Origin of the sequence: Nocardia aobensis NBRC 100429 (assembly GCF_000308375.1) — a bacterium.
GTDB classification, from domain to species: Bacteria; Actinomycetota; Actinomycetes; order Mycobacteriales; family Mycobacteriaceae; genus Nocardia; species Nocardia aobensis.
In genome coordinates this window covers 1-44,504 of record NZ_BAFQ01000198.1, presented here as the reverse complement: position 1 = coordinate 44,504, position 44,504 = coordinate 1, and the positions used below count along the sequence as shown (strand labels likewise).

Genomic DNA, 44,504 nt, shown 5'->3' with positions numbered 1-44,504 from the left:
GGGTGGTGCGGCGAATGCCGGTGCAGGTCTCGGTGGTGCCCTGAACGGTGCCGCGAACGCTGGTGCAGGTCTCGGCGGTGCCTTGAACGGTGCGGCGAATGCCGGTGCCGGCCTCGGCGGTGCCGTCAACGGTGCCGCGAACGCCGGTGCCGGACTGGGCGGTGCCGTCAACGGTGCGGCGAATGCCGGTGCCGGACTGGGCGGTGCCGTCAACGGTGCGGCGAATGCCGGTGCCGGGCTCGGAGGTGCCTTGGGTGGTGCTGCGAACGCTGGTGCCGGGCTGGGCGGTGCCTTGAACGGTGCGGCGAACGCCGGTGCCGGGCTCGGCGGTGCGCTGGGGGGCGCGGCGAACGCTGCCGCGGGGCTCGGGGGTGCTACCAGCATCGGAGCCGGGCTCGGTGGGGCGGTGGCCTCGGGGGCGCAGGGCGCTACCGGGCTGGAGACCGGGTTGTCGGGTGGTCTCGGCGGCGCGGTGCACAGCGGCGCAGATCTGTCCGGGGCCGCGGCTTCGGGTGCTCATGCGGCCGGGGATCTGTCGTCCTCGCTGTCGGGTGCGGCGACGTCCGGTCTGAACGGCGCGACCGGCTTGGGAACCTCGCTGTCCGGATCGGCCGATGCGGGAGCGCACACGGCCGGCGACTTGGCGACCTCGCTCTCCGGAGCCGGCGCATCGGCCGTGCACGGTGCGGGCGACCTGGGGACGTCGTTGTCCGGCGCGGGTGCGGGGGCTGTCCACAGTGCGGGCGATCTCGGCGCGTCTTTGTCCGGTGCCGGCGCCGGAGCCGTCCACAGTGCCGGTGACCTGGGTACGTCGTTGTCCGGGACCGCGGCGTCGGGTGTGCACAGTGCCGGTGATCTGGGCACGTCGTTGTCCGGTACGGCGGAGTCCGGTCTGCACGGTGCGGGCGGTCTGTCGAGCTCGCTGTCGGGCGCGGCGGATTCGGGATTGCACGCGGGTGCCGATGCGAGTTCGGGTCTGGCGGGCTCGGTCGACTCGGGACTGCACGCCGGTACGGATGCTTCGTCGGCGCTCTCGGGTACGGCCGCGGGCACCTGGTCCGGTGTCGATGTGTCGCACGCGTTCGGCAGCGGCGTCGGGACCGATATCTCCGGCGTCGGCGCCTCGGGTATCGGCGGCGGCGTGGACAGCGCCCTCGGCGGAACTGCGCACAGCGGCATCGACAGCACGCTGGCGGCGGGCGGTAACGGCTCGCTGTCCGGCGGGCTCGACACCGGCGGTCACACCGACTCGAGCCTGTTCGGCGACGCGTCCGGCCATGCCTCGACCGTCACCGATACGCACGCCTCCGGTGACATCACCGGCGGACTGCTGCACTGAGGGTAGCGGCGAAGTACTGAATTCGGTAACGAAACAGGTTGGGGTGCAACGAAAATGAGCAGTGTGGTCGCGGCGAACACCGCCCCGGAGGCGCCTGCCTCACCGCTGTCGCGGATTCTCGCCGAAACCATCACCGCCGCGCGCACCGCCGATCGCGACGATCTGGTCGGCCGGCTGGAGGTGCTGGCCGGCCGGATCCGCGACCCCCGCCGCCGCATCGTGGTGGTGGGGCTGGGCAACCAGGGCAAGAGTCAGTTCGTCAACGCGCTGCTGAATCTCGACATCAGCCCGGTCGGTGACGATGCGACCACCGGGGTGCCGATCGTGCTCGCTCACGGCCCGCAGGCCCGGGCCGAGATCGTCATCACCACGCCGTCCGGTGACGAGCGGGACAATCGGCGGATATCGGTGCCGCTCGGCGATATTCACACCGTCACGCCGCGGTCTCCGCACGGCCGGGTGGCGCGGGTGGAGATCGAGCTGCCGAATCCGCTGCTGGCCGACGGGATCGTCGTCATCGACACCCCGCCGGTCGGCGGTCACGCGACAGCCACGGCCGCGGCGGTTCTCGCCCTGGCCCCGGCCGCCGACGCGGTGCTGGTGCTCTCGGACGCCTCCACCGAACTGACCGAACCGGAGGTCGACTTCCTGCGGCAGGTGCGCGAATTGTGCCCGGCCGTTGCCCTGATACTCAGCAAGATCGACCTGTATCCGCATTGGCGCCAGGTCATGCAGGCCGATCAGGCGCATCTGGAACGTAATCGCCTGGCCCTGCCGATCATTCCGGTATCGGCGCTGCTGCGCAGTCACGCCATGCGGCTGCAGGACCAGCAGCTGGGCCGGGAATCCGGTTTCGGTGTGCTGTTCGACTTCCTGCGGGAACAGGTGGTCGCCCGGGATCAGGCGGCCGCGCAGCGCGCGGTGGCGCTCGATATCTCCTCTGCCGCAGAGCATCTCGCGCTGGCCCTGAGCAGCGAGCTGGTCGCTCTGCGCGACCCCGAACGCGGTGCGGCGGCCATCCGCGAACTGCGCACCGCCAAGGCGCAGGCCGAGGAGCTGCATCGCCGGACCGCCGCCTGGCAGCAGACGCTGGGCGACGGCATCACCGATCTGGCCGGCGATATCGATCACGATCTGCGAGATCGGTTGCGCGCCATCGGCAGAACCGCCGAGGAGTGGGTCGACGAGAACGACCCCGGGAGGCTGTGGGATCAACTGGAGCAGTGGCTGATGCAGACGACCGACACCGCCATCGGCGACAATCTGCTGTGGACGCATCATCGCGCCATCCACTTGGCCGAGCGGGTCGCCGAGCACTTCCTGGAGTTCGGCGCGGTGGATCTGCCCGCGGTGCGGTCGGGTTCGGAGCTGGAGGAATCGCGCGTGGCGGGGGTGACGCTGGCCGATCTCGAGCCGGATCTCGGCATCGGCCACAAACTGCTCGTCGGTATGCGTGGTTCCTACGGCGGCATGGTGATGATCGGCCTGGCCAGTACGGTCGCCGGCCTGGCCCTGATCAATCCGGTCTCACTGGGCGCGGGTGTGCTGTTGGGCGGCAAGGCGTTTCGTGACGACAAGCGGGAGCGGCTGGCCCGCAAGCGCAGCGAGGCGAAGATGGCGGTGCGCCGCTACCTCGACGATGTGAGTTTCGAGGCGGGTAAGGAGTCGCGCGACCGGCTGCATCGCATTCATCGCATTCTGCGCGATCATTTCACCGGAATCGCCGACCGGAGCCTGCGCTCGATCAACGATTCGCTGCAGGCCGCGCAGGACGCCGCCGGCGTGGCCAACGCTCAGCGCGCCGAGCGGTGCGCGGAACTCGAGCGGCAATTGCGCGTGGTAGCCGAACTGCGACGTCATGCCGATGTGATGCTGCCGCCTGCGGGTGCGTCCGGACGTCATGCGCGCGGGGCGCAGTCGTAACCCACGGCACCGGGATTCCCAGACTGCTCGGGTACGGTCGACGCGTGAGTTACCAGGTCAGCGACCAGACGCCGGGCATCGTGGGGGAGGCGCGCCGGTTGGTTTCGGCCGCCCGCCAGGCCTACGCGCCGCGTTCGCGCCCCGCCGCGATGCTCGGTGACTGTGCGCGCCGTCTCGACCAACCGCTGCGGGTCGCGCTGGCCGGGCAGCTCAAGGCGGGTAAATCGACATTGCTGAATGCGCTCGTCGGACAGGACATCGCGCCGACCGATGCCACCGAATGCACCCGGATGGTGACCTGGTACCGCCACGGCCCGGCGCCGCGGGTGAGCGCCCTGGCCACCGACGGCGCGAGCGCCGATGTGGTGGTGCGGCGCACCCCCGGCGCCGACGGTCTGCCCGGGGCGCACGGGTTGAGTTTCGATCTGTCGGCGCTGCGCTGGAACGCCGCCGGCGAGCACGAGGTCGACCATCTGGATGTGCAGTGGCCGGCCGCCACCCTGGCCCGCACCACCATCATCGACACCCCGGGGACCTCGTCGTTGTCGCGGGAGGTGTCGCTGCGCACCTCGCGCCTGCTGACGCCCGACGAGGATGCGGCGGTGACCGTGCCCGAGGCCGATGCGGTCGTCTATCTGCTGCGCCGGCTGGACGCCTCCGATATCGGATTCCTGGAGCGCATCGGCTCCGGAGGTGCTGCCCGGCAGGGTGTTTCGGGTCCGCTCGGCGTGATCGGGGTGGTCTCCCGGGCCGACGAGATCGGCGCCGGCCGCATCGATGCCCTGCATTCGGCGCGCGAGGTCTCGGCCAGGTTCGCCACCGAACTGGAGCGAACCGGGTTGTGCCAGGCGGTCATTCCGGTCGCCGGTCTGCTCGCCTTCGCCGGCGCGACGCTGCGGCAGCGCGAATTCGACGCCTTCGAGGCGCTGGCGCGGATCTCGGTGGACGATCTGAGCATCGCGCTGCTGTCCGCGGACCGATTCGCCCATCCGGAGTTGCCGCTGCCCGTGCCGGCGGATCTGCGGGCGCACCTCGCGGCCCGGTTCGGCCTGTTCGGCATCCGCATGGCGGTGACGCTGATCCGCTTGGGTGTGCGCGATTCCGCCACGCTGGCACGGGAACTCGCCGAGCGCAGCGGTGTGGAGGAACTGCGCACGGTGCTGGATGTGCAGTTCGCCCAGCGAGCCGACCAGCTGAAGGCGCATTCGGCGTTGACGGCGGTGGCGCGCATCGTGGCCGCCCATCCGGGCACGCGCGCCGACGACCTGCTGCCGCATATCAACAGCCTGTTGGCGGATGTGCACGGATTCGCCGAGCTGCGTCTGCTCGGGCGGTTGCGCACCGACGAATTGCCGCTGCCCGCGGACGATGTCACCGAGTTGTACCGATTGATCGGCGGATCCGGGGTGGCACCGCACCTGCGCCTGGGGCTGCCGCCGGACGCTCCGGGCGGTGAAGTGCGGGCACACGCTGTGGCGGCGGTGCGGAAGTGGCGTGGCCGGGCGCGCCATCCGCTGGCCGACCGATTCACCACCGAGGCATGTCTGATCGCGGCGCGGAGTGCGGAGGGAATCGTCGACCAGTTGCGGGAACCGGAAACCACGCCGATGAGCCGGGTGCGTCCGCCGCGCGCCCGCTGATCCCTCGGCACTGCGATGTGTCCCGCATCACAGTGGATGTCTGTCACAACCTCGTCCGGCCGGTGTCGAAACCGGATGTAAGGGCCGCATAGCCGGCCGGGCACCGATCCGAGGACACATCATGCCGACCGTCGTGACTCTCGATTCCTTCGTCAACTACCGCGAGAGCGGCACCGGACCGGTTCCGGTGGTCTTCCTGCACGGCAACCCGACCTCGTCCTATCTGTGGCGCAACGTGATTCCGCACGTCGACCCGCTGACCCGGGTGCTGGCGCCGGATCTGATCGGGATGGGTGAGTCGGGCAAGCCCGATATCGCCTACCGGTTCGCCGATCACGCCCGCTACCTCGACGCCTGGTTCGATGCCCTGGAACTGGAGGAGGTCGTGCTGGTGGGGCACGACTGGGGTGGTGCGCTGGGGATGGACTGGGCCGCGCGGCATGCCGACCGGGTGCGCGGCGTCGCGGTGCTCGAGACGTTCCTGCGCCCGCTGCGCTGGTCCGAGATGCCCGAACAGGGCGCGGAGCTGTTCCGGCGGTTCCGCTCACCGGAGGGCGAACAGATGATCCTGCGCGACAACATGTTCATCGAGTTCAATCTCCCGTTCGGCGCCCGCAGCCTGACTCCGGCCGACCTCGACGTGTATCGCGCGCCCTATCCGACGCCGGAGTCGCGGCGGCCGATGTTGGTGTGGCCGAGGGAGATTCCGTTCGACGGGGAGCCCGCCGACGTCGCCGCCGTCGTGGAGAACTACGGCCGCTGGATGGCCTCCACACCGGATATCCCCAAGCTGGTGATGGCTGTGGATGCCGGCGTCGGCCTCGGATCGTCGGACGCGGTGGAATGGGCGCGGCAGACCTTCGCCGCGGTCGAGGTCGTCGGAATCGGTGCGGCCGGACACCACGCACCCGAGGACCGTCCCGACGCGATCGGAGCGGCCGTCGCGACCTGGCTGCGCGGCTCGCGGCTCACGGCACCCCGAACCGAGGTCCGGACAACGCGGCAATGACCTGCGCCGTTGCGGTGCCGTCCGCGGCACCGCACGATAGGTCGATGAGCGTTGACGACGCCGACGAGCGGGTGGCCGAGACCGCCCTGGTCGATCGCGCCGTGGCCGGTGACCGCAGCGCCGTCACCGAGGTGGTGCGACTGCTGCAGGATCCGCTGTACCGCTTGGCATTACGGATGACCGGCAATCCGTCCGACGCCGAGGACGCGGTGCAGGAGATCCTGCTGCGCGCCGTCGGCAATCTCGCGAGCTGGCGCGGCGAGGCGAAGCTGACGACCTGGGCCTATCGCATCGGGGTCAACTATCTGCTGAATCAGCGCCGCCGCAGCCCGCAGGAATCGGCACTTCTGGATCTGGACGGCTTCGGGGCCAATCTGCTGGAGGGACTGGCCGAACAGGAGTACCGGGGCCCCGAGGCGACGGTGCTCACCCGGGAGGTCCGGCTCGTCTGCAGCCAGGCGATGCTGCAATGTCTCGCTCGTGACGAACGGGTCGCGTTCGTCCTCGCCGATGTCTTCGAACTGTCCTCGGCCGAGGCCGCGTGGATTCTCGGCATCGGCGCGGCTGCCTATCGAAAACGATTGGAACGGGCGCGCACTCGGCTCGGCAACTTCCTCGACTCCACCTGCGGAGTGGCGAATCCGGCAGCGCCGTGCCGATGTTCGCGCCGCGTGCGGACCGCCGTCGATCAGGGCCGGGTGCGGCCCGGCAGGCCCGGCCTCGCCGGTCACCCGGTGACGCCCGGTGGTCGCAGCGCTGCCGATGCCGAAGCGCAGATGGCCGGCCTGCACGACGCCGCGTCGATCCTGCGGGCCCATCCGGATTACGCGCTGCCCCCGGCCCGGCTGGATGCGATCGCGACCCTGCTGGACTCCGGACGCTTCCCCTTGCTCGACCGCTGAACGATCACACGTCGATCAGTGAACTCGACGGGTCCACAAGGATTTTCGCGTGCTGTTCGGGGCTGCCCAGAGCGGTGAAGGCATTGTCGACACCCGCCAATCCCACCGTTCCGGTGATCAGCGGGGCCGGGTCGACCTTACCGTCGGCGATCATGTGCAGGGTGTCGCGGAATTCGCCCGGGTCGTAGCCGAAGGCGAAGCGCAGTTCGATCTCCTTGTTGATCGCCATCGCGGGCCGGAACCGGTCGGTCTCCATACAGACCCCGACGACCACGATGCGGGTCAAAGGCGGTGCGTCGGTGAGCAATTGGTCGATGATGCCCGGTACGCCCACACATTCGAACACCACCGGCCCGCCCGGCGCCGCGTCCAGGCTGTGCGCGAGGCGGAACAGGTACCACCAGGGCAGTTTCGGGATGCTGCGCAGTCGCGTCATGGTGTCGAAACCGAGATTGAGGATATCGGTGACACCGGAGATGCGGCCCTTCGCGGGGTTGGCCGTCCACGGCGATTCCAGATTCGGATCCACCACCACATTCGCGCCGCACCGGCGCGCCAGTTCGCGGCGGCGGGGTGAGAAGTCGCTGGCGACAATATTTTTCACGCCGGCGGCGCGCAGCATACTGATGACCGCGAGGCCGATCGGCCCGCAGCCGACCACGAACGCCGGCTGGTTGCGACCGACGCGCCCCTTACGCACCGCATGCCAGGCGACGGCCATCGGCTCGGTCAGTGCCGCATGGTCGGTGGCCAGGCCGTTGGGTACCGGAAACGTCATGGATTCCTGCACCACGACCTGTTCGGCGTAGCCGCCGGGCGCCTGCTCCGACAGCCCGGTCAGTTCGGGGGTGCGCCCGTTGCGCACGATCGGCAATGCCACCACACGGGTGCCCGGCTGCCAGCGTTTGCGGCAGCCGGGGCCGTATTCGACAATCTCCCCGACGAATTCGTGCCCGAGCACCACACGCTGATGGGAGCGCATGAAGTTCGGATAACCGGTGACGGCCGCGAGCTCGGCCAATTCGTCACAGTGCAGGCGGGCGTGCAGATCGGATCCGCAGATCCCGCATCGCGACACCGCGATCACCAGCTGTCCGGGCCCGGGTTTCGGCGCCGGGATTTCCGCGACGTCCAGCTTGCCTTCCGAACACACCACGGCCTTCATATCCGCACGGTACCGCGCGGGATGTGCCGATTCAGCGGGATTGCGGAGGAACGCCCCAGCGACCGGAAAGACCCCGGAGGTCGGGGGTCGCCCCTGTCGCGCTGCGACACGCCGAGCTGCTGATGCCGAGTCGCTACCATCCAGGGGTGAGCTCTTCTGGGTCCGGAATGCCGGGTATGCCCGCACCCGGCAGTATGCGGGCCCGCGATATGGACAGGGTTCAAGCGCGCACCCTGCTCGATGCCGCCTTCGACGAGGGCCAACTGGGCGCCGACGAATATCACGACCGATCCGACCGCGCGGCCACCGCCAAGACCGTCGGCGAACTGCGGAATCTGGTCGACGACCTGCAACCGCCCGCAGGCGGTGCGCAATGGAAGCAGCCGCCGGGTCCGCCCCGGCGGGCAGGCCGCTATCCGGCCCACATCCGTGCCCGCGACGCCGATCGGGCCGAAACCTGCCGCGCCCTCGACACCGCCCTGGCCGACGGCCAGCTCTCGGCGGAAGAACATCAGACCCTCACCGATCTGACCGCGGCCGCCGAAACCCTCGGCGATCTGGCCGAATTGACCGCGGATCTGCAACGCCCCGCCGAGGCGCCGATCGATCCGCGGGCGGGGATGCGGAGCCGGACGGCGTGGTTCGCGGGCGCGGTGGCGGTGGCCGTGACGGCTGCGGCGGTGGGTGGATATCTGCTGACGCATCGGGTCGCCCCCACGCCTGAACCGGTGGTGGCCGCGGCGCCACAGGTGGTGCGGCCCATGGTGATCGAGACGCCCGACCTCACCACGGTGGCCGGCTTCGAGAAGTTCCGCGCCGATTATCGCGCGAAATTCGGCGACAACACCGTCGATGATCTGTCGCTCTTCCCGGATCATGCTTCGGTCGACCGCACGTCGGCGGGCCAGCCGAATCGAGTGGCCGACTACTCCTATCGGGGTGGTTTCATGCAGTCGACCGCCATCACCACCCGTTCGGCCGACAAGCCGATCTTCGACCTCGCCGCGGTGAACACGTCCGCGTTGAGTGACCTGATCGCGCGGGCGGTACCGCTGCTGAAGGTCCCCGGCGGCGCGGTGAGTCATATCGGCATGGGCATCGACACCATCAGCAAGGTGCCGACGATCAGCATCTACGTCGGCAATTCGTTCAACGAGAACGCGTACCTGGAGGCCACGCCCGCGGGCGATCCGATTCGCGTCTATCCATTCCACACATAGGTGCCGCCGATGGGAACTTTCGACACATCCCGCCGTACCGGCGCGTCCTCCGGCGCCGCGAACAGTGCTTTACGCGTGCGTGATTCGGATCGCGTCGACGCCTGCGCACTGCTGGACGCCGCCCGCGACGACGGCCAGCTCTCCGATGGCGATCACCAGCGGCGCACCGCCGCGGCGATGAGCGCCCGCACCTTCGCCGATGTGGAGAAGGTGATCGGCGATCTGCAGATTCCGGCCAATCTGGTCGACGCTCCCGTCGTGCGCCCGGCCCGGCGACGACGGTCCAGGCGTTGGATGGTGGCCGGTGGGGCCGTGGCGGCCGCGGCACTGATCGGAATGTTCTGCGGCTGGGTGAGCAGTGACAACGGTCCGCTCGCCGATCGCACGCCGCCGGATATGACGACCGCCGCCGGCATCGAAGTGTTCCTCTCCGATTACCGTCAGCACTACGGCGATCTGCTTGCCGACGACGTGACGTTGATGCCGGAGCACGCCTCGATCGAGCGGCCCCGCCCGGGGGATCCGTCGACCACCGAAAGAGCCTCCTACAAGGGCGAATTCGACACCTGGACGACCAGCAGCCGCGATCCGAAACTCGCGCCGATCGACCTCGGCACGATCGATGTGCCGAAGTTGGCGGCACTGCTGGCCGGCGCTCCGCGAACCGTCGGGTCTCCGCAGACGAAGGTCAGCCATCTGATCATCGGGCGCGACAGCTCCGCACCCGACCACCCGCCGACGGTCACGATCTTCACCGAAGGCGCTCGCAGCGGCCACCTGGTGGTCGCGCCGTCCGGCGAACCCCTGGTGATCTTCAAGTCCCAGCCGTGAGGCAGTGATGTCTCCAGCTGTGAGGCAGTGAACGCCGGCCCCGTCCTCCCCGGCGGGTTTCACCTGCGCGTCTCGGGTTAGCCGGGAAGTGAATCGCCGGGTCGACGAAAGTGGGGTTCGCAGATGAGCGGGAACGAGGATCGGATCGCCAGGGAACTGCTCGACCGAGCGGGGACCACCTATGCGGCCGAGGCGGGAATCTCCCTCGCCGACAAACCGGCTCCGCTGTTCCAGCTCCTGGTGCTGGCTCAACTGATGAGCGCCCGGATCACCGCCGATATCGCCGTCGCCGCCGCGCGCGAACTGAGATCGAGCGGTTACCGCACCCCGCAGCGCGTCGCCGAGGCCGAGTGGCAGGACCTCGTCGACGCGCTGGGACGCGGCCACTACCGCCGCTACGACGAATCGACCGCCACCCGGCTCGGTGAGAATGCCACGATCCTGCTCGACCGCTATCACGGCGATCTGCGGAAACTGGCCGACGAAGCGGATCGCGACCCGGATCGGCTGGCCGAACTGCTGCAGCAGTTCAAGGGGATCGGGCCGACGGGCGCCGAGATCTTCCTGCGTGAGGTGCAGGACGTGTGGACCTGGGTGCGCCCGCATTTCGACGACCGGGCCCGTAAGGGCGCCGATCTCCTGCATCTGTCGACCGATCCGCAGCGGCTCGATCGCCTGGGCCGTTCCGGCCACGACGCGGAGCTGGCCGCCGCCCTGGTCCGGGTGAGCCTCGACAAGGATCTCGCCGATCAGGTGCTCGCGGCCGCCGGCTGAGCTCGCAAGAGATCGAAACGCCTGGTCATCCGCGTATCGCGGTATCCGGCCGGGTGTTCGCCGCCGGGGCGGGAAAATTTTTCGCCCCCGGCGGGAATGAACCGTCCGCCCCGCTCGTTGAGCTGTTCGACGCAAGGTTGAGTGCAATTGGCTCAAGTTTCTGGTTGACTCCGACGGGATCGGGGGGCAGGATTGAGCCGACCACGCTCAGTGTTGCTGAGGACCGTGCTCCGTGCGGTGTCAGGGGCGAGGTCCGACCGGCACGAACAAGTGCCGCGCGCAGGGTCGCCCCCTGCACCACACACAGTTACATCACCTAGGAGGAACCACTATGGCTCGTGCGGTCGGTATCGACCTCGGGACCACGAACTCGGTCATCGCTGTTCTCGAAGGCGGTGAGCCGGTCGTCGTCGCCAACTCGGAAGGTTCGCGCACCACCCCGTCGGTCGTCGCGTTCGCCAAGAACGGAGAGGTTCTCGTCGGGCAGCCGGCCAAGAACCAGGCGGTGACCAACGTCGATCGCACCATCAAGTCCGTCAAGCGCCACATGGGCGAGGACTGGACGGTGGAGATCGACGACAAGAAGTACACGGCGCAGGAGATCAGCGCCCGTACCCTCATGAAGCTCAAGCGCGACGCCGAGTCCTACCTGGGCGAGGAGATCACCGACGCGGTGATCACCGTGCCCGCCTACTTCGAGGACGCGCAGCGCCAGGCCACCAAGGAGGCCGGCCAGATCGCGGGTCTGAACGTCCTGCGCATCGTCAACGAGCCGACCGCCGCCGCCCTGGCGTACGGCCTGGACAAGGGCGACAAAGAGCAGACCATCCTGGTCTTCGACCTCGGTGGCGGCACCTTCGACGTCTCGCTGCTGGAAATCGGCGAGGGCGTCGTCGAGGTTCGTGCCACCTCCGGTGACAACCACCTCGGTGGCGACGACTGGGACAACCGGATCGTCACCTGGCTGGTCGACAAGTTCAAGGCCAGCTCGGGCATCGACCTGACCAAGGACAAGATGGCCCTGCAGCGTCTGCGTGAGGCCGCCGAGAAGGCGAAGATTGAGCTGAGCTCCTCGCAGAGCACCTCGATCAACCTGCCCTACATCACCGTGGACGCGGAGAAGAACCCGCTGTTCCTCGACGAGCAGCTGACTCGCGCCGAGTTCCAGAAGATCACCTCCGATCTGCTGGATCGCACCCGCGCGCCGTTCCAGTCGGTGATCAAGGACGCCGGTATCTCGGTCAAGGACATCGACCACGTCGTGCTCGTCGGTGGCTCCACCCGTATGCCCGCGGTCTCCGAGCTGGTCAAGGAACTGACCGGCGGCAAGGAGCCCAACAAGGGCGTGAACCCGGACGAGGTCGTCGCCGTCGGCGCCGCCCTGCAGGCCGGTGTGCTCAAGGGGGAGGTCAAGGACGTCCTGCTGCTCGATGTCACCCCGCTGTCGCTGGGTATCGAGACCAAGGGTGGCGTGATGACCAAGCTCATCGAGCGCAACACCACCATCCCGACCAAGCGGTCGGAGACCTTCACCACGGCCGACGACAACCAGCCGTCCGTGCAGATCCAGGTCTTCCAGGGTGAGCGCGAAATCGCCTCGCACAACAAGCTGCTCGGCTCCTTCGAGCTGACCGGCATCCCGCCGGCCCCGCGCGGCGTGCCCCAGATCGAGGTCACCTTCGACATCGACGCCAACGGCATCGTCCACGTCACCGCGAAGGACAAGGGCACCGGTAAGGAGAACACGATCAAGATCCAGGACGGCTCCGGCCTGTCCAAGGAGGAGATCGACCGGATGATCAAGGACGCCGAAGCGCACGCGGCCGAGGACAAGTCGCGTCGCGAGGAGGCGGAGACCCGCAACCAGGCGGAGTCGCTGGTCCACCAGACCGAGAAGTTCATCGCGGACAACTCCGACAAGGTGCCGGCCGAGACCAAGGAGAAGGTCGAAGCGGCCATCGCCGAGGCCAAGCAGGCCCTGCAGGGCAGCGACATCGCCGCGGTGAAGTCCGCGGTGGAGAAGCTGGCCACCGAATCGCAGGCCCTGGGCCAGGCGATCTACGAGGCTTCGGCCGCCGAGGGTGGCGCCGCCGCCGACGGTGCGGGCAACGCGTCCGCCGGTGACGACACCGTGGTCGACGCAGAGGTCGTGGAAGAGCCGGAGAAGAAGTGACGGAACACAGCGGCGGGCCGCTCGATAACCACGGCCCGAAAGAGGAGCCGGTCACCATCGTCGACAACCGGAAGATCGACCAGGACGGGAAACCGTCCGCTCCGCAGGGTGATGTGAGCGAGGCCGCGGCGAATTCCGCCGCGGCCCCCGCCGCCGAGGGTGACGCCCTCGCCGACAGCATCAGCGCCGAATTGTCGGAGCGCACTGCCGATCTGCAGCGGCTGACCGCGGAGTACGCGAACTATCGCCGCCGCGTCGATCGCGACCGCAAGGCCGCCATCGATTCGGCCAAGGCCGCGGTGGTCACCGAATTGCTCGGTGTGCTCGACGATCTGGATCGTGCCCGTGCTCACGGCGATCTCGAGTCCGGACCGCTGAAGTCGGTCGCGGACAAGCTCGCCGACGCGCTGCAGAAGCAGGGCCTCGAGGAGTTCGGTGCCGAGGGTGAACCTTTCGACCCGACCCTGCACGAGGCCGTGCAGCACGAGGGTGAGGGACACAACCCGGTGATCGGGGTGGTCATGCGTAAGGGTTACCGCTTCGGCGACCGCGTCCTGCGCCATGCGCTGGTCGGAGTCACCGATGGGGTAGCGGATCTGTCCGACTCGTCGGACACTGCGAATGCCGGCCGAGATGCCGACGGTGCCGAGTAACACACAGTCGCGCAACGTGACGGAAGGAGGAGATGCCCGGTGAATCGGGAGTGGCTGGAAAAGGACTTCTACAAAGAGCTGGGTATTTCCTCCGGCGCGACCCAGGACGAGATCAAGAAGGCCTACCGGAAACTGGCCCGGGATCTGCATCCGGACAAGAATCCGGGAGATACCAAGGCCGAGGAGCGCTTCAAGGCGGTCAGCGAGGCGCACGCCGTGCTGGCCGATCCGGAGAAGCGCAAGGAGTACGACGAGGCCCGGCGGTTGTTCGCCAGCGGCGGTTTCGGCCGCGGCGGCTACGCACCGGGTGGCGGCTACACCGGCGGTGGTGGCTTCTCCAACGAATTCAACCTGGGTGACATCTTCGGCGGTGCGGCCGCCGGCGCGGGTGACGGCGGTCTGGGGGATATCCTCGGCGGCCTGTTCAACCGCGGTGGCACACGGACCACGTCGCGCCCGCGACGGGGCAGCGATGTGGAGACCGAGACGACTCTCGGGTTCCGTGAAGCGGCCCAGGGCGTGACCGTTCCGCTGCGGATGACCAGTCCGTCGCCGTGTACGACCTGTCACGGCAGCGGCGCCAAGCCGGGCACCAGCCCGCGAGTGTGCCCGCACTGCAACGGAACCGGCGTGATCAGCCGCAACCAGGGCGCGTTCGGGTTCAGCGAACCCTGTGACGACTGCCGTGGAACGGGCTCGATCATCGACGATCCCTGCACCGACTGTCACGGCACCGGTATCCAGAACCGGACCCGCACCATCACGGTGCGCATCCCGCCCGGGGTGCGCGACGGGCAGCGGATCCGGCTGGCCGGTCAGGGCGAGGCGGGTCTGCGCGGCGCGCCGGCGGGTGACCTGTACGTCACCGTGCACGTCAGCCAGGACAAGGTCTTCGGCCGCAACGGCGACGACCTGACCCTGGTGCTGCCGGTCAGCTACAGCGAATTGGTGTTGGGTACAACGGTTTCCGTGCCTACACTGGAAGGCAGAGTCGGAGTGAAGGTGCCACCCGGCACCGCCGACGGCCGGACGCTGCGGGTGCGTGGGCGCGGTGTGCCCAAGCGCGGCGGCGGCGCCGGTGACCTGCTGGTCACGGTGAAGGTCGCGGTACCGCAGAAGCTGGACGACGAAGCCTCCGAGGCGCTACGGCGTTACGCGGAGGCGGAGAAGGCCGGCGGGTTCGACCCGCGCGCAGGTTGGGCAGGTGCGTAATGAACGGTGATCCGAAGAATCGGGCAACCGGCACCGAGTACTTCATGATCTCGGTGGCGGCTCAGCTGGCGGGAATGCACGCACAGACGTTGCGGACCTACGACAGGCTGGGATTGGTTACGCCGCAACGCACTTCCGGCGGCGGCCGGCGTTATTCGTCACGGGATGTGGAACTGCTCCGCGAGGTGCAGCGCCTGTCGCAGGACGAGGGCGTCAACCTGGCCGGGATCAAGCGGATCATCGAACTCACCAATCAGGTCGAGGCGCTGCAGCAGCGGGTGGGTGAATTGACCGCCGAGGTCGACCGCCTGCGCGCCGGGCACCGGCCCGATCTGGCTCCACCGCAACGTAGTACCGCACTGGTGGTGTGGCAGCCGCGCAACAAACGGCGGTAAAGCGGGTTCGGCGCGGCGCAGTTCCGCGACCGAACACACTGTGCGACAGCGCCCCCGATCGGGGGCGCTGTTCGCGTCTGCGGATGCCGGATGGTTGCCCAGCATGCGACCGGCAAATCTGAAAATCGCGTATCGAGCCATGCACGACTACTCCCGAACACGCCGAAATACTTAGCGTGTCACGGTCTTTGGGTCGGTTTCCAGGGGCCTACACACCCGCGGACCTTGGTTCCGCCGAATTACCTCCCTGTTGTTCCATCAGTGCGTCCCGCACCTGGCAAACCTCGCCTACACTCGGTCTCCATCGGCTGCGCCGCGTGTCCGGCGGCACCGCGCTCACCGGACCGGCCCGTGTTCGACGTGCGAAATGGGGTTGTGGACAGATGGATTCGCGGACCGTCGCGTTGATCAGAACGACGTTCAAGGCGGTGGCCGCGGAGGACGGCGGCCCCGAACAACTCGCCCGCTCCTTCTACGCCCTGCTCTTCACCGAATATCCGCAGCTCCGGGACTTCTTCCCCGCGGCCCTGGAGGTGCAGCGCGACCGGCTGGTCAAGGCCATCGGGTATGCCGTGGACCGGCTGGAGGAGCCCGAGCAGCTGCTACCCTTCCTGGCCCAGCTCGGTCGCGACCACCGCAAATACGGCGTCGTAGCCGAACATTATGCCGCCGTGGGCAATTCGCTCAAAAGCGCCTTGCGAGCCCACGCCGGAACCGAATTGTGGACCGACGAGGTGGAGCAGGCCTGGGATGCCGGCCTCGGGCTGATCACGGAGACGATGATCGGCGCCGCCGAACTGGAGACGACACCGCCGGTCTGGACCGGAACCGTCGTCGAACATCGCGAGGTGCTGTGCAATCTGGTCGTCGTCCGGCTGCGGCTCGACCAGCCCATGTCCTATGCGGCCGGACAATATGTGAGCGTGCAGATCCCGGCCCGCCCGCGGATGTGGCGGTACCTGTCCCCGGCGATTCCGGCGAATCCCCAGGGCGAGATCGAATTCCATATTCGCAGCGTCAGCGGCGGATGGGTGAGTCCGGCGATGGTCGGCCACACCACGATCGGTGACCAGTGGCTGCTCGGGGCGCCGCTGGGTGGGCTCGGGGTGCCGCGCAACACGCGCCGGAAGATGCTGATGGTGGGCTGCGGCACCGGAATCGCGCCGCTGCGTGCGCAATTGCTGGCGATGTCCCGACGTAGATCCAATCCGAAGGTCCACCTGTTCGTCGGCGGCCACCATCCGTGCGATCTCTACGATCTGCCGACGCTGAGCGAACTGGCCGTCGCGAACAAGTGGCTCACCGTCGTTCCGGTCACCGAAAGCGACGACAACCCCTGGTGGTACTATCACCCCGAGCGTGTCGAATCCGATCTTCCGGGCATAGCGCCGCGTGAAACGGGCCAGATCGGAGCCGTGGTGGCTCGCGGCGGCGATTGGTCGGACTGCGATGTCCAGATCGTCGGATCACCGAGTACGGTGCAGACCACCAAATTCCGGTTGATGGCGGCGGGCACGCCCACCGAGAACATCCGCCACGATCCGCTGCTCTAGACGCCCGCCGAGCGGGTCCCGGAGCGGATCAGAGCCCGTCGAAGCGAATCGCCTCCGCCGGCGTTCCCGTATTGACCAGCACTTCCAGCGTGGCCTGGGTCATTCCGGGCGAGCCGCACACCAGGACCTGGTGGTGCAGCAGCGGGCCCATATCGCCCACCACATCGGCCAGCGTGCCCTCGAGCATCTCGTCGACATCGAATCCGACATCCACGCGGCAGCTCTCGTACCACTGGTCGACCCAGTTCGGATCCTCGGCCCTCTCGACCACCGGGATCACCGTCAGCCAGGGCATCTCGCCGGCGAGCAGGTAGAGCATGTCGGAGGCGTAGAGGTCGCGCGGGCTACGCCCGCCGATGAACAGATGGGTGCGCGGCGGCTGCGGGCGACGGGACAGATCCAGCAGCAGTGAGCGCATCGGCGCCAAACCCGTTCCGCCGGCGATCATCACGAGGTCGGTGGTGCCGGGGTCGACGCTCAGCCACCCTGCCGGGGCACTGATCCGCCACTCGTCGCCGGGGGCCGTTTCGGTGACGATCGATCCACTGCACCATCCGCCCGGGACGGTGCGGACGTGGAATTCCAGTTTGCCGTCCAGGGAGGGCGGCAGTGCGGGCGACAGCCGGCGTCGCATACCCGGATGCTGCGGAATCTGGACCTCGACCGACTGACCCGGTTCGAACGGGACGAATTCGCCGATCAACCGGACCACCGCGAGATCGTGGCGCAGCCGATGATGTCCGACGACGGTCGACGACCATTCCGTCGGCGCGTCCAGCCGAATCTCCCCGGTCTCATCCGGCCCCAACGTCACCGTTCCTCCTGTGCTCCGCGGGATATCCGCCGCGTCCGAAAAGTCTTGTGCCGGGCCCGGTCCCGTGCGTGCGGGCCCGCCCACCAAGGTACGCCGTGGACGCCCGGTTGCCTACCGATTGCCGCTCACACCGGATCGGCGGCGATGATGTGTTCGGGGGTGCCGACCGCCAGCAGCGCCCGCCTGGTGTCGGCGATCATCCGCGCCGATCCGGCGATCTGGATCTGCCGATCCGACCATGAGCCGAAGCTGGCCACGACCGCGCCCAAATTCCCGATCAGCCGCCGATGCATGCCGTAGGGCGGATCGGCGGGCGGATGCGGATGCCACCACGGATTCGTATCGCTCTCGCAGACCGGCACCACCGTCAGCCACGGATTGCTCAGCGACAGCTGCCACATGTTCTCCACGTCGTAGAGATCGCACGGATAGCGGCCGCCGATGAAGAAGTGCACGCGCGGGTTGACGCCGCGCCGGCCCATCTCGATCAATTGGGCACGCAGCGGCGCGATTCCGGTGCCGGAGCCGATCATCAGCACATCGCGCTGTGAGTCGGTGTCGATGTGCAGACCGCCCAGCGGCCCGGCGATCAACCAGGTGTCGCCGACCTCGGTTTCGCCGACGATCGCGGGACTGACCCACCCGGTGCGGATCTTGCGGACGTGGAATTCGATCTCGCCGTACGGGTTCGTGGGAATGGCCGGGGACAGATACCGCCACATCTTCGGCCGCTGCGGGATCGACACCGGCACGTACTGGCCGGCCTGATAGGGGATCGGCTCGTCGGACTGCAGGCGCACGATCGCCAGGTCGTCGAGTACGCGCCGATGGCCGACCACCGTCGCTTCCCAATACGGTCGCGAGGTGTCGGAATTGGCGCCGATGGCCATCGAGGCCGAGATGAGGATCGCGATATCGCGCCAGCCGTCCTCCAGCTCGTGTGTCCAGAGGGGGCCGTTGTAGGTGACGAAGGCGGCGAGCAACGCGCGTCCGGCGGCATCGTAATGTGCCGCCTCGACACCGTATTTGCGGTGGTCGAGAGCCAACTGTTCCAGGAACCCCTGGGCGCGATCCCAGTTCTCCAGATGATCCAGCACGAACTGGATGGCGGTGCACACCCGCTTGGGCTGCATATCCATCGTGTGCGGGAACAAGTCGCGCAGACCGGGAGCCTCCGCGAACAGATGCCTGTAAAACGCGCCGATCAGTCGTTCGGGCCCTTGCGGCGCCTCGACGATCGATCGGAAGTTGGCGCGGACCAGCGCTGCCGAACGCGCATCCACGACGTCGAGCTTCCTTTCCGTCAATGTGTCCGACCACCGCTGCCGCGTCGTCGGCCTCCGCGGACCAGTATCCCCGAAAAAACCGTGGTCGTACGGTGATGAGCGGATCACTTTACCCAGATCCGCCGAGGGTGAAACGATTGGCCACAGGTTCGGAGAATATGTCAAACTTGAGCGGAACAGACTCAACTCCTACCGCGTTGAACTGTCCAGAAGAGTTCGTGCGGCCCGCGCGGACCTGACCGACAACCACGCGAGACGACCGTAGGAAGGTGATCGTGGACTCGTTCAACCCCACCACCAAGACTCAGGCTGCCCTGACGGCGGCCCTGCAGGCGGCCTCGGCCGCCGGAAATCCGGAGATTCGTCCGGCTCACTTGCTGGTGGCGCTGCTGGATCAAACCGACGGCATCGCCGCCCCCCTGCTGAAGGCTGTCGCCGTCGACCCGGCAGCGGTGCGGCGCGAGGCGCAGGACATCGTCGACCGGCTGCCCCGCGCGACCGGCGCCACCACCCAGCCGCAGCTCGGCCGGGAGGCGCTCGCCGCGCTCACCGCGGGTCAGCGCCTCGCCACCGAACTCGGTGACGAGTACGTCTCCACCGAGCACGTCGTGGTGGGGCTGGCCGAGGGCGATTCCGACGTCGCGCAGCTGCTGCTGAAGTACGGCGCCACCGCCGACGCGCTGCGCGAGGCGTTCACCGCGGTCCGCGGCAACACCCGCGTGACCAGTGCGGACCCCGAGGGCACCTATCAGGCGCTGGAGAAGTACTCCACCGATCTGACCGCCGCCGCCCGCGAAGGCAAACTCGATCCGGTCATCGGCCGCGACACCGAGATCCGGCGCGTGGTGCAGGTGCTGAGCCGGCGCACCAAGAACAACCCGGTGCTCATCGGCGAACCCGGTGTCGGTAAGACCGCCATCGTCGAGGGACTGGCCCAGCGCATCATCGCCGGTGACGTCCCGGAGTCGCTGCGCGGGAAGACACTGGTCTCGCTCGACCTCGGCGCGATGGTGGCCGGCGCGAAGTATCGCGGTGAGTTCGAAGAACGGCTCAAGGCGGTGCTGGAGGAGATCAAATCCAGTGCCGGACAGATCATTACGTTCATCGACGAACTGCACACCATCGTCGGCGCCGGCGCGACCGGCGAATCGGCCATGGACGCCGGCAACATGATCAAGCCCATGCTGGCGCGCGGTGAACTGCGCCTGGTCGGTGCGACCACGCTCGACGAATATCGTCAGCACATCGAGAAGGACGCCGCCCTGGAGCGGCGGTTCCAGCAGGTGCTGGTCGGCGAGCCGTCGGTGGAGGACACCATCGGCATCCTGCGCGGACTCAAGGAACGCTACGAGGTGCACCACGGTGTGCGGATCACCGACTCCGCGCTGGTGGCCGCCGCGACCCTCAGCGATCGCTACATCACCTCGCGCTTCCTGCCCGACAAGGCCATCGACCTGGTCGACGAGTCCGCCTCCCGGCTGCGCATGGAGATCGACTCGCGGCCCGTCGAGATCGACGAGGTCGAACGGGCGGTGCGCCGCCTCGAGATCGAGGAGGTCGCCCTCGCCAAGGAGACCGACGAGGCGTCCAAGCAGCGACTCGACAAGTTGCGCCAGGAGCTGGCCGACGACCGCGAGAAGCTGAACCAGCTGATGGCGCGCTGGCAGAACGAGAAGCAGGCCATCGACTCGGTCCGCACGATCAAGGAGCAGCTGGAGGCGCTGCGCGGTGAATCCGAGCGCGCCGAACGCGACGGCGATCTGGGCAAGGCCGCCGAACTGCGCTACGGCCGCATCCCGCAGCTCGAGAAGCAGCTCGCCGAAGCCGAGAAGAAGGCCGGCACGGCGGGCAGCGGCAGCCTCGAGGACGAGGTGATGCTCAAGGAGGAGGTCGGACCGGACGACATCGCCGAAGTGGTCTCCTCGTGGACCGGCATCCCGGTCGGCCGCATGCTCGAGGGCGAAACCCAGAAGCTGCTGCGGATGGAGGAGGAACTCGGACATCGGGTCGTCGGACAGGCCGAGGCCGTCACCGCCGTCTCCGATGCGGTGCGCCGCGCCCGGGCCGGGGTCGCCGACCCGAACCGGCCGACGGGTTCGTTCATGTTCATCGGACCGACCGGTGTCGGTAAAACCGAGCTGGCCAAGGCGCTGGCCGACTTCCTGTTCGACGACGAACGGGCGATGACCCGCATCGATATGAGCGAATACTCCGAGAAGCACTCGGTGGCTCGCCTCGTCGGCGCCCCGCCCGGATACGTCGGCTACGACCAGGGCGGCCAGCTCACCGAGGCGGTCCGGCGACGGCCGTACACGGTGGTGCTGTTCGACGAGATCGAAAAGGCGCACCCCGACGTCTTCGACATCCTGCTGCAGGTATTGGACGAGGGGCGGCTCACCGACGGTCAGGGCCGCACGGTGGACTTCCGCAACACCATCCTCATCCTCACCTCCAACCTGGGCGCCGGTGGCGAGAAGGAGTTCGTCATGAACGCCGTGCGCTCGGCGTTCAAGCCGGAATTCCTCAACCGCCTCGACGACGTCGTGATGTTCTCCGCGCTCGACGAGGAACAGCTCGAGAACATCGTCGACATCCAGCTGGCGCAGCTGCAGAAGCGGCTCGCGCAGCGGCGGCTGAAGCTGGACGTGAGCGATTCGGCGCGGTTCTGGCTGGCCGTGCGCGGTTACGACCCGGTCTACGGTGCCCGGCCGCTGCGCCGGCTGATCCAGCAGGCCATCGGCGATTCGTTGGCCAAGGAATTGCTGGCCGGTGAGGTCACCGACGGCGATCTGGTGAAGGTCAACGTCGCACCCGACGGCGACGGGCTGATCGTCGGACGGTGACGACCGGGCTCGATGCTGGGCTCGATTCGGGGGCTCGATGCCGGGGCGCGGTGTGTGAGTGGATCGCACACCGCGCTCTCGGCGTATCCCCCCGATTCCACCCGCCCCCATCCACCGGTTGGCGCACTTCGCTGAAGCAACGCCGATCTGCACCTACCCTGGTTTGCATGACGAATCCGAGCGACCCGTGGGCGCAGCGTCCGGATTCACCCGATACGCCGACCGAGAAGCTCGGCGCATCGGGCCGGCATCCGGACGACGGCGCGTCACACACGACGGAATACTCGGAAGCGTACGGTCAGAGCCCCGAGCCGTACGAGAGCACTCGCCCCTACGGTCATCCCGGGCCCTACGAACGCACCGCGCCCTACGAATTCCCGTCCCACCCGGAATATCAGGGCCAGTACTTCGAACAATCACCCGGCCCGAACGCGACCCGCGAACTTCCGCCCTACGACGGCCAATGGGGCGCGTACGAATCCGGGTACAGCGAACCCGGTGAATACCCCCCTTACGGTTCCGGCGGTCCCGGCACCACCGCCCCGCAGGGAGCGGTCGGGCCGACCGGGCTGCCCGTCGAACCGCCGCGCCGCAGCCGCACCGGCCTGTGGATCGCGCTGACCGCGGCCGTCTTCGTCCTGGTGGTCCTGGGCGGGATCGCCGCCGGACTGCTCCTCGCCGGCAACGACTCCTCGTCCTCCGATGCGGCCGCCACCGGCCGGCCCGCGCCGACGCGCGTCCCCGTGGTGCCGCCCAACCCGTCCGGCGGCGCGAAACCCAGCCTCCCGCAGCTCCCGGGCCTCGGCGATATCGACGGTCTCGGCGCGACCATGGGCACCGTGAACAGCAACGACGGGACGACCATCATGCTGCAGTCGCTGCTGGGCAACTCGGTCACCGTGCACACCGATGCGGATACCCAGGTCATCTCGATGGGCACCGGGAAGGTGTCCGATCTGAAACAGGGCGACATGGTGGTCGTGCAGGGGGACAAGAACCCCGACGGGTCCATCAAGGCGAAGATCATCATCAGCACCCAACTGCCGCGTTGATTTGCCTCCGCTTCGCTCCGGCGGGGTCTCGGCCCCCTATGCCTCGATTTCACTCCTCTGCTCAGTCGCTGCGCTCCCTCGCTCCGTCGCTCCGAAATCGAGGCGGTCCGACACCCAACCAAGGCGAACGGCTCGTAGAAGTACGCCACTGTTCGACGCGGCGCCGATAACACAGCTTGTGCGGGGCGAGCAATCGAGTGTGTACCCACTAGACTCTGGGGCGATGACAGCAGCAATCTGGTTCGGCCTCGCGGCGATCGCACTGGTGGGTGCGATCGTATTGCTGTATTTCGATCGCGTGCAGCGGCAGCGGACCGGACACGTACGGCAGGTCTGGGCCAAATCCCAGGGATACACCTACGTTTCGGTCGAACCTTCGCTGGCATCGACATGGCGGCGGGGCGCGATGGCCAAACTGGGGTATCTGTCCGCGATCGATGTGGTTTCCGGTAATCGCAAGGGCGAGAAGTTCGTTCTGTTCGATCTGGAGGATGCCGCGACGCTGGTCGCCGTGCGCCGCCAGATCGGCTCGGACATCGATATCGACCTGCGTCTCAAAACCGCCTCCCCGCCCAAGGACGCCGACCTCGAACTGCTCGGCGCGATCGGCGACCGCGTGGTCTTCGCGACCAATCCGGACGTCGCTCGCCACGCCGTCGACCAGCGGATGGTCCACTTCATCGAAACGCTGCCGTCGACCGTGCAGCAGTTGTGGAGTGAGGGCAACTGGACGCTGGGCATGCTGCCGGTCGGCACCGTGGCCAAGGATTGGGAAGCCGCGATCGACTCCGTGCTGCGGCTCTCGGGTCTGCTGCATGTGCTGCCGCCGGTGGCCGGTGGCGACCGCGGCCGCCTGGAATCCGATCAGCACGATCCCGGTCGTCCGCGTCCGAACGCCGCCGACGAACCGGGCGAAGCCGATCGGGGTTACGGCGACGGCTACCGCGACGAGGCGATCGTCCCGGCCCGCGGCGACGACTTCGACGACTACGACGATCGCCGCGGTGACCGGTTCGAGCGCTTCGACGACGACGTGGACGGCATCGACCGCGCGGACACCCGGCGTGGCGGCACCGACGCACCGGCCGCTCCCCGGCCCGGCGACACGCGCGACTCCGGCGAGCGTCCGGCATCCGATGCGGTGGACCGCGAGGGCGGCGTGATCGCCCCACCGGTCGGCGATCCCGCGGGCGAGGCCGAGCAGCAGCCGCCGCGCCGCCCGGCGCTCGCGGTCGTGCCGGATCCCCGCAACCGGGTCCGGCGCAACTGGCCGCCCGCCGAGGAATTCCTCGAGGGCGAGGAAACCGATTCGGCCGCAGAGGATTTCGACGAACCGCACGCCGAGGACGAGCTGCCGCAGCGTCCGGGCGGACCGTTCCATCCGGGGTTCCGTCCCTATCAGGGCCCCGCACCGCGGTGACCGGTCCGGTTCGCGAACCGGTGTCCGGGCGCCGGGATTATCCGCCCGACACTAGGTGGTTGACGACCCATGACCGATAGCCCCGCAGACTCGGGGGCCGCCCGCCTCCCCGGCGCCACCCGGCCGGTCGCCCTGGTGACCGGACCGACCTCCGGTATCGGCCAGGGCTACGCCACCCGGCTGGCCTCCCTCGGCTACGACCTGGTGCTGGTGGCGCGCGACGAGCAACGCCTGACCGCCCTCGCCGCGGAATTGCAGCACCGCTTCGATACCCGCAGCGAGATCCTGGCCGCGGATCTGGCCCGGTCGCAGGACCGCGAGACCGTGGCCGACCGGCTCGGTGCGGGCGTGGACTTCCTGGTCAACAATGCCGGCTTCGGTATCTCGGGTGAGTTCTGGACCGTGGAACCGCGGGAATTGCAGGCCCAACTGGATGTCAATGTCACCGCGGTGCTGCAATTGACGCGTGCCGCACTGCCGCCGATGATCGCCGCCGCCAAGGGTTCGGTGGTCAACGTCGCCAGTGTGGCCGGGCTGGTACCGGGCCGCGGCTCGACCTATTCGGCCTCCAAGGCCTACGTCATATCCTTGACCGAGGGTCTGGCCGGCGGACTGGCCGGGACCGGGGTCCGGGTGCAGGCGCTGTGCCCGGGATTCGTGCACACGGAATTTCACGAGCGCGCCGGAATCGAGATGTCGTCGCTACCGAAACCCCTGTGGCTCGACGTCGAGCAGGTGGTGTCCGGTTCGCTGCAGGATCTGGAGAAGGACCGGGTGATCAGCGTGCCCGGGGTGCAGTACAAGGCGCTCACCACCGTCGCCGGGCTGATCCCGCGGAATCTGGTCACCCGGCTCAACCGAGGCATGTTCAACGCACGGGGAAGGACATAAACCCACATGATCGAATCCACCACCGACCGCGACAGATTGGCCGAGCTGGTCCGGGAGCTCGCCGTCGTGTACGGCCGGGTGACCCTGTCCTCCGGTAAGGAGGCCGACTACTACGTCGATCTGCGCCGGGCGACCCTGCATCATCAGGCGGCGCCGCTGATCGGCACCCTGCTGCGAGAGTTGGTGTCGGACTGGGAATTCGACGCCGTCGGCGGTCTCACCATGGGCGCGGATCCGGTGGCGCTGGCGATGCTGCACGCCCCCGGCCGCCCGCTGAACGCGTTCGTGGTGCGCAAGGCCGCCAAGACGCACGGCATGCAGCGGCAGATCGAGGGGCCGGAGATCTCCGGTAAGCGGGTGCTGGTCGTCGAGGACACCACGACCACCGGCAATTCGCCGCTGACCGCGGTCCGGGCGCTGCGCGAGGCCGGTGCGACCGTGGTCGGCGTCGCCACCGTGGTCGATCGCGAGACCGGCGCCGACCAGGTGATTGCCGCGGAGGGACTGGAGTACCGCTCCATTCTGGGCCTGAAGGATCTGGCTCTGGGGTGACATTCGGGCCTGGGTTAGCCTGGACGCTGGTCTTATGTCGGACAGTGTGAAGGGTCGAGTGAGTCTCCTGTGGTGAGCATTGCAGTGAACGAGGGTCGCAAGAACGTTGCGATGCTCGGCATCGGGGCATACCGGCCGAAACGTATCGTCAGCAACGCCGACGTCTGCGAGGTTCTCGATTCCACCCCGGAGTGGATCTTCGAGCGGACCGGCATTCGCAATCGTCGCTGGATCAGCGGTGACGAGACTCTGCGCTCCATGTCGGCGGCCGCCGGTGAGCGGGCGATCACCAACAGCGGTATCGACCGCACCAAGATCAGTGCGCTGATCCTCGCCACCTCCAGCTGGCTCAAGCTCACCCCGCACGGCGCACCTTCGGTGGCCTTCGATCTGGGGATGAACGGCATCCCGGCCTTCGACCTCACCTCCGGTTGCGGCGGCTTCGGCTACGCCCTCGGTGTGGCGGCCGACCTGATCCGGGCCGGTTCCGCCGAATACGTGCTGGTCATCGGCGCGGAAACGATGACGGTCGGCCTCGACCCGACCGACCGCGGCACCGCCATGATCTTCGGCGACGGTGCCGGCGCCGTCGTGGTCGGCCCCAGCGACGTGAACGGCATCTCCCCGACGGTGTGGGGCAGCGACGGGGAGAGTGCCGAGGCGATCTCCCAGGACGTCAACTTCTTCGACTACATGGACCGGGCCGAGCGACTGCAGGGCACCGACCCCGAGGTGGAACCGGTAGGCCGGATGGCGCTGCGGATGGAGGGGCCGCGGGTGTTCCGTTGGGCCGCGGTCACCCTGCCGCGCGCCCTGTCGACCGCGCTGGAGGTGTCGGGCGTGGCCAAGGAGGATATCGAGGTCTTCGTGCCGCATCAGGCCAATGCCCGCATCAACGAGCTGATGAAGAAGAACCTCGGCCTCGCCGACGACATCCCGATGGCCAACGACATCGAGAACACCGGCAACACCTCCGCCGCGTCGATCCCCCTTGCCATGGAGGAGATGCTGGTGACCGGTAAGGCCAAGGGTGGGCAGCTGGCCCTGCTCCTGGGCTTCGGCGCCGGGCTCAGCTACGCCGGGCAGGTGGTCACCCTCCCGCCCAAGCCGATCGAACCCAGCTTCTGAGCAGGCCGGTCGCGACCCGGTCTCCAGTCGTCGCGGACGAGTGAGAAGGATGGATTCCGAATGGCGCGACCGTTCCGTGCGGCCTACGTCGGTGCCGCTGTGATCACCGTGCTCGGTGCGGCTACCGGGCGGGATCGGTGGCAGTGGGCGACGAAACCGCTGCTCATGCCCCTGCTGGCGGCCGATGCGGTGCACTCGGGGCGCGCCGCGAGCGGGACGAGCGCCGGTGCGGACTCCGACCGGGCGCTGCTGCTCGGGTCTCTGGCGGCGGCCACCGTCGGCGACATACTCCTGATCGATCCCGACGACGACCGCCGTCTGGTCGCCGGCGCATCCGCCTTCGCGGTCATGCAGTGCGGATATTCGGCGCTCTGGTGGCGACGCGGTGCGCGGCCGCATCCGACGGTCGCGGTGCCGCGGGTGTTCGCCTGGCTCGGCGCGGCCACTCTGTTGCGGGCGCGTGCGCCTCGTATTGCCGCGCCGCTGACCGCCTACGGTGCGACGCTGGGCACGGCGGCGACCCTCGCCTCCGACCCGGCACTGGCTCCCGGTTCGAAAGTCGTTGCCGGAACCGTGGTTCCGGGAAGTGATCCGCGCAGCCGCCTCGCTCTGGGCGCCTTGTTGTTCACGCTCTCCGACGGCCTGATCGTGCTGCGCCGCCTGTTCGCGCGCACGTCCCGCTCCCGCCGAGCGAGCGAAGCGGTCATCCTCGCGACCTATGCCGGCGCCCAGTATCTGCTGACCGCGCCGGCCGACTTCGACTGAGCCACACCGCCATTGCACGCCACGCGGGCGGTCGGCTCACAGGCAGAGCATGATCCGATCGCGGTCGGCCGGATCCACCCGAATCGAAATCGTCTCGCCCACATGCATTCTCGGCCGGTCGATCGGCGCGACATCGAAAACGACCGTGCCCCGATAGGTCTCCGACCCCGGAACCGTCAGCTCCAGATCGAGTTCGGTCAGTTCCGTGTGGTGATCGGTGTACTGCAGCGGATGCACCCGCTCGATGGTCGCCCACCCCTCCAGTCCGTGCCGCAACAACCGCCGATCCGATCGCGTCGGCCGCTGCGCCAGCAGCATTCCGATTCCCACACACGATCCGAACGCGCCCACCAACGCCATGATCTGATACGGCTCGGTCCCCGGCGGCGTGTGCTGATGCACCCACCCCAGCCACAGCCCGAGCACAATCACATACCCGACCGTCACCCCGAGCACGGTCCGAAGAATGCGTACGTGGTCCATAACCGCCTCCACCACCCCGCGGATACCTCAAGAATAAGCCCCACCCCTCCCACCCGGCCCGGATAGCACATAACGGACAGACACGTTTCGGCCAACCGGCCGAGACGGTGGTCACCCGCCGATCGCCCGACTTCGCCGGCCGCAGCCGGGCCCTTCACCGCCGGGGACCGGCTATTCGGACCGTGATCCGGTCAGCGCGGTCAGATCGATTGTGACGGGAGTGCCGGACAAATCGATCCGAACTGTCGATTGATTGTCGGCAATCAATTCGTAGTAGTCGCCGACCAATCGATATCCGGTCAGTGTTGTCGGGGCGTCGAGGTCGACGAGCCAATAGTGTTCGATCCCGGCCTCGGCGTATTCGGCGAACTTGGCGACCCGGTCGGTGCGCCGCGACCCGGGGGAGAGAATCTCTACCGCCAGCAAGACCTCGTCCGCATTCCAACGCGGGTTGGTCTCGATTCCAGCGTCGGGGACGACGATGAGATCGGGAACTCGGACAGTCGGGGGAGCTACCGGGTCGATGACAACCTCGGTCCCGGTCAGGACACCGAGCGTCGGCGGCAGTTGTGGCTCCAGTTGTGCCGCAAGGCGCCACATCGCTCGTTGGTGCTTCGACACCGGCCTCGGTGACACGATGAGTACCCCCTCCACGAGCTCGTAGCTACGGCTGTTGTCCTCCGGTAGCGCCTCCCAGTCCGCCATCGTCAGTAGACGATCGGGCCAATGCGTAACCACGTGCTCACCTCCTCTCGTATGCCCTGGTCCACTCAGTGTTCCACAGGTGACCGACAACCCCAGGCAGTCCAGCGGCGAGCCGCTGTCGCCGCGCTATCCCCGCAGACGCAGCACGGCCATCACCCGGCGGTGGTGGGTGTCCGACGGGGGCAGATCCAACTTCAGGAAGATGTTGCCGATGTGTTTTTCCACCGCGCGTTCGGTCACGGTGAGGGTGGTGGCGATGGAGGCGTTGGTGAGGCCCTGGGCCATCAGTTCCAGGACTTCGCGTTCACGAGGCGTGAGGCGGGCGAGCGAATCCTGTTGCCGGGCAGCGCCGAACAGCTGGCTCACCACCTCGGGGTCGAGGGCGGTGCCGCCGGTGGCGACGCGCTGCAGGGCGTCGACGAATTCGCGGACGTCGGCCACCCGGTCCTTGAGGAGGTAGCCGACACCGCCCGCACCGCCGGCGAGAAGTTCGGTGGCGTAACGGGTTTCGACCCATTGCGAGAAGACGAGGACACCGGTGCCGGGGAATTTGCGGCGCAGTTCGATGGCGGCGAGCAGACCTTCGTCGGTGAACGAGGGCGGCATCCGCACGTCGACCACGGCGACGTCGGGGCGGGTCTCGGCCACGATCTCGCTCAGCCGCATCGCATCGCCGACCATGGCCACGATCTCGTGCCCGCGATCGGTGAGCAACCCGGCCAGACCGTCCCGCAGGATCGCGCTGTCCTCGGCGATCACGATGCGCAGCGCCTCGGCGTTGCGTCCACTCGCGGCCTCGGCCGTACTCATTGCGGCCCCGCGATCGGCAGGGTGACGGTGATGTTCGTGGGTCCACCGACCGGGCTGTCGACGCTCAGATTGCCGTCGACGGCCCGCGCCCGCGCGGCGAGGCCGGCCAGCCCGCCGCCGACCAGCCGCTCGGTCGGCGCATCGGCATCGGCCTCGGATTCCCGGGCGACCGGACCGGGCTGCCGTACCCCACCGTGTCCGTTGTCGCGCACACTCACCATCATCGTGGCCGCACCCGACGGCGCGACGGACACCCACGCCGCGCTCGCCCCCGAATGTTTCACCACATTGGTGAGCAGTTCCGCGACCGAGAAGTACGCGATCGCCTCGATTGCCGGACTGGGTCGCTGCGGCAGGTGGACACGCAGTTCGACCGGTATCGCGCACCGCGCGGTCAGCGTCTCCAGCGCCGGTTCCAGCCCCAGTTCGAGTGCCGGGGGATGGATGCCGCGGACCAGTTCCCGCAGCTCGGCGATGGCATCCTTCGAGCTCGCGCGGGCATCGGCGATGAGCGCGGCCGGATCGGCGCCGGCGGCGAGCCGTTCCTCGGCGCGACCCAGCGTCATCGCGATGCTCACCAGCCGCGCCTGGGTGCCGTCGTGCAGATCGCGTTCCAGCCGGCGCAGCGTCGCCGCGGAATCCTCGACCGCGACGCGCCGGCTCTCCTGCAGTTCGACCATCCGCCGATCGCGGGCGGTCGGTGTCAGCAGCGTCAGCATCAGTCCGCGATGCGCCCAGCACACCGCGCGCACCAGCCACGGCAGCAGGAAGCAGCCGATGATCCCCAGCGCCGCCAGACCGAGCACCCGCGGCCAGGTGTCGACGTAGTAGTCGCCGAATTGCGCGAGCGAATGATGTTCGCGCCCTTGCGGATCCACATTGACCGGGTGAAAGACGGCCCACGGGATGGGGGAGATCGCGGTGAAGATCGTCACCGCGATCACGGTCAGCACCACATATCCGACGAACACACCGAGAATCGCCTCGGCGACCAGGAAGACCAGCGCCCGCCACGCGGTGCGATCGGTGAAGACACTGCGGAACCAGCCCACCAGTCCGGGCCGGGCGGTGAAGTCCGGCGGCGCCGGCAGATCGACGGTCAGCAGCGCCGCACCCACGGCGCGGTAGATCCGTCCCCAGATCCGGCCACCCAGCAGCACCCCGGCCAGCAGCGGAGCGCCGATGATCAGGATCGAACTGTAGAGCCCCACGCCGTAGCCGGCGAACAGATAGGCCAGCACCACGCAGCCCAGGATCGCGGCGACGACCAGGTAGGCCAGCTCTTTCCAGGTCCGTGCCTCGAACGGGGCGCGCAGGATCGCCCGCAGCACCGACCCGGCGGTCGGGCGCGAGTCCGGACGGTCGAGGACGAGCGTCGGTTCGGCGAGTGTCTCGGTCATAGCTTCCATGCTGGTCGGCAACGATCCGCGGGACGAGGGAGCAGACCGGCGGATCGACGGTGTGGACAGCACCACCATCGGATCCGACGGTACCGGGCGCGGCTACGATGACCGGCGTGAATCACCCGCTCCAGCCGCTGCCCGATCCACCGGACGGCGATGTGCCGGGCCCGACCGAGTGGGGTGAACATCCGCACGGCGTCGGCCCGTGGCGCGACGAATTCGGCACCGAGCCGCCCGGCGATCCGCGCCTCGATCCGGAACTGCTCGCGCACGGCGACCGCCGCAACGTCGTCGACGCCTACCGGTACTGGTCGCGGGAGGCGATCGTCGCCGATATCGATACCCGTCGTCACCCGTTCCACATCGCGATCGAGAATTTCGGGCACGACGCCAATATCGGCACGGTGGTACGCACCGCGAACGCCTTCGCCGCCGCGGCGGTCCACATCGTCGGGCGGCGCCGCTGGAATCGCCGCGGTGCGATGGTGACCGACCGGTACCAGCACATCGTGCATCACAGCGATATCGCCGAACTGCTGGAGTTCGCCGAGCGCGAGCATCTCACCGTGGTGGCCGTCGACAACGTGCCGGGATCGGTGCCGCTGGAAACGGCTGCGCTGCCGCGTGATTGCCTGCTCCTGTTCGGTCAGGAAGGACCGGGCGTCACCGAGACCGCCAAACGGGCCGCGGTCATGACGGTGTCGATCGCGCAGTTCGGCTCGACTCGCAGTATCAACGCGGGTGTCGCCGCCGGAATCGCCATGCACGCGTGGATAACCCAGCACGCCGACCTCGAACGCTCTTGGTGATCATCGCGATTCACGCAGTGCCGCGGCCGTCGCGGATTCGCGGCAGCGCAGCAGATCGTCCGGGGTTCCCTGGAAGACGATCCGGCCGCCGTGCCGGCCGGGCCCCGGTCCGAGGTCGATCACCCGATCGGCCGCGCGGACGACGTCGAGGTTGTGTTCGATGACGACCACGGTGTTGCCCCGGTCGATCAGATGGTCGAACAGCTGGATCAGCGTATCGATATCGCGCAGATGCAGGCCGGTCGTCGGCTCGTCGAGGACGTAGAGGGTGTGCCGGTCACCGCGCGCGAGTTCCTTGGCGATCTTCAGCCGCTGACATTCTCCGCCGGACAGCGTGGTCAGCGACTGCCCGAGCCGCAGATAACCGAGTCCGACCTCGTCGAGATGCCGCAGCCCGCGCGCGACCGCGGGCAGTCGCCGGATGGCCTCCGCGACGGTCAGATCGTCGATATCGGCGATGGTCAGGCCGTCGACGGTGTAACCGAGCACCCGATCGGTGAACCGGCGACCGCCGCACGCCGAGCACACTGTTTCCTGACCGTCCATGAACGCCAGATCGGTGTAGATCACGCCGGCGCCCTCGCACACCGGGCAGCCGCCCTCGGAGTTCGCGCTGAACAGCGCGGCGCTCACTCCGTTGCGCTTCGCGAACAGGGTGCGCACCGCGCCGGCGATGCCGGCGTAGGTGAGCGGCGTGGACCTCCGATTGGTGCCCACCGGACGCTGGTCGACCACGGTCGCCGGATGCCGCTGTACCAGTTCCGCGGCCAGACTCGACTTACCCGAACCCGCGACGCCGGTGAGGACGGTCAGCACACCGGTCGCGATGTCGACCGAGAGGTCGCGCAGATTGTTGCGAGTCGCGTTGTCGATGCGCAGCTTTCCGGTCGGCACCCGCGGCGTGCGGCCGGTGCGCCGGACCCGCAACGCCTGCCCGGTGGGCGTGTCCGCGGTCGCCAACCGCTCGAAGTCGCCGGTGAACACGATTCGTCCGCCCTCTGCTCCGGCTCCCGGACCGACCTCGACGATGTGGTCGGCCACTCGCATCACATCCGGATCGTGTTCCACCACCAGGACGCTGTTGCCCTTGTCCCGCAACGATTTCAGCAGTTCGGTCATCGGCCGCACGTCGTGCGGATGCAATCCGACCGTGGGTTCGTCGAAGACGTAGAGCATTTCGGTGAGGCTGCTGCCGAGATGGCGAACGGTCTTGATGCGCTGCGATTCTCCGCCGGACAGCGTCGTCGTCGGACGCGACAGCGACAGATAGCCGAGCCCGATGTGCGCGAGGGCCCGGAGCCGTTCGTGCAGCGCGGACACCACCGACACCATCTCGGGGGCGCGCACCCCGGTGATCAGGTCGGCGAGTTCACCGATCTCCATCCGGCTCATCTCGACGATGGTGCGGTCGAGTACCCGCGCCGAGCGGGCCGCCGGATTCAACCGTTGCCCGTCGCATTCCGGGCACGGGCCGGAGCGGGTGAACCGTTGCAGCACAGCCTGTTTGCGTTCGGACAGGTTGTCGGAGGTGTGCAGATACACCCGCTCGAACAGTTCGATCACCCCTTCGTAGTCCTTCGGCGCGCGTGGCCGCAGGGCAGCGGCGGCCGGCCCGCCGTGCAGCAGTGCTTCGCGTTCGGCGGGGGTCCAGTCGCGCAGCGGCGTCGTCGGATCGAAGGCCCCGAGTTCGGCGTAGCGGCGGTACCAGTACTGGCCGGCGGCGAAGCCGGGCAATCGGATCGCGCCCTGTTCCAGCGAGAGATCCGGGTCGAGCACCTGCTCCAAATCGGGAACGAGGGTTTCGCCGAGACCGGAGCAGGCGGGGCACATTCCGGCCGGATCGTTGAACGAGAAGTGATTGGATTCCCCGACGTACGGCTGCCCGATACGCGAAAACAACAGGCGCAGATAGGTGTACGCGTCGGTGATGGTGCCGACCGTCGAACGGGCGTTGCCGCCGAGCCGCTTCTGATCGATCACCACCACCGGCGAGAGCCCGGCGATCAGGTCCACCTCGGGGCGCGTCCAGCGCGGCAGCCGATTGCGCACGAACGGCGGATAGGTCTCGTTCACCTGATACCCCGCCTCGGCCGCGATGGTGTCGAAAACCAGCGACGATTTGCCCGAGCCGGACACCCCGGCGAACACCACCAGTCGGCCCCTCGGCACATCGATATCCACACTTTTGAGGTTGTTGGTGCGCGCTGCGCGAATGCGGATCGAAGTCATATCTCGACGCTAAGGACAGATGTGGACAACTTGTGACCGCAATTCGCGGAGGATGGAGTCATGAGCGCCACTCGCCGCCTGCTCGATCTGCTCGCCTATCTGCAGACCGGCCGCCGCTACACCGGCGCCGAACTGGCCGCCCGCCTGGAGACCAGTCCGCGTACGGTCCGCCGCGATGTCGAGCGGCTGCGCGAATACGGCTATCCGGTCACCGCCCAGCCCGGCCCGGGCGGCTTCTACCAGCTCACCGCCGGCCGCATCCTCCCGCCGCTGGTCTTCGACGACGACGAGGCGATCGCCACGGTCGTCGCCCTCGGCATGCTCGCGGCGACGTCGGAACCACAGCCTCAGCCGGAACCGAAGCGCCAGCCGGAACCACAGCGCCAGCCGGAACCACAGCGCCCCTCGGATATCGGCGCGGCCGCCCTGCGCGCCTTCGGCAAGATCGACCAGTTGCTGCCGAAGCGGTTGCGAGGCCGGGCGAACGCGGTGCGGGCGACCGTGGAGACGGCCGCGGTGGCGGCGCCCGCTGTCGATGCGGCGGTGCTGGCACTCGTGGCCAAGGCCGCGGCCGACCACGAACAGCTCGTCTTCGACTACCGCACCCGCACCGGCGCCGTTGCCCGCCGCCGGGTCGAACCGTATCGGCAGGTGTATCAGCATCTGCGCTGGTATCTGCTGGCCTGGGACCGCGACCGCGGGGATTGGCGCACCTTCCGCCTGGATCGCATGGCCGATATCGCCGCCACCGGAACGACTTTCGAGCCGCGACGACTACCGGCCGAGACAGCCGCTGGCTATCTGCGGCGCGAGCTCACCGCCGGCCGGCATCGCGCGGTCGTCACCGTCGCCGCTCCCGCCGCGGCGGTCGCCGACATCCTGAAATTCCAGGACTGCGATATCGAGTCGCACGGACCGCAGCGCTGCCGGATCACCACGTGGGTGGATTCGTTCGAATGGCTGGTCCTCAATCTCGCCTTCCTCGACGCCGATTTCGTGCTCGAGGAGCCGCCCGCGTTCCGCGACCGATCCCGCGCTCTCGCAGCACGTTTGGATCGCGCGGCCGATGCCGCGGAACCGGGCTGACGCGCCGTGGCTGGCGGGCCGGCTCGGCACGTCGCGGACACGAGTCGATCGGGTAACAAATCGGGCGCGAAATCGGGGCTCGGACTGGCACGATGTACCCATGAACTCGCGGAGCGACGACGTGCAACCGCGTCCGCATCTGCGGCGGGGGCGCGCACGAGTCGATTCCGCTGCCGAGCCGGGCGCCGAGATCTGGGCACAGCGAGCCGATGCGGCCGAATCGGCGATCGTGTCCCGGCATCTGCGGCGGTTGTGGCTGCTGCCGGGGGCCGAGCTGGGCGTGGTCGGCTGGCCCGCCACCCGGGGGGAGCGGCTGTTTCTCAGCTGGAACTACTGGTGGCAGGCCCATCTGATCGACTGTGCGGTCGATGCCGCCAACCGAGAGCCCACCCCGGCCCGCACCGCGCGCATCGCCGCCGTCGCGCATGGGCTCCGGCTGCGCAACATCACCGGCTGGACCAACAACTATTACGACGATATGGCGTGGCTCGCAATTGCTTTGGAGCGGGCCGAACGCACAAGGGGTCTCACCGAGGTGCGCGGCGGGCTGATCGCGCTGGAGCAGCAGCTCATGGCGGGGTGGCAGCCGGAGATCGGTGCGGTGCCGTGGCGTAAGGGCGCCGACTACTTCAACGCGCCCGCCAACGGCCCGGCCGCCATCGCCCTCGCGCGTCTGGGGCATCACGAGCGCGCCGCGCAGATCGCCGATTGGATCGATGCCACGCTGCGCGATCCGGAAACGGGATTGATCCTCGACGGGATCCACCTGCCCTCGGGCCGGATCGAACGGCCGACGTTCAGCTACTGCCAGGGCGTGGTCCTCGGATTGGAAACCGAACTGGCCGTCCGGACCGGAGACGCTCGTCACCTGGAGCGGGTCCAGCTACTGCTCCGCGCGGTCGAGGACCACATGACCGAACGGAATGTCGTCACCGGCGGGGGCGGGGGCGACGGCGGTCTGTTCAACGGAATTCTCGCCCGGTATCTCGCGCTGGTGGCGATCATGCTGCCCGGGGACGAGATGCCGCAACGATCGGTCCGTCGCTCGGCGGCCGCGATCGTGAAGGCGTCGGCCCGCGCGGCCTGGGACCGCCGGCTCGAGGTCGAGGGCGACCCGCTGTTCGGCCACGACTGGAACGAACCGGCACGGCTGCCGGGCGGCATCGCCGGCGCCGGACGGTCGACCTCGGGAGGTTCGGTCATCTCGTCGCGGACACCGGAACGAGATCTGTCGGTACAGCTGTCGGGCTGGATGTTGATGGAGGCCGCTCAGGTGGTGACGGCCGCCGGACTCTGACGTCGCCCTCGGCCGGGCCCGGTCAGTGCCGGGGATCGGTCCACACGATGCGCGCGGGCCCCGCGGCGGCCGTGCGCTCGGGGCGGACGGTGCGCAGCGGCACGGTGTCCGGATAGTCGGCGGCCCGGATCTCGAGCGGCAGCGTGTCCAGGGCATCCGAATCGAAAGCGTCGAAGCTCTGGGCGTCGAAGGGCTGACCGTCGTGAGCCTCGAGGTCCACATCGAAGTCCTCGGCCGGCCGCGACATCTCCGCCCGGTACTGCCGCAGCCCGATCACGGTGCCGATGATCAGCACCACGATCAACGAGCCGCTCACGGTCGGCATCAGCCAGGACACCTTGTTCAGGTAGCCGCCGGTGTAGTAGCCGAGCAGCAGCAGAATCGGCGCCCAGATCACCGCACCGATCGAACTGGCCACGGTGTAGCGGCGATGGTCCATTCCGGCCGCCCCGGCGACCAGCGGGCACAGCGTGCGCACCCACGGAATCCAGCGCGCGATGAGCACGGCCGCGAACCCGTGCCGATGCAGCAGATCCGATACCCGGGCCAGATTCTCGGCGTTGACGTACTTGCCGTTCTTGCGGGCTATCAGGCGATGGCCGGTGCGGGTGCCGATCACATACCCCACCTGGTTACCGGCGATGGCCGCCAGCATGGTCGCCACCACCAATGCCCATACCTGCGTATGCCCCGTCTCGTGGGAGGCGAAGATGATGCCGGCGGTCAGCAGCATCGAATCGCCGGGCAGGAACAGGCCGATGATCACCGCGCACTCGAGGAAGACGAAGACCAGGACGACGGTCCAGACGAGTGCCGGCCCGGCGGACTGCAGCGGATCGAATCCGCCCAGTGCAAGGGGTAACGGCGTAGCAGGCAATGGTGTCAGTGCGTGGGTTCGTTCGTCGGTACGGACATCGTGGGCTCCTCGATCTCGAGCACCGGCTCGTGGTTACGCAGCTTCTTCGCCACGGAGATGATGGCGGGCAGGATCGAGACGAACACGATCAGCAGGAAGATGGCCTCGACGTGATCGCGAATGAACCCGACGTTCCCCAGGAAGTACCCGAGGACCGTGATGCCGCCGGCCCACAGAATGCCACCGATGATGTCGAAGGTGAGGAATTTGCGGTAATCCATTTTCGACACGCCCGCGAGCACCGGCATGAAGGTACGCACGATCGGCACGAACCGGGCCAGGATGATGGTCTTCGGGCCGTACTTCTCGAAGAACGCGTGTGTCTCGGTGATGTAGCGCTGTTTGAAGAAGCGCCCGTCCTCCTTGTGGAACAGCGCGGGCCCGATGGCACGGCCGATCCAATAGGCGCACTGGTCGCCGGCGATCGCGGTCACCGCCACGGCCGGGACGAGCACCCAGATCGATACCGGCGGATGTTCGACCGCCGCGAGCAGACCGCCGGTGAACAGCAGCGAATCGCCCGGCAGGATCGGGAACAGCAGCCCTGTCTCGATGAAGACGATGACCAGAATGGCCGGCAGCACCGCATTCGACATCCAGGTATCGGTCAGCAGATACATGGGGTCGAGCAACTTGTGGACGGAGAATCCGTCGGCGAGGGTATTCGTGATGGCCAGCGTGGTCACGGGCCCCACAGTACCGGTCACCGTGCGATCTCACCGAACCTCACGGGAACCTCTCAGGCGTTGGCGAATTTCGGTCAACCGAGTTTCGGACCGCTCCCGGCGGTCGACGCGGGTGCGCGCCCGGCCCGGCAAGCCCGCCGCAAGCGCGCCCGACCGCATCCCGCCTTTCGCGACAACGGGCCATGAACCTAGGGTATGGGCTGACAGAATTGTTGTTCGCAGCACACATACGGAGGTCACTCAGTGCCCATCGCGACTCCGGAGGTCTACGCCGAGATGCTCGGTCGGGCCAAAGAGAACTCCTTCGCCTTCCCCGCGATCAACTGCACCTCCTCGGAGACCATCAACGCGGCCATCCGCGGGTTCGCCGAGGCCGGCAGTGACGGCATCATCCAGTTCTCCACCGGCGGGGCCGAATTCGGTTCCGGCCAGGGTGTGAAGGACATGGTCACCGGTGCGGTCGCGCTGGCGGAGTTCGCTCATGTGGTGGCAGCCAAGTACGACGTGACGATCGCGCTGCACACCGACCACTGCCCCAAGGACAAGCTGGACGGTTTCGTGCGTCCGCTGCTGGCCATCTCGCAGGAGCGCGTGAAGGCCGGGCAGAACCCGCTGTTCCAGTCCCACATGTGGGACGGCTCGGCCATCCCGATCGACGAGAACCTCGAGATCGCCAAGGAACTGCTGAAGCAGTCGGCCGCGGCGAACATCATTCTCGAGGTCGAGATCGGCGTCGTCGGCGGCGAAGAGGACGGTGTCGAAGCCGAGATCAACGAGAAGCTCTACACCTCGTCGGAGGACTTCGCCAAGACCATCGACGCCCTGGGCGCCGGTGAGAACGGCAAGTATCTGCTCGCCGCCACCTTCGGCAATGTGCACGGCGTCTACAAGCCGGGCAACGTGGTGCTCAAGCCCGAGGTGCTGGCCGAGGGGCAGCGCGTGGCCGCGGCCAAGCTCGGTCTGGGCGACGGCGCCAAGCCGTTCGACTTCGTCTTCCACGGCGGCTCGGGCTCGCTGAAGTCGGAGATCGACGACTCGCTGAAGTACGGCGTGGTGAAGATGAACGTCGACACCGACACCCAGTACGCCTTCACCCGTCCGATCGCGGCGCACATGTTCAGCAACTACGACGGTGTGCTGAAGATCGACGGTGAGGTCGGTAACAAGAAGGCCTACGACCCGCGCAGCTACCTGAAGAAGGCCGAGACCTCGATGGCCGAGCGGGTCATCGAAGCCTGCAACGACCTGCGTTCGGCCGGTAAGTCGGTCAGCGCGAAGTAGTAGTTCCGGAAGCGGAACGAGGGTGCGTCGCCCGGCGGGCGGCGCACCCTCGGCATTCGCGGCCGCCGTGGTGACGGGTTGTCCCATTCGGAGCGGCACGGGATGATCATCTCCGTGAGCAGATGGGCACTGTGCCGGATATCCGGTCGACGCGAGGAACGAGACCGGTGAGCGATCCGACCGGCCCCCAACCTGTTTCGCCCACCGGTCTCGACGTCCGCGTACTCGGTCCCGTACAACTCTCGGTCGGTGGCACCGCCGTCGCGGTGGGCGGACCCAAACCGCGGGCGCTGCTGGCCGCTCTGGCGGTCAACCGGCGGCGTGCGGTCTCGTCGCAGGCGTTGGCCGATATCGTCTGGAACGAGGAACCGCCGGACTCCTATCAGGCGAGCCTGCAGGTGTTCGTCTCCAATATTCGTAAGGCGCTGCGTAATTCGGGAGTCGACTCGGCCGCGGTGCTGCGCACCGAATCCTCCGGCTATCGACTCGAGATCACCGACGACGAGTGCGATCTGGGCCGATTCGAGGCCACCCACAAGGCCGCGATCGAGGCCGCCGCGGCGGGCGACCACGAGGGCGCGTCGCGGTTGTACGGTGCGGCACTGGAACAGTGGAGCGGCAAGGCCCTCGACGATCTGTCCGGCACCCGCTTCGCCGACACCTTCGCCACCGCGATGGACGAGGAACGCCTGCTGGTCGCATCCGCCCGCGTAGATGCCGAAATCGCTTGTGGCCGAGCCTCGTCGGTGGTCGGCGAATTGGTGGCGATGACGAACGAGCATCCGATGCGGGAACCGCTGTGGGTCCAGCTCATCACCGCGCTGTACCTGTCCGGCCGCCAGGCCGACGCGCTGGAGGCCTGCCGCCGGGTGCGCGCGATACTCGCCGACGAACTCGGCATCGATCCGGGGCCGGCGCTGGCCGAACTGGAGAAGCGCGTCCTGCGCCAGGAACCGCTCAACACGATGGCCATCGCCCAGGTCGAGCGGATGGCCAAGGCGATGACCGAAACCGTCACCGAAACCCCGCGCAGCGCACGCGCCGGACGGCTGCGGCTGGCGGACGGCCGGGTGGTGCCGATCGCCAAGGGCGGCTTGAAGATCGGCCGCATGACCGACAACGATCTGATCCTCGACGATCCGAAGGTCAGCCGTTATCACGCGCACGTGCTGCCCAGCCGGGCCGGGATGCTGATCAAGGATCTGGCCTCGGCCAACGGCATCTACGTCGACGATGTGGTCGTCGACAGCGGCACCATGCTGTTCGGCGGGGAACTCATCCGGATCGGTTCGACGGTGCTGAGTTTCGAGGCCGAGACCGAATAGGCCGCGCCGGACACACCCGCGGGTGCGCGATAACCGCCGTGGCGCGGCATCGCCCGGGTAGGGTCGGCGCGGGTGCTGTCCGCGGAGCGAGGTCGCGGGTAGGGGAAATCATCGGTCGGCGAGGGGTTGCGGATGCGTGTGCGCGTACCGGCTTCGGTCGCAGTGGTGTTGCTGGGCGCCGGACTGCTGGTCGGGCTACCCGGGGCTGCCGTCGCCGAGCCCGGGACCGGTTCGGCGGCAACGGTTCCCGGCGCCGGGCCGTGTGCCACCGATCCCGTCCCCGTGCACGAGCCGGTGGTGCCGAAGAAGCTCGAGGTGCCGGTCCCGTATCCGGTGGTGACCGTCGATCAAGCACCGCCGCCCGCGATTCCGAAGCGCACGAGCGTGGATCTGCCGGCCGATCCGTGCGTCAGCCCGTGCCCGGACCTCACCGACGGTCCGCCGCCCCCGCCCGGCCTGCTGAACCGGCTCGGCGTGCCGGAAGTGCTATTGAAGCCGAAGCCGTTCTATTTCGCGCTGCCGCCCGGGCCCTCACCCGAACCCGAACCGCCCGCGCCGCCGCGAGCCGCGCCGCCGACCGAACCGGGGCCGGTGGTGGCCGCGCGGCCGGCGCCGAAGGTGAGCCGAGTCCGCGAGGTAGCCAAGGAGACCGGCGCGAATTCGGTGAACCGCACCGACAAGCGCTGGCAGGTCGCCGGCACCGACCTGGGCATCATGTGGGAGAGCGGGCCGGGGGAGATCGCGACGGCCTTCGGCGACACCGTCGGTCACGACTTCCATCCGCCGGGCGGGATGGGTGAGGACTGGCGCAGCAATCTGCTCGCGTTCAGCACGAATCGCGACCTGGACAAGGGCATGATCATCGACCGCATGGTCGCCGACGACCGCTGTCACGCCGCCGAGGTGCTCGCCAGTCGCAAGCAGGACAATATCGAGATCACCACCATTCCGACCTCGGGTTTCGCGCTACCGCATCGGGATTCGGCCGACGGCAGCCGGCAGTTCATGAGCTACATGTCGATTCGGACCTGGAACAGCCTGCCCGGCACCTTCTACACCAACTACGGCGGCATCGCGTACTCCGACGACCACGGGCAGACCTGGACCAAGGATCCGCACGCGCACTGGGACAACATCTTCGGGCTCGCGAATTTCCAGGTGTCGGCGATGGTGCCGCAGGGCGACTACGTCTACCTGTTCGGCACACCGAATACGCGGCTCGGCGCGGTCGGCCTCGCCCGGGTGCCCAAGGACGAGGTGCTCGACACCTCGGCCTATCAGTACTGGCGCGACGGAAACTGGACCCCGGTCGGTGGCGCCGCGTCCGCCACACCGATCGTCGACGGGCCGGTCGGTGAGCTGTCGGTGCGCTACGACAGCGCTCGTGGTGTCTGGCAGATGAGCTATCTCGACACCGCGAAGGCCGCGGTCGTGGTGCGGGAATCGAATGCACCGCAGGGGGTGTGGTCACCGAGTTCGGCGCTGGTGCCCGTCTCGGCCGAATATCCCGAACTCTACGGCGGATTCATCCATCCGTGGTCGACGTCGTCGGATCTCTACTTCACCATCAGCACGTGGAGCGACTACAACGTCTACCTGATGCACGCCCGGCTGGACTGACGCGCGCGATCGCGGTTCAGGACAACTGGACCTCGGCCAGCGCGCGGCCGAACAGCTTCTTGCCCGCGGAGGTGGCGCTCAGCAGAATCGTCGCGACCCGCCGCTCCGGATCCAGAGACTTGATCCTGGCGGAGAATTCGATCGCGGCCGGCGAAAAACGTTCCACCGGAACGTATCCGGAGAAGCGCACGCTGTAGCTTTGGATCGCCCCCGGATCCCCGAGCCACGAGGTCAGATAGTGCGCGCCCAGACCCATGGTGAGCATGCCGTGCGCGACCACGGTGGGCAGGCCGGCCAGTTCGGCGGCGCGATCGCTGAAGTGGATCGGGTTGGGGTCACCCGCCACACCGGCGTAGTTGACCAGATCGCCGCGGGTGAGGCGCATCGTCGCCGCGGGTAACCGGTCGCCGACCGCGAGATCGTCGAAATTCGGCTGGGTGTCGACGGTCACGGCCCTGCGCGAGTCGGCGCGCGCGGGTTCGGGGGTGGCCTCCTCGGCGCCGATCGGGATCAGCACCTCGGGGGTGGTCGCGCCGACCTCCCGGCGATGCATGACCACACCGTCGACCAGCCGAACGATATCGGCGTCGACCTCGGCGCCCAGGCGCGCCACGATGGTGGTGATACCCACCTGGACGACGGTGTCCTCGGCATCGAGAACGGTGGCCTTCACGGTGATGAAATCGTTTCCGCGCAAATGGCGGATCGATTCGATCTCGGCCTCGCTGCGCAGGACGTCGCCGGCCAGGATCGGGCGGTGGATGTGGAACACCTGATCGGTCTGCAGGATCTGCGACAGGTCGTATTCGCTGAGCACGCTGTCGAGCAGGGCCTGCGTGGTCGCCATGCCGAGCACCGAGGCGAAGGTCGGCGGCGCCATGACGGCATCCCAGCCGAGCTTGGCGGCGTCGGCCTCGAAGTGGTGGGCGGGGTGATGATTCTGCACGGCTCGCGCGAATTCGCGGACCTTCTCCCTGCCCACCTCGTAGCGGTCCCGAATCCGGTAGTGCCGACCGGCCAGTGCCGTGGATGCCGGCGCGTCGGGTGCCAGCTCCGGCATGTCCCTTGCTCCCTGCTCGATTCTTACTGCGTAAACGACAGCACCGGTCGACCACCCCGGAACGGATCAGTGGAGGGTCGGCGGCGTGACAATCCGAGCCATGCTATCGGCGTACCGGACCGCTGACCAGGTGTCTGTGATGTGCATCGCCGGCAACCGGCGCGATGTGACACCGAGGTGACGCACATCATCGACTCCGGCGCGGCTACTGCGCGGCGCCGGCGGGATCGCACACCTTCCAGCCACCGTCGGTCTGCTGCAGATCGAAGGTACGGACGGTCGAGCGGCTCGGATCGGCATCGGTGTAGACGTCGACCTGAGCGACGGCCTTGTCCCCGGTGATCTGGACGCCGTCCACGCCCGCGACCTTCGGGATCTTCTTCTGATCCACCGCCAGCTTGTGCACGCCGGCGTACTGATCGGGTGCGATGTTCTGGTAGAAGTCGTGCAGTTTGCCGCACGTCGCGGACTGCAGCTGGCTCAGGTTCCCGGACGCCAATGCGTTCGTGTAGCTGTTGACCGCGCCCTTGACCTTTGCCTCCGGTGAATTGTCGGAACCGCCGGTGGCCAGGGCGACCACCGCCACGATCGCGACGATCACCACCACGACCGCACCGCCGGCGAGCAACAACCAGCGCTTACTGCGCGCGGCCTGCCCCGGCGCCGCATCCGGTTCCGCCGCCGGCACCCGCTGCGGTTGTGCCATCGGGCGCGGGGTGACCGACTGGGGTCCGCCCGGCTGGTTCGGCGTACCCGCCTGTCCCGGTCCGCCGGGCTGGTTGGGCCCACCCGGTGCGCCCGGCCCGTTCGGCTGTGCGGACAGTGTCGGCGCAGTCATCTTGGTGTCGGCAGGTGACGGCGCGCCGCCGGGGCGCGGGGCTTGACCACCTTGCGCCGCAGGGCCTTTCAGGCCCTGCGCGCCGAGCGCTGCGGCTGCTCCGGACATCCCCGGCCCACCCGGACGCTGTCCGGGTGCCCCTGGACCGTGCCCACCTTGACCCTGAGGCCCCGGCGAACCCTGCCCCTGCGGTCCGTGCCCGCCCGGGCCTTGGGCGTTCGGGCCCGGTGCCCCCGGACCCTGCGGACCCGCCCCCTGCGGGTTCGGTCCGCCGGGACGCTGAGGGCCCTGTCCACGGCCCTGCGTACCGGGGCCACCGGCAGGACCCTGCTGAGCCGGGCCGTTCGGACCGGCTCCGACTCGCTGTCCCGGCCCGCCCGAGCCCTGTCCCGGCCCGCCGGCCGGGCCCTGCTTTC

General features: G+C 68.2%; 36 protein-coding genes and 2 pseudogenes. 26 read left to right on the top strand and 12 right to left on the bottom strand.

What is annotated here, in order from left to right:
- The 5 genes and pseudogenes from RJ03_RS25705 to RJ03_RS25685 form a co-directional block, all read left to right on the top strand.
- Window positions 1-1,339, top strand: a pseudogene (locus tag RJ03_RS25705) (hypothetical protein); the annotation flags it as partial.
- Window positions 1,340-1,393: 54 nt separating this feature from the next.
- Complete coding sequence (locus tag RJ03_RS25700) at window positions 1,394-3,262, top strand: dynamin family protein (protein ID WP_036506554.1); 1,869 nt, start codon at window positions 1,394-1,396, stop codon at window positions 3,260-3,262.
- Between the two features lie 44 nt (window positions 3,263-3,306).
- Entirely contained in the window at window positions 3,307-4,902 is a 1,596-nt protein-coding gene (locus tag RJ03_RS25695) for a dynamin family protein (RefSeq protein ID WP_232329647.1), read from the top strand.
- A gap of 121 nt (window positions 4,903-5,023) precedes the next feature.
- A complete protein-coding gene (locus RJ03_RS25690) occupies window positions 5,024-5,911 on the top strand; it encodes a haloalkane dehalogenase (protein WP_036506552.1) in 888 nt (295 codons plus the stop codon).
- 44 nt (window positions 5,912-5,955) lie between these two features.
- Window positions 5,956-6,813: an RNA polymerase sigma factor gene (locus RJ03_RS25685; protein ID WP_036506584.1), complete on the top strand. Its 858-nt coding sequence runs from the start codon at window positions 5,956-5,958 to the stop codon at window positions 6,811-6,813.
- Between the two features lie 4 nt (window positions 6,814-6,817).
- On the opposite strand, the gene RJ03_RS25680 is transcribed toward RJ03_RS25685, so the two are convergent.
- A complete protein-coding gene (locus RJ03_RS25680) occupies window positions 6,818-7,978 on the bottom strand; it encodes a zinc-binding dehydrogenase (protein ID WP_036506549.1) in 1,161 nt (386 codons plus the stop codon).
- 146 nt (window positions 7,979-8,124) lie between these two features.
- On the opposite strand from RJ03_RS25680, the gene RJ03_RS25675 reads away from it, so the two are divergent.
- The 8 genes from RJ03_RS25675 (at window position 8,125) to RJ03_RS25640 (ending at window position 16,789) form a co-directional block, all read left to right on the top strand.
- Complete coding sequence (locus RJ03_RS25675; protein ID WP_167332007.1) at window positions 8,125-9,198, top strand: DUF1707 SHOCT-like domain-containing protein; 1,074 nt, start codon at window positions 8,125-8,127, stop codon at window positions 9,196-9,198.
- 9 nt (window positions 9,199-9,207) lie between these two features.
- Entirely contained in the window at window positions 9,208-10,029 is an 822-nt protein-coding gene (locus RJ03_RS25670; protein ID WP_063820444.1) for a DUF1707 SHOCT-like domain-containing protein, read from the top strand.
- A 123-nt stretch (window positions 10,030-10,152) separates the two neighbouring features.
- The gene (locus tag RJ03_RS25665; RefSeq protein WP_036506546.1) at window positions 10,153-10,803 is read left to right on the top strand and encodes an HhH-GDP family DNA glycosylase; all 651 of its coding nucleotides are present in this window, start codon (window positions 10,153-10,155) and stop codon (window positions 10,801-10,803) included.
- Between the two features lie 331 nt (window positions 10,804-11,134).
- Window positions 11,135-12,976, top strand: coding sequence for a molecular chaperone DnaK (dnaK, locus tag RJ03_RS25660; protein ID WP_036506545.1), 1,842 nt, complete (start codon window positions 11,135-11,137; stop codon window positions 12,974-12,976).
- Window positions 12,973-13,629 (top strand): nucleotide exchange factor GrpE, encoded by a 657-nt coding sequence (gene grpE, locus RJ03_RS25655; RefSeq protein WP_036506542.1) that lies wholly within the window; start codon window positions 12,973-12,975, stop codon window positions 13,627-13,629. Before dnaK ends, grpE begins: the two co-directional genes overlap by 4 nt.
- A 39-nt stretch (window positions 13,630-13,668) precedes the next feature.
- On the top strand, window positions 13,669-14,841 hold the full coding sequence (dnaJ, locus tag RJ03_RS25650; RefSeq protein WP_036506540.1) for a molecular chaperone DnaJ: 1,173 nt from the start codon (window positions 13,669-13,671) through the stop codon (window positions 14,839-14,841).
- Complete coding sequence (locus tag RJ03_RS25645; protein WP_036506537.1) at window positions 14,841-15,236, top strand: heat shock protein transcriptional repressor HspR; 396 nt, start codon at window positions 14,841-14,843, stop codon at window positions 15,234-15,236. The genes dnaJ and RJ03_RS25645 overlap by 1 nt, the downstream gene beginning before the upstream one ends.
- Window positions 15,237-15,619: 383 nt before the next feature.
- The gene (locus tag RJ03_RS25640; protein ID WP_036506535.1) at window positions 15,620-16,789 is read left to right on the top strand and encodes a globin domain-containing protein; all 1,170 of its coding nucleotides are present in this window, start codon (window positions 15,620-15,622) and stop codon (window positions 16,787-16,789) included.
- A gap of 28 nt (window positions 16,790-16,817) precedes the next feature.
- Here RJ03_RS25640 and RJ03_RS25635 read toward each other — a convergent pair whose 3' ends face one another.
- Together RJ03_RS25635 and RJ03_RS25630 are read right to left on the bottom strand one after the other, a co-directional pair.
- Window positions 16,818-17,603 carry an FAD-binding oxidoreductase gene (locus RJ03_RS25635; RefSeq protein ID WP_083871327.1) on the bottom strand — a complete coding sequence of 262 codons (786 nt, stop codon included), beginning with the start codon at window positions 17,601-17,603 and terminating at the stop codon, window positions 16,818-16,820.
- A 125-nt stretch (window positions 17,604-17,728) separates the two neighbouring features.
- Window positions 17,729-18,886 carry an FAD-binding oxidoreductase gene (locus RJ03_RS25630; protein ID WP_036506533.1) on the bottom strand — a complete coding sequence of 386 codons (1,158 nt, stop codon included), beginning with the start codon at window positions 18,884-18,886 and terminating at the stop codon, window positions 17,729-17,731.
- Window positions 18,887-19,164: 278 nt separating this feature from the next.
- Here RJ03_RS25630 and clpB point away from each other — a divergent pair, with 278 nt between their 5' ends.
- The 7 genes from clpB (at window position 19,165) to RJ03_RS25595 (ending at window position 27,540) form a co-directional block, all read left to right on the top strand.
- A complete protein-coding gene (gene clpB, locus RJ03_RS25625; RefSeq protein WP_036506575.1) occupies window positions 19,165-21,732 on the top strand; it encodes an ATP-dependent chaperone ClpB in 2,568 nt (855 codons plus the stop codon).
- Between the two features lie 167 nt (window positions 21,733-21,899).
- Complete coding sequence (locus RJ03_RS25620; RefSeq protein ID WP_036506530.1) at window positions 21,900-22,784, top strand: DUF5666 domain-containing protein; 885 nt, start codon at window positions 21,900-21,902, stop codon at window positions 22,782-22,784.
- Window positions 22,785-23,007: 223 nt separating this feature from the next.
- Window positions 23,008-24,204, top strand: a complete 1,197-nt coding sequence (locus RJ03_RS25615; RefSeq protein WP_083871326.1) for a TtfA family protein — start codon at window positions 23,008-23,010, stop codon at window positions 24,202-24,204.
- 69 nt (window positions 24,205-24,273) lie between these two features.
- Window positions 24,274-25,095 (top strand): SDR family NAD(P)-dependent oxidoreductase, encoded by an 822-nt coding sequence (locus tag RJ03_RS25610; RefSeq protein ID WP_051025243.1) that lies wholly within the window; start codon window positions 24,274-24,276, stop codon window positions 25,093-25,095.
- 6 nt (window positions 25,096-25,101) lie between these two features.
- Window positions 25,102-25,647, top strand: coding sequence for an orotate phosphoribosyltransferase (gene pyrE / locus RJ03_RS25605; protein ID WP_036506528.1), 546 nt, complete (start codon window positions 25,102-25,104; stop codon window positions 25,645-25,647).
- Window positions 25,648-25,716: 69 nt separating this feature from the next.
- Window positions 25,717-26,775, top strand: a complete 1,059-nt coding sequence (locus RJ03_RS25600) for a beta-ketoacyl-ACP synthase III (RefSeq protein ID WP_036506525.1) — start codon at window positions 25,717-25,719, stop codon at window positions 26,773-26,775.
- A 60-nt stretch (window positions 26,776-26,835) separates the two neighbouring features.
- Entirely contained in the window at window positions 26,836-27,540 is a 705-nt protein-coding gene (locus RJ03_RS25595; RefSeq protein ID WP_036506523.1) for a lysoplasmalogenase family protein, read from the top strand.
- Window positions 27,541-27,576: 36 nt separating this feature from the next.
- Here the strand turns inward: RJ03_RS25595 and RJ03_RS25590 are convergent, their stop codons facing one another.
- The 4 genes from RJ03_RS25590 to RJ03_RS25575 form a co-directional block, all read right to left on the bottom strand.
- Window positions 27,577-28,023 carry a DUF3592 domain-containing protein gene (locus tag RJ03_RS25590; protein WP_036506520.1) on the bottom strand — a complete coding sequence of 149 codons (447 nt, stop codon included), beginning with the start codon at window positions 28,021-28,023 and terminating at the stop codon, window positions 27,577-27,579.
- A gap of 171 nt (window positions 28,024-28,194) precedes the next feature.
- Entirely contained in the window at window positions 28,195-28,761 is a 567-nt protein-coding gene (locus RJ03_RS25585; RefSeq protein ID WP_036506517.1) for a Uma2 family endonuclease, read from the bottom strand.
- Window positions 28,762-28,854: 93 nt separating this feature from the next.
- A complete protein-coding gene (locus RJ03_RS25580; RefSeq protein WP_174372348.1) occupies window positions 28,855-29,538 on the bottom strand; it encodes a LuxR C-terminal-related transcriptional regulator in 684 nt (227 codons plus the stop codon).
- Window positions 29,535-30,938 carry a sensor histidine kinase gene (locus tag RJ03_RS25575; RefSeq protein ID WP_245552383.1) on the bottom strand — a complete coding sequence of 468 codons (1,404 nt, stop codon included), beginning with the start codon at window positions 30,936-30,938 and terminating at the stop codon, window positions 29,535-29,537. Before RJ03_RS25575 ends, RJ03_RS25580 begins: the two co-directional genes overlap by 4 nt.
- A gap of 107 nt (window positions 30,939-31,045) precedes the next feature.
- Here RJ03_RS25575 and RJ03_RS25570 point away from each other — a divergent pair, with 107 nt between their 5' ends.
- A complete protein-coding gene (locus tag RJ03_RS25570) occupies window positions 31,046-31,750 on the top strand; it encodes a TrmH family RNA methyltransferase (RefSeq protein ID WP_051025241.1) in 705 nt (234 codons plus the stop codon).
- Here RJ03_RS25570 and RJ03_RS25565 read toward each other — a convergent pair whose 3' ends face one another.
- Window positions 31,751-33,979: an ATP-binding cassette domain-containing protein gene (locus RJ03_RS25565; RefSeq protein ID WP_036506514.1), complete on the bottom strand. Its 2,229-nt coding sequence runs from the start codon at window positions 33,977-33,979 to the stop codon at window positions 31,751-31,753.
- Between the two features lie 60 nt (window positions 33,980-34,039).
- Between RJ03_RS25565 and RJ03_RS25560 the strand changes: the two genes are divergently transcribed.
- Both RJ03_RS25560 and RJ03_RS25555 read left to right on the top strand, forming a co-directional pair.
- Window positions 34,040-35,065, top strand: a complete 1,026-nt coding sequence (locus RJ03_RS25560; RefSeq protein WP_036506512.1) for a helix-turn-helix transcriptional regulator — start codon at window positions 34,040-34,042, stop codon at window positions 35,063-35,065.
- A gap of 100 nt (window positions 35,066-35,165) precedes the next feature.
- Window positions 35,166-36,362 carry a glycoside hydrolase family 76 protein gene (locus tag RJ03_RS25555; RefSeq protein ID WP_083871325.1) on the top strand — a complete coding sequence of 399 codons (1,197 nt, stop codon included), beginning with the start codon at window positions 35,166-35,168 and terminating at the stop codon, window positions 36,360-36,362.
- 214 nt (window positions 36,363-36,576) lie between these two features.
- Here the strand turns inward: RJ03_RS25555 and RJ03_RS25550 are convergent.
- Both RJ03_RS25550 and RJ03_RS25545 read right to left on the bottom strand, forming a co-directional pair.
- Window positions 36,577-37,248: pseudogene (locus RJ03_RS25550) on the bottom strand (DedA family protein); the annotation flags it as partial.
- Entirely contained in the window at window positions 37,245-37,898 is a 654-nt protein-coding gene (locus RJ03_RS25545; protein ID WP_051025246.1) for a DedA family protein, read from the bottom strand. The gene RJ03_RS25545 and the pseudogene RJ03_RS25550, both read right to left, overlap by 4 nt.
- A gap of 309 nt (window positions 37,899-38,207) precedes the next feature.
- Here RJ03_RS25545 and fbaA point away from each other — a divergent pair, with 309 nt between their 5' ends.
- From fbaA to RJ03_RS25530, 3 genes are all read left to right on the top strand, one after another.
- The gene (gene fbaA / locus RJ03_RS25540) at window positions 38,208-39,245 is read left to right on the top strand and encodes a class II fructose-bisphosphate aldolase (RefSeq protein ID WP_036506510.1); all 1,038 of its coding nucleotides are present in this window, start codon (window positions 38,208-38,210) and stop codon (window positions 39,243-39,245) included.
- Between the two features lie 167 nt (window positions 39,246-39,412).
- Complete coding sequence (locus tag RJ03_RS25535; protein WP_036506507.1) at window positions 39,413-40,570, top strand: BTAD domain-containing putative transcriptional regulator; 1,158 nt, start codon at window positions 39,413-39,415, stop codon at window positions 40,568-40,570.
- Between the two features lie 132 nt (window positions 40,571-40,702).
- Entirely contained in the window at window positions 40,703-42,190 is a 1,488-nt protein-coding gene (locus RJ03_RS25530) for a glycoside hydrolase family 183 protein (protein ID WP_036506505.1), read from the top strand.
- Window positions 42,191-42,206: 16 nt separating this feature from the next.
- Here RJ03_RS25530 and RJ03_RS25525 read toward each other — a convergent pair whose 3' ends face one another.
- Together RJ03_RS25525 and RJ03_RS38865 are read right to left on the bottom strand one after the other, a co-directional pair.
- Window positions 42,207-43,250, bottom strand: coding sequence for a fused (3R)-hydroxyacyl-ACP dehydratase subunits HadA/HadB (locus RJ03_RS25525; protein WP_036506502.1), 1,044 nt, complete (start codon window positions 43,248-43,250; stop codon window positions 42,207-42,209).
- A 205-nt stretch (window positions 43,251-43,455) separates the two neighbouring features.
- Window positions 43,456-44,088, bottom strand: a complete 633-nt coding sequence (locus RJ03_RS38865; protein ID WP_157163493.1) for an Rv0361 family membrane protein — start codon at window positions 44,086-44,088, stop codon at window positions 43,456-43,458.
- Between the last annotated feature and the right edge of the window lie 416 nt (window positions 44,089-44,504).

Bases quoted from the DNA above. Each gene is read 5' to 3' on its own strand.
- RJ03_RS25645 (WP_036506537.1), top strand. From the start codon at position 14,841: ATGAACGGTGATCCGAAGAATCGGGCAACCGGCACCGAGTACTTCATG.
- RJ03_RS25640 (WP_036506535.1), top strand. From the start codon at position 15,620: ATGGATTCGCGGACCGTCGCGTTGATCAGAACGACGTTCAAGGCGGTG.
- RJ03_RS25685 (WP_036506584.1), top strand. From the start codon at position 5,956: ATGAGCGTTGACGACGCCGACGAGCGGGTGGCCGAGACCGCCCTGGTC.
- RJ03_RS25570 (WP_051025241.1), top strand. From the start codon at position 31,046: ATGACCGGCGTGAATCACCCGCTCCAGCCGCTGCCCGATCCACCGGAC.
- RJ03_RS25690 (WP_036506552.1), top strand. From the start codon at position 5,024: ATGCCGACCGTCGTGACTCTCGATTCCTTCGTCAACTACCGCGAGAGC.
- RJ03_RS25665 (WP_036506546.1), top strand. From the start codon at position 10,153: ATGAGCGGGAACGAGGATCGGATCGCCAGGGAACTGCTCGACCGAGCG.
- RJ03_RS25615 (WP_083871326.1), top strand. From the start codon at position 23,008: ATGACAGCAGCAATCTGGTTCGGCCTCGCGGCGATCGCACTGGTGGGT.
- RJ03_RS25555 (WP_083871325.1), top strand. From the start codon at position 35,166: ATGAACTCGCGGAGCGACGACGTGCAACCGCGTCCGCATCTGCGGCGG.
- RJ03_RS25560 (WP_036506512.1), top strand. From the start codon at position 34,040: ATGAGCGCCACTCGCCGCCTGCTCGATCTGCTCGCCTATCTGCAGACC.
- RJ03_RS25610 (WP_051025243.1), top strand. From the start codon at position 24,274: ATGACCGATAGCCCCGCAGACTCGGGGGCCGCCCGCCTCCCCGGCGCC.
- RJ03_RS25575 (WP_245552383.1), bottom strand. From the start codon at position 30,938: ATGACCGAGACACTCGCCGAACCGACGCTCGTCCTCGACCGTCCGGAC.
- RJ03_RS25590 (WP_036506520.1), bottom strand. From the start codon at position 28,023: ATGGACCACGTACGCATTCTTCGGACCGTGCTCGGGGTGACGGTCGGG.
- RJ03_RS25620 (WP_036506530.1), top strand. From the start codon at position 21,900: ATGACGAATCCGAGCGACCCGTGGGCGCAGCGTCCGGATTCACCCGAT.
- RJ03_RS25565 (WP_036506514.1), bottom strand. From the start codon at position 33,979: ATGACTTCGATCCGCATTCGCGCAGCGCGCACCAACAACCTCAAAAGT.
- RJ03_RS25545 (WP_051025246.1), bottom strand. From the start codon at position 37,898: ATGTATCTGCTGACCGATACCTGGATGTCGAATGCGGTGCTGCCGGCC.
- pyrE (WP_036506528.1), top strand. From the start codon at position 25,102: ATGATCGAATCCACCACCGACCGCGACAGATTGGCCGAGCTGGTCCGG.
- RJ03_RS38865 (WP_157163493.1), bottom strand. From the start codon at position 44,088: ATGACTGCGCCGACACTGTCCGCACAGCCGAACGGGCCGGGCGCACCG.
- RJ03_RS25580 (WP_174372348.1), bottom strand. From the start codon at position 29,538: ATGAGTACGGCCGAGGCCGCGAGTGGACGCAACGCCGAGGCGCTGCGC.
- RJ03_RS25530 (WP_036506505.1), top strand. From the start codon at position 40,703: ATGCGTGTGCGCGTACCGGCTTCGGTCGCAGTGGTGTTGCTGGGCGCC.
- RJ03_RS25595 (WP_036506523.1), top strand. From the start codon at position 26,836: ATGGCGCGACCGTTCCGTGCGGCCTACGTCGGTGCCGCTGTGATCACC.
- dnaK (WP_036506545.1), top strand. From the start codon at position 11,135: ATGGCTCGTGCGGTCGGTATCGACCTCGGGACCACGAACTCGGTCATC.
- RJ03_RS25680 (WP_036506549.1), bottom strand. From the start codon at position 7,978: ATGAAGGCCGTGGTGTGTTCGGAAGGCAAGCTGGACGTCGCGGAAATC.
- RJ03_RS25525 (WP_036506502.1), bottom strand. From the start codon at position 43,250: ATGCCGGAGCTGGCACCCGACGCGCCGGCATCCACGGCACTGGCCGGT.
- RJ03_RS25700 (WP_036506554.1), top strand. From the start codon at position 1,394: ATGAGCAGTGTGGTCGCGGCGAACACCGCCCCGGAGGCGCCTGCCTCA.
- RJ03_RS25670 (WP_063820444.1), top strand. From the start codon at position 9,208: ATGGGAACTTTCGACACATCCCGCCGTACCGGCGCGTCCTCCGGCGCC.